Source organism: Solibacillus daqui (genome assembly GCF_028747805.1).
Classification (GTDB): Bacteria; Bacillota; Bacilli; order Bacillales_A; family Planococcaceae; genus Solibacillus; species Solibacillus daqui.
The window spans coordinates 1,386,273-1,443,943 of sequence record NZ_CP114887.1; the positions used below are offsets into that span (position 1 = coordinate 1,386,273).

The following is a 57,671-nucleotide window of genomic DNA, read 5'->3' on the forward strand; positions in this document are numbered from 1 at the left end:
TTAACAATGGGGAGTGAATTTGATTTATTCGAACATACGAATGAGCAAATAATGGTTTCATCATCACCAGTGGTTGAAGCGATTGGGCTATTAATGGCTTATGAAGCATCAAATAAAATAGAGATTTTTGAGCAATATCCTGAGCTATTGAGACTTATAGAACAGCATTCATTTATAGAAATTTTAAAGTCTATACCTGTTAATCACCGTTATCAATTATTGGAGTTTTTACTTCCAATTCCACAGCTCACATCTATTACGTTATTTGCAGAGAAATTACGTGATTTGAAAAACGAATTTGTTTTGTATTATTTTTGGAATGAGGAAATTTCGTTGGAAACAATCCACACACTGTTAAGAGATCCAACACAAATCACACAAATAGAGCGCACCTATTATTGGCAAGATAATGAGACACTTCACTTCTCACAGTATCTGGTGGAAAATGTTACAACCTTTAAGCGACAATTAGCAGATTTGTTCATTCAAATTGCAGACAACGAAGCTTTTTCGAAATTACTAAACGCGAAACAAGATTCGATTAAACAAGCAATAACGACGGTAGAAAATTTAAAACTAGAGCCATTAGCAAGAGCGCAATATGTGATGGGAAAAACGTTTAGACGTGTGCACGATTATAAACTGTATCATTTTATTCCGAGCTACTGCATGTCACCGTATCGTGTTCGCATTTTTAATGATGATGTGTGTTATATCATTTTCGGAACGACAACACCTGTTGAAGATAAGCGTGAAAAAAGTGAGCACTTAGCAAAGCAACTAAAGGCAATCGGTGACCCGAATCGCTTGTTAATGTTAAATATGCTGGCATCTAATAAAGAATACGGGGCAAAGCTTGCAGAATATTTAGGGATTACAACGGCTACTGTATCGCACCATATTGAAATATTGAAAAAAGTTAATCTTATTACGGAAGAAAAAATCGGGACAATAAAATATTTTACTGCAAATAAAGAACAGCTAAACGAGCTACTTCAAGCAATGCAGCACTTTTTAAAAGCTTAATCGTGATGATTAAGCTTTTTCATTTTTCTAAAAACTATTGCAATTTACATATTAGATAATTATCATATTAGATATCAATCTAATATTGGGGGTCAATCAAATGACGAGCGCAGTAATTGAAGTGGAAAATGTCCAAAGAATGTATCAAATCAAATCTGGATTTTGGAAAAAGTCTACGAAGCAGGTTGAAGCGGTAAAGGGGATTTCATTTGAGGTAAACAAAGGAGAAATTTTTGGGCTACTCGGTCCAAACGGTGCTGGAAAAACAACAACGATTAAAATGCTCACGACAATGCTTATTCCGAGTGCTGGTACTATCAAAATTTTTGGATTAGACCCGGTGAGTGAACATAAAGCGCTTAGACCACGTATTAATTTCATTTTAGGTGGAGAGCGTAATTTATATTGGCGCTTATCAGCCTATGACAATTTAGCGTATTTCGCAGATTTATATAAAATTCCACGAGCGGTACAACAAACCAAAATTCCAGAGTTACTAAGGCTTGTAGATCTTGAAGAAGCTGCGCATCGCAAAGTGGAAACATTTTCAAAAGGCATGAAGCAGCGTTTACAAATTGCACGTGGCTTATTAAATAATCCGGAAATCTTATTTTTAGATGAACCGTCAATCGGTTTAGATCCGATAAGTGCGCGTAAATTACGTGATTTAATCAAAAATTTAAATGCACAAGGAACAACGATTGTATTAACAACGCACTACATGTTTGAGGCAGATGAGCTTTGCGACCGTATTGCGTTTATAAACAATGGTGAAATTATTGCCATTGATACGCCGAAAAATTTAAAACAATATACGAACCAGCAATCGATTGTCGAATGTACAATTGTCGGTTCTCCTGTACAGGAGCTACGCGATTCATTAGCGGAAGAACAAATTAACGTAATGGAAATGCAGCCATTACAAAATGGCGTGAAGGTAAGAATATCAACAGAGCAGCCTCAGCAAATTGTAATGGTGTTATATAATTCGGCACAATTTCATGTTGTCGATTTAGCTATCGCAAAGCCGACACTTGAAGATGCATATATTGCGATGATTGGAGGGAACTAATATGCACGCATTTTTACATAGTATTGTACTGCAAATGAAGCTTTCAATGGCGCGCCCGATGTTTCAATTTACGATTTGGATATCGCCACTTTTTTATGCAACGATCACCTATTTTATTTATGGTAATCAATCACCTGAACGCATTTTCCAATATGTTGTATTAGGGGCGGGCTTTATGGGATTATGGACATCGATTGTTTATTCCTCTGCAAGTGATATTAATCGCGAGCGTATGTATGGCACATTAGAAAATATATTTGTGGCGCCTGCATCATTCGCGGTCATATTAATGGGAAAGATTGTTGGAAATACGGTTTGGGGTTTTATTTCGATGGTGCTAGCGTTTTTCTATTTAGCCGTTGTGTTTCAAATAAAAATGCCAGCTTTAAACATCGCGTTAGTTGTGTTAGCACTGCTCGTTGTAATGATGGCAATTTCAGTTTTTGCATTTGTCATGGCACTTATTTTTACATTATCTCAACAGGCTGAAGCGTTAATGAATTTTATTGAATACCCGATTTTTTTAATTTGTGGTTTCTTATTTCCAATCTCCATTTTACCGATTTGGATACAGCCGATTTCGTATCTATTGCCACCAACATTTGCGATTGAGCTATTACGCGCTGTGACGAATGGAAAGTCTACCATAAATGATATAACTGAGGCCTTTTTACACCTTGGTGCAGTGACGCTAGTTTACTTCATTATTGGGGTTGTTACGTATAAAGCAGTGGATCATAAAGCAAGAATTGATGGAAAGCTAGGTGTTTATTAATATGGAAAGTTTACTAAGATTTACACGACATGCAAAACTATCATATACAGCGTTGTTTGGTTTTATTAATCCGAAAACGTATATACTCGTGATGTTATTAAATCCGTTAACGCAAATTTTGTTTTTTGGGATGCTTGTAAATTATGTGTATGAGGGGGAAGGGCTAGCTGGCTATATTGCTGCTAATGCACTGCTTTTATGTGTGATGAGCGCGGTATTTGGCATGATGTCTGTGGTAACGTCCGATCGTGGAATGGGGACACTACCAATAGTAATGGCTTCACCTGCTTCCAAAAGTGTGCTATTTTTTGCAAGGTCTGTTCCGCATATTTTTAATGGTGTTTTCACAGCTTGCTTAGGGCTTGGATTTGGACTGTTATTATTTAATATTTCGATTCCTGTTTCAGCTGTATTACCACTAATCGTTGTTTGGTTTGTTTCGATTTTTTCTGCTTGCTGTCTAGGGCTCATATTAGCATCATGCAGCTTTTGGACGCCCTCGATGCATTTGTTGTCAAATCTTTTAGGTAGTGTCTTACTTCTATTAAGTGGGGCCAATTATTCGTTATCAGTCATGCCAAGTTGGTTAAGTGAGCTGGCAAAGTTTTTTCCATTAACGCGTGGAGTAGAGTTAACAAAAGCACTTGTAACGGAAGGGCATTCGCCGCAATTTTTTCAACTCATGACACAGGAATTATTACTTGGCTGTCTCTATTTTATCATTAGTCTTGTTGCCATTCGATATGCTGAGTATTTGGCAAGGGTAAAGGGGACAATGGAGTTAAGTTAATAGCTGATAAATGAAAAGACTTACATCCGGTTTCAGTACCGAATGTAGGTCTTATTTATTTTTTACAGTATGTAAGTGATGGAAATGTATTCGCGGATAAGCTTGTCATAATAAGAAGAATATTAAAGGTAAAAGCACGAGTCCACAAAGGATGACTACTTGGTAATAGTTTTTGATAACGATTTTTATATTTCGGGAATTTTTGGAGAAAAGTAATGGTGAAAACAAATGCTTTTGAAGTAATTTTGAATATATAGTACCGTATAAAAATTTATTGTTAGAAAAAATAATACTATTGGGTAAAAAGGTTTAGCTATAAACTTTTATTTATTAATAAATTTTACTAAATAAATGTGCGTAAAGAACGATGTCGGTACAAAGTTGATATGATATATTGTGGAAATGATTAATATATTGAGAAAATATATGGGATTTTTGTGATAGAGAGGGGTATTTTTTATAATGAAACAATTTAGTTTCAAATCAGTTAGGGCAAAAATATTAAGTGCTTTTTTTGTAGTAATTATTTTCATTTTCGGGTTTAGTACATACAGTTATTTTGCAAATGCTCGAATTCTATCGAATGCTGAAAATATCATTGAAAAAGAGCTACAACTTTTAACAGCGAGTGAAAAATTGTCGTCTTCGATAAGCAATCGTACATCGGCATCGAAAAGCTATTTATTGAATGGGAATGCTGGCGCTAAAGACTCGTTTGAAGATTATGTTAAAATTGCCGGAGAAAATTATGCAATCATTAATGAATTGGAAGCAAATGAGAATTTGACTGAAATTGCGGATAAGGCGACAGAATGGGGAGAAATTGTCCGAACACAAGTATTTGATGTATACGATCAGGGGAATAAGGAGCTTGCCATTCAAAATTTAGCAAAGGCTGATTTACTCGCATGGGAAGTAATGAACGGCTATGAGGAATTCGCAAATTCAAAAAAAGAATCTATCAATAAACTGGGTAAAGAGATGGTTGAACAGTCGAAGGTATCAATGTACTTAGGTGCATCCATTGGTACGCTAATTATTATACTATCAGTTATCGTTGCCTACATTACAGCGCGCATTATTACTACACCGATTAAGGAAGTTGTAAAAAGAATTACAGCGATGGCAGACGGCGATATGAGCCTACCACCATTAAAACAAAAAACGCAAGATGAGATTGGATTACTTGTCCAATCGACGAACACAATGAATGGTAAGCTACATGACTTATTAAGCACAATTCATGGGGTTTCTGCAAACGTAGCAGCAAGTAGTGAGGAGCTAGCACAATCTGCTGTTGGTGTAAAAGATGGCTCACAGCAAATTGCCATGACAATGACAGACTTGGCGGAAGGTTCAGAATCGCAAGCAAGCAGTGCAAGTGATTTAGCCAATATGATGGAAAGTTTTAAAGTAAATGTGCAGCAAGCTACAGAACAAGGAACGACAATGGCCAAGGGTTCTCTAACGGTATTACAATTAACAGAAACAGGTCAAGGATTGATGAATGCCTCAACACAGCAAATGTATACAATTGACCGCATCGTACAAGAAGCGGTATCAAAGGTAGAGGGATTAAATAGTCAATCACAGGAAATTTCAAAATTAGTAGAAGTAATTGACGGCATTGCAAATCAAACAAACTTACTCGCACTAAATGCGGCAATTGAAGCGGCAAGAGCTGGGGAACAGGGGAAAGGCTTTGCAGTAGTAGCAGATGAAGTGCGTAAATTAGCAGAGCAAGTATCTCTTTCTGTTACAGATATTTCTTCGATTGTAACACGTATTCAAAGCGAAACAACGAATGTCACGATGTCCCTACAAACAGGTTATGACGAAGTGAAAAAAGGTACCGCACAAATAACAGAAACTGGTGAAACGTTTAACACTATTTCGACAGCTGTCAATCGTATGTCGATGACGATTCAAAGTATTACGGAAAATCTACTTGGAATTTCTACGACAACAGAGCAAATTAATCGCTCAATTGACGAGATTGCAGCCATTACTCAGGAATCGGCTGCCGGTGTAGAACAAACAACGGCGACGATTGAAGAAACAGCAGGAACAATGGAAGAAATCGCGAATAATACAGACCAATTAGCAATTCTCGCGGAAAATTTAAATACCCAAGTACAGCAGTTTAAACTATAAAAAATAAAGTCTTCATCGAGATGTGTATGTGCACTCTATGAAGACTTTTCTTCTAATTAAAGAATATCTTAAAATGCTAAGTATTTAAGACTATGTTACTCCAAAATATGCCCCTTCTCGAGATACCTATCTTTTATTTTTAATTTGAATATTCAAATTATAGTGAATTTTATCTATTAAATAGGTATTTATAAATAGTGATATAGCTTCTTTATAATATTTTTCATATAAGAAATGTGCAATTAGGTAATATGCGATATAGAAGGGGTATGCTATATTTGTCTATAGAAAATAAAATGTAATATGTACCAAAAATAGAAAGGAATACATAATATGAAGAAAAATAAAAAGTTTCAATCCATTAAAAAAAGGTTATTAACCGCATTCTTATTTGTATCTTTTTATATAGTCTGTTTTACTATATATAATTATTTTGCAAATGAGCGTTTAGTCTCTACGGGCGAAACTATGGTAAATAAGGAATTACAAATACTTACAGCAAGTGAAAAATTGGTAGAATCGATTAATAATCGAAATTTGGCTGAGAAAAACTATGTATTATCAGGAAATAAAAAATATATAGACGAATTTTATAGCCATAGTGAAATTGCAGAGACTAATAGTGCCATCCTGATGGAACTAGGTGCAGATGGAAATTTAACGGAACTCAAAGAAAAAGCTCTAGAGTGGGAAAAAATTGTCCAAACAGAAGTATTTGATGAATATGGTAAAGGTAATACAGACCAGGCATATCAAAATATGATGGCTACAGATAATTTGGCTACCGAAATAAAAGGAGGCTATGATAAATTAGCACGAGCTAAAGAAGAGTCCATAAATAAACTGGGTAATGACATGGTTTCACAGTTGGAGCGAATTAAGACGTTAGGGATAATCATTGGTGCAATTATTGTAATACTTGCAATTATCACTGCATTTGTTATGTCAAGAATTATTGCAGAACCACTTAAAGTAGCTATCCAAAAACTAAAAGCTATTTCAGAAGGTGATTTAAGTCAGCCGCCATTAATACATAAAGCGCAAGATGAAATTGGGTTACTTATTCAATCGACGAACACTGTGAACAGTATGCTTCAGAGCGTATTGAGCTCGATAAATGAAGTTTCTGAAAATGTAGCGGCAAGTAGTGAGGAGCTAGCACAATCTGCTGTTGGTGTAAAAGATGGCTCACAGCAAATTGCCATGACAATGACAGACTTGGCGGAAGGTTCAGAATCTCAAGCAAGCAGTGCAAGTGATTTAGCAAATATGATGGAAAGTTTTAAAGTAAATGTACAGCAAGCAACTGACGAAGGAACAACAATGGCCAATGGCTCTCAAGTGGTATTACAATTAACAGAAACAGGTCAAGGATTGATGAATGCTTCTACTCAGCAGATGTATACAATCGATCGCATTGTTCAAGAGGCCGTGTCTAAAGTTGAGGGATTAAATAGCCAATCACAAGAAATTTCAAAATTAGTAGAAGTAATTGATGGCATTGCAAATCAAACGAATTTACTAGCATTAAATGCGGCAATTGAAGCGGCAAGAGCGGGTGAACAGGGGAAAGGCTTTGCGGTTGTAGCGGATGAAGTGCGTAAATTAGCTGAGCAAGTATCTCTTTCTGTAACAGATATTTCTTCGATTGTAACACGTATTCAAAGCGAAACAACGAATGTCACAATGTCCCTACAATCAGGTTATGACGAAGTGAAAAAAGGTACCGCACAAATAACAGAAACTGGCGAAACGTTTAACACTATTTCGACAGCTGTCAATCGTATGTCTACAAGCATTCAAAGTATTACAGAAAATCTATACGGAATTTCTGCAACAACGGAGCAAATTAACCGTTCAATTGACGAAATTGCGGCAATTACCGAGGAATCGGCTGCCGGTGTAGAACAAACAACGGCTACGATTGAAGAGACAGTAGGTACAATGGAAGGAATCGTTACTAGCTCGGAACGACTAGCTACAATGGCTGAAGACATAAATACAAAAATGAAACGATTTAAGCTATAAAAGTAAAATAGTCTTCATATGTATGTGGATATGCATACAATGAAGGCTTTTTCTTTTGACGATTGTTGCTTAGATTTTATTGCGAAAAATTTGATTTATTTGTAGTGTTGAATTATTTAATTACAACATTTCTGAAAACGCTACAAATGTACAAGCAGAACAAAGTGTATAATCCAGAACTATGTATATTTATGTGAATTTGGAATTTAATTGAATTCTTATAATTATTCATATACAATAATATTTATAAACGGACGTAAGAGGGAATCAATTTTTGGAAGAAGTGTTTCAATGAGTTTGTATTTTGGTTATGTTTTAATAGGGCTTGCAATTGCAATGCCTGTTGGGGCAATTACTGTTGAAATGACAAAACAAGGTTTAAAAAATGGTTTTATTTATGGATGGGCTGTTGGAATTGGTGGCATGACGATTGATGTGCTATTAATCGTTGCCCTGTACTTTGGGCTTGCCAAGTTTTTAGCTTTGCCGTATATTCAAATGCCGCTTTGGATTATAGGAGCACTCTTTTTATTTATGCTTGCTTATGATTCTATTAAAAATGCCGATAAGGACATTACACTAGCTGGTGAAAAAGTGGATAAATCTTTTTTTACTACGTATCGAAATGGTTTATTAGTAGCAGTTTCTCCAGGGAATTTAGTGTTTTGGATTTCCGTTTTTGGTGCAGTACTGGCAGATTCCTATAATGTAAGTGGTACGAATCAGTTTATTATCGTAGCGTTAGGGATTTTATCGGGAATTCTATTACATGACATTGGCTTATTAACAATTGTTGCATTAACAAGAAAAGTAATGAATCGTCAAATGATTAAATGGGCATCAATCATTGCTGGCATGTTATTATTTGGATTTGGCTGTTATTTTATTTATGAATTTATAATTGATTTAAAAAGCTACCTTTAAAATTTAATAGTGGTGACAATATAAAACCTACATACTTTGAATTATATTTTCAAAGTGTGTAGGTTCATTTTTTGATGCTTTATAATATGAATTTTAAAAATCTAAAAGTGAATATGTATTTTCTTGAACATTAAATGTAGTAACGCCAAGTCCCGGTAATTCATTTTCTGCATGTGCAGTACTAGTAAATTGCAACATAAATACGCCAATACCTAAAACGAATAGTAAATTAAATATTTTTTTCTTTTTCAACATTATAAATCCTCCCAATAGCGTACATTCTGATTATTAGTAAATGTCGCGCGTTCATAATAGTGTGTTGCTAATTTGTACTTTTGCTGTTTTCTTAATAATTCAGCCACTTTAATGCCATATTTATAGACATGGCGAGCATCATTTTTATTTTCAAAGTGACTTAACGCTTCATTAATAAACTTCAAATCATCAAATTGAATAAATAAATGGTAATACAATTTGAAATGGTAATAGTAAGATTTGTAGTTTTCGTGATTTTCTATGAGAGATATCCCTCTATTAATCCATGTTTCCATAATAACATAATTTTCTAATTTTGAATATATTTGTATAATAGAAAAAATCGTAATTAGTTGTTTTTCTAAAGTGACTTTCATTTCAAAGCTTTTAAAAAAATAATCAAGTGCTTCTTCTAAATTACCCAATGAAGAATTTACAGAACCAAGGTTTTGATAAATCACAGGGATAAAATTGCTGTATTGTGTGTTTTCAGCTAACTTAAGTGCTTTACTATAAATTTCCTGTGCTTTTTCTAAGTTTTTTAATTTTTGATGGGCAATACCTTCGATTAGTAGGCATTCGATAAGGCGAGAAAAATTAACTTTATTCATAAAATATTGAGTAGGATATGTTAGACATTCAATACACTGAAAATATTGATTGTTTGCTAACAATGCTAAAGACCTTATATAAGCTAAGTCTGCTTTTTCAATTTCCCCAAATTGCTCAAAAGGTAGTTTTTGAGCTGCTCTATCGAAGGCATCACATGCACGGCTAAATTGATTGTTATTATAACAATGAATACCGAGACACTTTTCAAACAAATAGCTCTGTTTGTGGTCTAAACTTTGGACATTACTTGAAAGCACAGCTATTTGTGAATCGATTTCATCAAAATTTGTTCCTATAATAAGTAACAAATATAGTTGCAGTAATTTAAAATCAAAAAATGTTTCTTTAGAAAAATAATTAGATCGTTTATCACTTAAATATGAAAGCTTCTCTTTTGTATACGATGTAGAACGTTTTTGAATAACTTCCTTGTAAATGGAGAAAAATTCTTCATGATATACATGATGATTTTCTAAATCGGATTTCGCCAAATCAAGATTTAAATTAAGTCGATTAGCTAGCAATTGTAAGATTTCAGAATTTGGCGCAACTTGATTATTTTCTATTTTACTTAAATATGAAGTTGAACAAATTCCTTTTGCTAATACATTTTGTTTCTTGCCTTGCTTAATTCGTTCTGATTTTATTAGATTACCTAACAAATTGCCCCCTCCTAGCAAAAATTTCATGAAATAAGGAATTTTATTCTCGATAGTACTATTTGTTTAGATGTTTCTGTGAAAAATTTCCCAACCTAAATGCGTTTATCATCATATAGACAGTGTATATAATATTATTATATTATAAGGCAATTGTAGTAAAAAGTTGCTTCTTTAATCACTTTACCATATTTAATCTCTAGAAAACTGATCTCACTTTTTAATACATAATTTGCTAGTTTGAAGGTTATTTGATGATGAAACATATTTATATTTTATTAGAATCTGATTAATAAGGTAACAATTAAAATGTTTTGAAATAGTATTGGAATTAATGAAGTAGTAGAATTAGTATATTTTAAATTGGAAAAACTGTATATGCAGCATTTATAAGAAGCTAAGAGGAGGAAAAACATAATGACATTTTTAAAATTTGAGGTGAATGGCCATTTACAAGAACATTTTACGGTACGTGAAACGACGATTCTTCAAATGGCAATTTTAAATATAGCTGCGATGACAAACGTTTTAATTTTTGAAACAGGGGTATTGTTAAATCCGCCTGATGAAGGGGAAATTGGAATTACACTTACATATGAAAGGGAAATTGAAAGAGAAAAAGAAAAAGAATTTTGTGAAGCATTTATATACAAAATAAATACTTTCTTCCAGATGTCAAATTTAGATTTATATTTGTACCTTGTTAATGATAGATATATATCATAAATAGAAAGCGCCCCCTGAAAAACAGGTGGGCGTTATTTGTCGTTTAAGTAAAATCAGTTTAAATCTTCTTGAAAGTAACTAAATAGTCATGCGTACAGATAAAATTAACTCAGTCCAATTTATAAAATATGGAGGAGGAATTATAATGCAAAAGGTATAATCCTAAAAGACAGGATATTACTAGGCGTTTATGGTTCAACATATGTTGGTCAATTTTGATAAATTTGAAAAGATGTTCGATTAAAATGTGTAAAGCTTATATTTGTTTTACTTTTTAAATAAGCTAACAACAAAATCCTCTAAACCAAATTCATCCTGCGTTAAATTGTCGTACTGCATATCACGTATTTCAATTTCTTCAAATCTTTTAAAAATTACTTTTAATTTTTCCTTCGAGTAGCCAATACCACCATGTAAGCTTCGATCCATATAATATTGCTCATCAGCAAGAGCGGAGCCACCGTACTTGCCATTTTCTTTAAAGGCACTAATTGAAAAATAGCCATCATGTTTTAAATGGTGTTGAAGAAATTGAATGTAAGTAATTCTTCGGTGTGGTGCTAGGTGATGAAAACAGCCAGAATCGTAAATAAAATCAAATGACTCATTTGGAAATATTAAATTGAAAATATTTTCACAGTAAAATTCAATATCCACATTTTCCAAGCTAGCCTGTTGTGTCGCCCAATTTGCAGCCTCCTGTGATAAATCAACAGCTGTTACTGAGAAGCCATTTTTAGCTAAATAAATTGCATTTCGTCCATTGCCACAGCCAATTTCAAGTACGCGACCACGTTGAATCATATTGTTTTCAACATACTTCTTTAAATGCTCGTCAACGCGGTCACAAAAAAATGGAATTTCCTTTTCTTTACGATCCTTATAAAACGAATCCCAAAATTGTGTGGGCTCTCTTAATAAAGAATCTAATAAATCATATACATCTTGTTCATCTTTCACTAACATCGAATCCCTCCTTTAATAGTATAAATTGTAATATAATGTTAGTTGAGGAATGTTACAAATAGTTTATAAACAGGTTAAATCGATTGTTATTTTAGGTGTTAATCCGCGCTGAAATGCATTTTAACGTGGTTAGTTTAATAGATTTGGAGTTTTTATCCATCAATTAAGGGAATGTAAGTGAAATGATGAAAACTTGACTGGGTGGAAATGGGAGATCTTCACGGTACCTTATGAATAACGGTGTATTACATTTGTTACAAATATTACAATTAGGATAAATGAAAGGAAGGTATTCTATGCAAATTCGTCGATTCAAAAAGGAAGATATTCTTGAACTAACACAATTAATGACACAGCTCGGTTATCCTACCACCTCTTCTCAACTGCAAAATCGTTTTGAAAAGCTATTAAATTTACCAAACTATCACATCTTTATTGCTGAGCTTGAAGGGGAAGTAGTTGGGTTTGCAGGATTAATGAAACAATGGGCGTTTGAATTTGATGGGCCATATGTAAGGGTTTTAGCGTTAGTTGTAGATGAAAAGCATCGTCGAAAGAATATCGGGCAGTGCTTAATGCAGGAAGTGGATAATTGGTCAAGTAACAACGATTGTGTGGCAGTTACATTAAATAGTGGGAATCGAGATGAACGTAAGGCAGCGCATCAATTTTATGAGCGATTAGGATACGCTGCGAAAAGTACAGGGTTTACGAAAAATTTGAGGAGCTAAAGTATGAAATTTATCGAATTTGGCATCGGTAATACATGGCTTGTACGAACAGAAACGGAATTAGCGGATGGCACAGAATACGAAGAGAAGGGTATTGTTGGCCCAATTCAATTTCATTCTGCCTATATACGAGTTTGGATTTGGAAAACGGTGCTTATTTTTGATTTAAAGGAAGGCATAAAGCTTAAAAAGAAGAATCGTAATGAATTTAAGGTGATTTTTGGTATTGTAAGTAAAGATTGATTAAAGAATGAAAACGTCTTCGAAATTCCTATGAAGACGTTTTTTTATTTCCTTATCTCACACTGTCTGCATTAATAGAATACATGTTTCCAATTAATAAGTACGAAGCCATTGAAATAATCGCTAATATTAAAAAAATATAGTTCGTTCCTATTACAGAGGCAATGACACCTAAGAGTGGGCTTATACAAACAACACTTCCTTGATTGATAATCATTCGAAAGCTCGCCATTTTACCATTAAAGCCCGTAGCAGTATGCATTTGTTGAACTGCTTGAAAGTGGCTTCGAATCCATGTTGTTAACAAACCTATTGAAAATAAGCAGATAAAAATAACAATATAGCTTTTACTAAATACACAAAGTATCAAGGCTATGCTAAGTATCAAAAATGCAGTGTGTGAGAAAATATTGCTTAATTTTGTTAAGAATTGCTTTGAACATAATCCGATTGAGATGCCACCTATTGTTAATATTATTTGTAAATAACCATAAACAGTCGCATTATTTGCAACTGTTTCATACGTATAGGCAGCTAAAAATCCTGTTGTGCAATGAGTAATAACTTGACCAGATCCAAGTATAACGAAGAGTTTCCAAAATATCGGTTTAGTTTTAATGTAACGAAAGCCATCTTTCAAATCTTGATGAATCGTAGTTTGAATCTGGTTTTTTGCTTGAACTGTTTTAGGTAATGTGTAAGAAATCGCTAAAGTAATCGCTATGAAACAAAGCATAAGTAGTAAAATAGATATATTCGAGTAATCTACAAGTTGGCTGGCGATAAAGGTACCAACTACTCCGCCAAAAATTGAAATAGAGGCGGACTTTGTAAATAGGTAAGGTAATTGGTTATGTTCAAAAAGATGTGTCATATAAACTTGTATGGATGGTCTAAAAATACTACCACCTAATTGTAAAAGCATTTGTGATAAGTACAGCATATAGATTGTATCCATTTGAAAACTAAATAGCGTATTTAAAAGTGCGATTGCTATAACAATTATGGCAATTTGAATCATCTTTTTGCTATCTCGTCGATCGACAATCGCTCCGATATATAGATTGGCAATTAAGCTAGGAACAAATCCTAAGCTAATGTAAAGCCCAGTTAATAGCAAGCTTCCGGTCGTTGCAAAAATAGTCCAAGAGCTTAACACTAAAAATGCACCGCTTATTAATTCAAGTGAAAATTGAATAAAAAATATTTTTTTTACATAGGGCATCCCATTCACCAGCCTTTTCTTTATAATGAAACTATAAAGTAGACATAGGAGATTAAAAATGGACAATTATATTAAAAATGTCTCCTTTTAAAAGGTGATGTAAATGATCAATTTATTGAAATTATGGGCATTAAAATCAGAAGCATTAGCAATTCATGACATAGCTGAGTATTTACAATTGAGTGTGAAACAAACGGCTCGTAATTTAAAAAAGTATGAGCAGCAAGGATGGTTAACATATATACCTGGTAAAGGCAGAGGCAACAAATCGAAAATTATTTGGCATAAAAATGTTGAAGAAATAGTAGAGGAAAGTTTAAATGACCCTAAATTATCACGTGCAATCTTAAAAATTTTAGATGTTGAACCTTTGCCTGAAGCGCTCGTTACAACTATCTTTTCATCGCTGTTTTTCAAGCAAAATCCACTGCCAAGCCAATTAACAATACCTATTTATAATGCACAACTAAACATAGATCCACTAACGGTCACTGATACAGAATCAGCTTGGATTGTCTCGCATTTATTTAGCAGACTGGTTGATGAACATGGTGAAGGGGATTTGGCTTTCCACTGGGAACAAAAACAAGGGAAATTTATTTTTTATATGAGGACCAGCCTTTATTGGCATACAGGACAACCAATGGAGATGCAGCAAATTGTCAATTCGTTGTTAAAGTCTTTTAATCATGGAAGCTATATGCAATATCGAGCGAAATTAAAGGGCATTCACTATTCAAATCAGTGTCTAATATTTGATTATGATGGCACATTACAAGAGCTTTTGTTAGTACTTGCTCAAATAGAATTTTCAATACAATATAAAGGATTTTATTCAGGTGCTTTTATAATAAAACAGAATGTAACAAATCAATATGTATTAACTGCAAACCCAAATTACCATTTAGCAAAGCCGATTATATGTAATATTTTGCTTCAGACAATTCCTTCTCAAATGGCAAGAAAAATATCGTCATCGATTGTGGATGAAAATAATTGGACTGAAAAGCTAGAGTATGGCGGCACATTTTACCTTTATTATAAATCAGATGTTTCAAAGCTACTGGAACAGCATTTGCAGGCATTTTTCTATCAGTTTGCGAAAGAGGTATCGATATTAGATGAATCAAAAATTGCTCTTCATAGTAACCCAATTGATATTGTAATTCCTTCAGCCTCATTTAAAGTAGGCTATATCGTTAATAAGGAAAAGTTTGTTGATCTATTAAGAATAATGGGTAGTCCACTTATACAAGTGGATCATTTAACGGTGAAGGATGCTCAAAATGAAGAGAAACTTGAAAATTATGATTGCTTAATTGTTCCAATATATCCGAATTTGTTGGAGTATTCTAGAAATAGCTTTGAAACGATTTTTACTAGTAGAATTGCTTTATATGACTCTTATCGTAAAATGTATTATCCTAAAAACTTTATTCGAAAGGGGCATGATTTGTTCGGTTATCCGAATTTGAAGGAAAGTTATTTAATTCAATAATTTTATAGATAGAAGCAAGCAAAAGAAACAAGCTAGGGTGCTTGTTTCTTATGTTTAGAAGTGGTGTATGATCGGAATTCTTGATATATAGCCATTGCTAAATCAAAGTTTTGGCAGTTGTAATTCATTCAACGCTTGAATAAAATTCGCTTTTGAAATCGGCCCTAGTGAATCGATATTGCCGTTGAAAAATTGATTTACCATATAAATTTTCAGCTTCTCAATTTCAACAACTTCAGCTTGTATCAGTAACTGCATATAAGCAGTGAAAAACTGTGTCGACTTATTTCCTGAATGGTGTATGCGCATTATTTTTGCCCTGCAAACTCTTTAATACGTGTTTCAAACGCATTTCGCACGGATTGGAACACGAGCCACTTTTCTTCGTCTGTCCCTATAGCTTTAGCAGGGTCATCAAAGCCCCAGTGTTCGCGCATTATATGTGGTGGTGTCATCGGACATTTATCCGCTGCATCACCGCAAAGAGTTACGATGAGCGTTGAATAATTTAAAATGGTTTCATCAATGATATCCGAAGTTTGATTAGTTATATCGACTCCGACCTCTGCCATTGCTTTGACGGCATTTGGATTTAAGCCGTGCGCTTCAATTCCCGCGCTTTTTACTTCCCAATCAGGTAAGTATTTTTTTGCAAAACCTTCTGCCATTTGTGATCGACACGAATTGCCTGTACATAAAAAGTAAATCGTTTTCTTCATAATAAGCTCCTAATATAGTAGTAGTGATACATATAGTCCGAGTAATGTAATGAATAAAATGGGAATCGTTAAGGTGATTCCTGTTTTAAAGTAAGTACCCCAAGAAATTTTGGCGCCTTTTTCACTTAACACATAGAGCCAAACGAGTGTTGCAAGAGAGCCGATGGGTGTAATTTTTGGCCCCAAATCAGAGCCAATAACATTTGCGTAAATAAGTGCATCTTTTATCGCACCGTTCGTAGTTGTTTCGGCAATTGCTAAAGCATTGATCATCACAGTTGGCATATTATTCATAATGCTCGATAAAAAGGCAGCTAAAAAGCCCATTCCGATTGTGGCCAATAATAATCCTTGATTGGCTGTCCATTCAATTAGTTTGGCTAAATAGTTTGTTAAGCCAGCGTTGCCGAGGCCGTACACAACGACATACATACCGATCGAGAAAAAGACAATATTCCAAGGTGCACCTTTTATCACCTTTTTTGTGTCAACTGCTGGACGATTTCGAGCAAGTAATAGTGTAATCACGGTAATAATTCCTGCAATTAAGGATACCGGTACACCTAAGGATTCGCTTGAAAAGTAACCAATAACAAGTAACAAAAGGATAGGCCAAGACCATTTGAACAGAAACGGGTCTTTAATCGCGTGCTTTGGTTCTTTTAATAGTGCTTGTGAAAACTGCTTTGGTATGGATTTACGGAAATAAATCAGGAGTACTGAAATCGTGGCGATAATCGAGAATAGGTTTGGTATCACCATGCGAAGTGCATAATCAACAAAGCCGATTTCAAAAAAGTCCGCAGAAACAATATTCACTAAATTACTAACGACAAAAGGCAAACTTGTCGTATCGGCAATAAAGCCACTGGCGATAACGAAAGGGAAAATAATTTGCTCTTTAAATTGTAAATGGCGCACCATTGCAAGAACAATCGGCGTTAAAATAAGTGCAGCCCCATCATTGGCAAAAAGCGCGGCAACGATTGCTCCAAGTAAACTTATGTAAATGAAGAGCTTGAAGCCGCTTCCTTTAGCGACTCTTGCCATATGTAGTGCAGCCCACTCAAACAAGCCGATTTCATCTAAAATGAGTGAAATAATAATGATTGCAATAAATGACAATGTTGCATTCCACGTAATATCAATAACAGTAGCAACATCTGACAAATTAACGACCCCACATAAAAGGGCAATGGTAGCCCCCGCCATCGCAGACCAGCCGATATTCAGGTTTTTGGGTTGCCAAATAATAAAAATAAGAGTCACGATAAAAATTAAAGCAGCTAAGATGAACATGATGTACCCTCACATCGGCATGTTGTAGCTTGTAATTCATTTATCACGGCTTTTACGACGTCAGCTAAATCGTCAGCATAGCGGTAATACTTCCATGTGCCATCTTTTCTTTCCAAAATAATGCCTGCATCTTTCAATTTTTTCAGTTGTTGACTCACTGCGGGTTGAGAGATTTGAAGCACCTCCACAAAATCACATACACATACTTCACCATTTTTCATACAAGCAAGCAAAGTCAGGCGGTTTTTATCTGCTAATGCTTTTAATTGTTTTTCAAGTAAGTCTAAATCCATCATTTCCTCCAAAATAAATAAGTATTTGCTTATATAAAATAGCACAGTGTATTTTATAAGTAAATGCTTATATTGGTTATTAGAATCATTCGAGCGGATATTAGAAGATAGGTCTGGGATATTAGAAGAAACTTGGGTTATATTAGAACATTTCGAGCACTTATTAGAACAATTGACAAGGATATTAGAAACTCCATTTATTTGAAGCAACTCAGAATGTTATGCCACATCATTTTTGTCGAATTAAGACATAAGTATAGGCTAAGATTAGTGAAATCACATGGTTATCCGCATTAAAATTGATTTATAATAAAAATATAACAATTTCAGGAGGGGAAGTTATTATGAGGAAAATTACGCCATTTTTAATGTTCCAAGATGGAAAAGCAGAAGAGGCAATGAATTTTTATACATCCATTATTGAAGATTCAGCAATTACTCATATTATTCGTTACGGAGCAAATGAAGCTGGCGGAGACGAAGGAACGGTGATGCAGGCTACTTTTACGTTAAAAGGGCAAGAATTTATGTGTATTGACAGTAATATTAAACATCAGTTTACCTTTACTCCTTCGTTCTCGATTTATATTACATGTGATTCCGAGGAGGAGCTGGACAATCTGTACGAGCAGCTAAGCGAAGGCGGCCAAGCACTCATGCCATTAAACAATTACGGCTTTAGTAAAAAATTCGGCTGGATAAATGACCGTTTTGGTGTTTCGTGGCAAATTAATCTTCCTTAAATCAAATTCATAAACCGCATTTTTTATCATGAAATATGCGGTTTATGCAAAATGACAGTTTATCCGAAAAGACTGAAGCGTTATTTACACAAGAATACTGTCAGTGCCTCGGAATTGTATGTTACTAAAAAATCTGGATATAATGCTTATTTATTTGAAATTCAAGCTCTCTAATACTAGTATTTGATTCTGCATCGAGAATGTTTATTTCAATTGTAACCTTGTCCCATTCTTCAAAATAAGTACGCTTTACACACTTTTGAAACCCCCTAACCCCAGAAAGCTTCTTAAAATAAAGAGGCTTTTCATGAGATAAATTATAAATGCTATCATCAATTTTCCATTGCCCGAATTGAATATATTTTTATATTTAAATAGTTATCATTCATCAGTAATAATTGATTGCCTACATGATCTTTTTCTTCCCCAAACAAATTTTTGCCACTGTTCTTGAGTCCATGTATCCATGTTAGTTGTATCAAATGGTTTTGGTTAATTGTACCAAACTATTCTAAAATTATTATGGAAGATTTTACATAACAAGAAATGGATTATGTTACGCTATGAATTAAATAATTTGATTTTTTTTGCAACCTTTTGGAGCGTTTATTCGAGGATAAGGTGAAAGGTGGGAAGTAATGGAACTGGAACGACTTTACTCGACCTATGTAAATGATATTTATCGCTACTTATTTTCACTTTGTCGACACCCCGAGACAGCTGAAGATTTGTTACAAGATACGTTTTATAAAGCGCATGTGACATTGCTTGCTCAACCCATTTATGAACTAAAACCCTGGCTTTTCAAAGTTGCCTATTATTCATACATAGATCACTGCCGCAAAGAGAAGCGAAGTGAGCCATACGAGCAAGTCGAATGCGTTGACTATACAACACCGGAAATGATTTTTGTACAGCAAGATAGTTTTACAACGCTGTTAAATTTACTTGATCAACTAAATCCACTTGAAAAACAGGCCATTTTATTATGTGATGTTCAGGATTGTACAAATGAACAGGCTGCGCAAATATTAGATATGAAGCTAAACACATTGAAAAGTCATTTGTTAAGAGGGCGTAAAAAAATGAGAAGTTTAATTGAAAAAGGAGGTTTGTAGGATGGATGAGTACGAAAAATTAATCGCCGCGAGTAAAGAGCACCAGCTCGAACAGGAAGAGCAGCAGAAGCTTACGAAACAAATGAAACGTACCGTGTCACTGTCAAAAATTAAGCTTGTTTTAGGGATGCTCACGGTGCTACTAATGATTTTACCGGTAAGCTATATGTTTACATTTTTTTATTATGCATTTGTGACGAAATCGACTACATTAATGGACGTTACAAGTCAAACACTTTACGTGACAGAGCCGAATACATCACTAGAGGAATTAGAGTTTGATATGGAATTCACCCCATTTTCGATGCAACTGAAGTTTGACCAATATAAGCGAATTGGGAAAGAGGATTTTAAAGTGAACACCTATGATATGCGCTATACAATTGGTGGTTTGACGAAAAAAGAGGTGAATTCAGCGTTAGAACGTGTTTCAAGAAAATATCCAACGGAAACAAGTCCTTGGCTTACACATCCGGATAATCGTTCAGAAATTAATTCGTCAAAAGAATGGAAGATATTAAGCGGACTTCCAGCTGAAACAGTTGTTGAAGCATATATTTCACTAAATGAGCTCACTACAGTCGATGAAATCCGCCGCAGTTTTCAAAATGTCGATGTCGTTTGGGCGGCAGTAGATACTGGTGTGGAGCACTCGAATTTAAGTGCGGATGGTAATGTTGTATCGCCAATCGGTTATCCAGTGCAAGTTGACAATACGTATTGGTCTCCATTTAGAAACGCAGAAAGTAACGAGCAAGCATTTAAGGACATCTTAGATTTTATCGTTCAATATGAAGAGCTGGCAACTGAAGTATCGAGCGCTAAAAACTTAGAACTAAACGAACGAATTGCTTATATAAATGAACATGGTATAAAAACATATGCGGTCGTTGTGACTGGGCCTAAAAAAGAAATTGAAAAGCTACGTGAAACAAATTTAATTCGCACAATGAAAATAGGTGAGGTGAAATTATGGAACTGGGCAAATTAAAGCAAGCAAAATTATCGGCAATCGCAGCGTGGATATCGATTGTCAGTGGTTTATTTATCTTACTATTGTTTAATATAGATATGTTGACGAATTATTCGATGGTGCTGTTAGATTATTTCATTATTTTTATTGGCATTGGATTTATTTTCTCATGGCCCGCTATTTTTTCGAAAAACACTCGTTTATTAGGTTTTTGGGGGCTTGGGATATCGTTATTTTTATTGTTATTTATCTTTGTTTCATTTGTATTAGGATGGATGATCTTTCCGTTTCCGTAATAATAGGGGGTAATATTGAAATTTACTGATCGAAGTAAATGTATATTAAATAAGACTGAACATTTCGTACAACAAATATCGTTTATCCGATTCCTATTTTAAGTGTTGTACACAATTATGGGTTCACAAAAGTTTACGAACGACTTTAATAATTCTTTTGACATCCTCATTTCGAAGTGAAGGGTAGATTGGTAATGAAACCGTATTGTGAATCCAATAAGAAGCATTTGGATAGTTATCACTTAATCCAATTAATTCTGACTGTTGTATTGGAATGGCTGCTGCAATATTATATTTTGCTAGTGCGGTGATAATTTCAGCTTGTATCGGTGTTTGTAAAATAGCTCGGAATCGAACGGGTTGTATACCACTTTCATAATTGAGTAAGGGGATATTTGCGTCTTTATATTGAAGATAAATTTCTTCCCTTCTTTTCAAAAAACTCGTAAATCGGCGTAATTGTGCACTCCCAATGGCGGCCTGTAAATCCGTCATTTGAAAATTAAACAAGTGTTTTTGAATGTCCATTTGATTGAATGTTCGATAGTTTTTTAGTTCTTTAATAAAGGCAGAATCTCTAGAGACAATCATACCGCCCTGACCACCAGAAGTGATTAATTTTGTCGCATAAAATGAAAATATACCGACATCTCCTTGCAATCCAACGGGAACATCATCTACATAGGCACCTAATGACTGGGCGCAATCTTCAATAATAAAGGTTTTGGAAAGACCTTTGGATATTTTTTGTGGTATTCCAAAAAGATGTGGAATGATTGCAATGTCCATAGAAGAATTAACGGTCTCCATATTAATATTGGGAGAATCCATTTTACTGTCCACTAAAATTGGGTTACCCCCAGCTAATGTTACGGCATTTCTTACCGACGAACAACAGTAATATGGAATGGCGATATTTTTATCTTTTGCTTTGTAAATAGCGAGTGTCATATAAAGAGCAGCAGTGCCGCTTGAAACGGCAACTGCTGAACCTGATGGTAAACCTAAATACTGACATATTTCGTTTTCGAAATTTTCTACTGCGTTACCTTGGGCAATCCAGCCTGAACGAATTACTTCTACTGCAACTTTTTCCTCTTGCTTCCCTAAAGTTGGTCGATTATGTGGAACAAAATTTTTTTTTATATTTTTTTTAGTCATGGAAAAGTCTCCTCTCCATTATTTTATGAGAAGGTCGTTAAAGAATATGAGAACGTAATATATAATACTTTTCTGCATATGGAATGCCGATTTCAAACCCTCTCATTTCTGCCCATTTCAAGACACTTTCAGGTGAAAGAAGGTTTCTAGGAGGGCGTCTTTGGGAGGCGTGTTTTAAAAAGGCATCGATTTTCTTTTGATATGTTTGAGAGATATCTAAATATAATTCGCCCGTATTCCAAAATTTTTGGTATTGCCATGAAATAAGCGGATATTCATACATGGCAATTAATTTTATATTTTGATTTGTACGTGGTCTAAGTGCAGCAAAACAGGTTTCAAATAAAACGTTATGGTCTTGGTGATAGCTAGGGAGGGGAATAAATACCATAGTAGGTTCATAACTACTGATAATTTTATCTAATTTAGCAACCAGTTCATTTTTAGGGATGGTGTCAAGTAAGGAATCTTTATCGTTATAGATCACTTCGAAATCGTTACAACCCAGAACTTCCAAAGCATCTTGCAGTTCTTTAATACGGGTTGAAGCCAATACAAGTTGATTGTTATGGGTGTGAATAATATCCCCAACAGCAACAACAATAACTTTGACTTGATTATTATGTCGACAAGCTTTTTCAATAAGTCCTCCACAGCCAAGCACTTCATCATCAGCATGTGGAGCAATGATTAATATTCTTTCAGCTCCTAATGTAATCATCGATTCACCTCCTGTTAATGTCTTTATTCAATCGAATTTAAAGTCGATTATGACGAATGATGTTGATTGTTTCAGGTCCACAATTAAAGAGCATATCTATTATAGAAAGATTAGGCTGGAAATTCCCAAAACGTTGAGGGTAAATAGGATGTTTGAAATTTTGATAGACAAGTTGGATTTGCTGAGCATGGAATTCGCTAGGATCGTTATATACTTGTGCACCCGTACCTGATAAATAAACGTCACCATTTAAATGAGATGTGATGTTTACATTTCGTGAATTTCTTTGACCAAAATCTATTTCGAAATCAGATTCGAGCAGTAGTTCAGTTGTAATCATTAATAGCGATTTAATGTGCTCGATGAGTGCAATATTTAACATTGCGATTTTATCCCATTTATTGCTGTATATTTGCTCAAACCCATGCCGATAATCGCTCCAGTATGGGCATTTTTTATAGTTCGCTTCGATTATTTTCCAATGAATTTCTTGCCATTTACTATTGTTCGCAATGTGAATTTCGTTTATAGGTTTTTGCTTCGTCTTTAATGGCACAGTTAGCATGAATTCACCTTGTGGAGTTTTGATTTTATTTCGGTTAAGAAATCCACTTTTTGAATGGTGTGCTTTATCTAATAATACAAATTTATCTACTTGATCTATTTTGTCGAAGTAGCCAATCCAAGGAATATAGTTTGGTTGATGAATAGCAATTTTCAAAGTATCACTCCCTCGGAATAGGATATTCAACATATCTAATTACATATAGGTATAAAATCTATATTCAAGAGAACTTACTTGTAAACGTTATTTCCTGTCCGTATTAATGAATCCCAGCGTACATGATTTCCACGTAAAGCCGCGATTACCGCTTTCCATGTGACATAGCCTAGCAAATAACGATAGCCGATTCTTTGTAAAAAAATCCATAGCAGCGGCTTCATTTTTTCATTTTCAATCTTAAATGCTAAAAACGAATTTAAGGTGTCCGTAAAATAAAATAGTAAAGCAAACAAATAAATGCTAGTTGACCCTGTTGAAATTGCAAGGATAAAAAGGATATCTATAATTGGAGCGGTTAAAAAAAGTAAATAGGAAAATAACAAGCTTGGTACGGCAAAATATTTTAGTGTTTTGTTACGAGAGGTAAGGATGGATTTTTTATGTTTCCATGAGGCTTGTAAGATACCATAAGACCACCGATAGCGCTGCTTTACGAACTCCTTAATAGTTTCAGGGCTTTCCTCGTAAGAAATGGCACGATCATCATAAATAATTTTGTGTCCAGCATTCAAAATTCTAAGTGTAAGTTCCGTATCTTCTGCAAGAGTATCATGATGAAAATATCCTAGTTTCTCGACGACGCTTTTACGCCACGCACTATTTGAACCGGAGACAACTGTTATACAACTTAGTTCCTCAAAGGCCCTTTTGTCTAAATTTTGTGTCGTAACAAACTCGATATGTTGCCAAATTAGCAGTTGATTATGCAAATTCCCGATTTTGCAATTCCCTGTAACGGCGGCGACATTCGAATCTGAAAAATTTTTTACTAATTCATCAATAGTAGCTGGCTTAAATATTGTATCTGCATCAACGGTAATAATAATATCTCCTAGCGCTTTTTTAAAACCAAGGTTCAGTGCGGAAGCCTTTCCACCATTCTCTTTTTGAAGTAATTTGACTTTTGGAGTGTGCGAAAAATATTTGCTGACGACATAAGCTGTTCGATCCGTCGAACCATCATCAATGATAAGGATCTCTGTTAATGGGTATTCACTTTTTAATAGAGCTTTAATCGTTCGTCTAATGATAACTTCTTCGTTATAAACAGGTACAATCACACTAACTCGCGGTCTAAACAGTTTTAGATAAGGCTTATTTATGGAATAATACTCTTGAATAATTTTCTTTCTTTTGTGTTGTCTAAAACAAAAAAAGATGATGATTAGCATTCTTAGGAAGCCTAGTATGATAGTGATCAATAAATAGGCTGAAAAAACTTTTATTAAAACAGTAACAAAATTTGTAGTAATTATATTGATTAATGGTAAATGAATAATTTTGTAATGATTTAATCCATAGAGCGACAGTGCAATTAGAAAGGTAAATACAACCATAGATAAAAAAATTTTTATTCTAACCCAACGCTGACCGGAAGTATCTTCAAAAATCATGTAATTTTCACCAACCTTTTGAGGTATTAATATGTCCGGTTTATCAATTGGTTTGTACATTTGTTTACTTTTCAAGGGAAATTTTGTGGAGAATCAAATAAAAACAAAGCTGCTTGAAATCGGCATGATTACAACGATTTCAAGCAGCTTTTTATGATTAAGAATAAACGAGCCAGATGTAATTTAACGTATTTTGAACAAATGGGTACTTTCATTTAGTGCTGTGTTCATAGCAGGATAATTTCTACGAATATTAGAAGCTAAAAAAAATTGAAATTCCGTAATTATTGTCCAGCTTCTTCAAAAGAATTTTAAATAAAATACAACAGGTTACATTTCAAAAATTTTAAGAAAAGAAGGTTGGTATTATGAAAAAATTTAAAAATGGTGGTCTGACTATTTTATTTTTACTCGTAGCGCAATTCATTTTACTTACTTTTCATAGTCAGTTTCATTTTCAAGATGTCTGGGAAAATACGGTCTATTATTGGCAGCGTTATCTGTTCGGAGTTTTGGTGTTATTTGTGTTTTATCTATGTGGTCTTGTTGTATTTAATCGTCAAAAGTATGCTTGGTTTTCGTTTTTTAGCATGGTCATGTTATTCGCATTCGCAGATTATTTGAAGATAAGCTATCGAAGCGAACCACTATTACCAAGTGATTTTACTCAAATTTTTGAGATAACTTCTATTATTAAAATGCTGAACGAAATTCATGTGATGGTTTTATTCGTTATTCTTGGATTACTAGTAGGAGCTTTTCTACTCGTTACAAAAATCAAATCAAATGTGATTTTTACGACGAAACAGAGAATAGGAAGTGCATTCATTTTAATGTTAATTATTATGAGTATGTATTATAGTAATCACCCATTTAGTCCATTTCGAGTAATGGCATCAGCTTTCGGTATTACGGATGTTTATTGGGATTTGACGGAAGATTACAGTTCAAATGGTCCAATTGTAGGTTTTATAAAAAATCTAGATATTCAAGTGATGGGGGAGCAGCCTGAAAACTATTCCTATGAAGCTGTGAGAAAAATTGTTAACGAATATAAAGAAAAGGCTAAAGCAGGGAATGACGGAAAGGATAGTTTAAAAAATCACATTGTTATTTTTATTTTAAGTGAAAGTTTTGTTGACCCTTTGAGAATTCCTTCACTGCAACTTTCTGATGATCCGATTCCGTACATTAGGTCGTTAAAGAATGAAACAACTTCAGGGGTAATGTTGGGTTCCGGTTACGGTGGTGGGACAGCCAATGTTGAATATGAAGTTTTAACAGGGTTTAGCACAACTTATTTCGATTCATCACTAACGATTCCTTACACATTGCTTGTACCTAACTTAAAAGAAGCGCCGAATCTAACCAATGTATTTTCTCAAAAAACGGCCGTGCACACTTATAATGCAGGCCTATATAGGAGGAAAGAGGTTTTTGAAAAGTTTGGATTTGATCGCTTTTATTATGATGGAGGCGATCTAGATCTATCCTATAAGGAAATGGTCGATAATAGTGAGTATATAAGCGACAAATCAGCTTATCAAGAAGTGTTAGATATTGTAAAAGATCAAGAAGATAATAATTTATTTATGTTGTTAACAACGATGCAAAATCATCTTCCTTATAAAGAGGGGCAGTATTCTAATCAATTTCAAGTATTGAATGAGTTAGATGAACAAAAGAAATCTGCAATCGAAACATATGTTCAAGGTATTCATTATACAGATGGGGAGACTGAGAATTTTATAGAGGAAATTAATCAAATCGATAAGCCTATAACAGTGTTCTTTTTCGGGGATCATTTGCCATCAGAAATATTTGAAAGTTTTGATGAGAGTAAACACGAGAATTTAGCCTTTTATCAAACGGATTATTTTGTTTATAGCAATTTTGAAACGCCTGCCTTAGATTATTCCATTGTTAGCCCGAATGTCATGAGTTCGATTGTTTTGGAGCAGTTGAATGTAACGTTAACACCCTATTATGTCATGCTGGATGAAGTCAAAAAAACAGTACCAGTTATTCGTTGGGGAGAGTATTTAGTACAATCAGACGGGGAATTTGTTACGGAAGATGAATTGTCAGAAGATGCACAGAAGCTGGTAAATATGTATCGAATGATTCAATATGACATTAATGAAGGCGAACAATATTCAATTGAGCTGGGGATGTTTGAATTTGAGCAATAAGCCGAGGGATAAATCAAATAGAAGGGAATATTTTAGGTAATGAAGAATAATAAGAAAATTAGAAAATGAGTTGTATGGGTAGGGGGAATTTGGTTGAAATTTACGGATCGAAGTAAACGTATCTTAACAAAAGCTGAGGATATTGCGCGAGTAACAACAGGGCTTGTGTATCCAGTGCATATTTTACTTGCGATGTCAGAAGAGCAAACAGGAGTTTGTTCGGAATTAAATAGGAGTTATCCGCAGTTGAAGGATGTATTACATGAGAAAATCAATGAGCTATATCGAGTAGATTCTGTTGAAGGAACAAATATTGAACCGTTTATGATGAAAGTATCAGAGGCAACAAGGCAAGTGCTTGAAATCGCCGAGCAGCGTATGCATCGTTATGGTCAGCTTGTCATCAACGAAGGGCATTTGGCAGATGGAATTTTTAGAAGTGATGATCCAAAAACGCTAGAAATTTTAAAAGGGCTCGATGTCCCGGGGATGCACGATATTGTTTGTAAAGCACGTGATATGATTGTGCATTTACGAAACTATATATTTCCGAGTAAACTTAATAAGCAAACGACATTTCGCCGAGCACATCCAACAGATCAAATAGCGATTGTTGACTTTGTCGAGACGCAGTTTGGTGTTGGATGGGTAGAATCAATTGAAAACGGTTTTGCACAGGAGCAAATTCCAATTTTTCTTGCACTAGAAGATGAGTATATTATCGGCTTCGCTTGCTATGATGTTTCGCGTAATAGGAAAGGAATATTTGGGCCAATGGGAACGTTAAAGACAAACCGTTCTCGCATGGTAGGCTTCACACTGCTACACTTGGCGTTAAATGAAATGAACGAAATTGGCTATGAATATGCGGTACTTGGTGAGGCAGGTCCACTTGAATTTTATGAAAAGGCTTGTAACGCGGTGGTTATTCCAAGGAAGTGAATTTTATAAAAGTGAACCGAGAACAAAATTGATTTTTTACTTTTGTTCTCGGTTTTAATTATTTCACTTCAATATTAATATGCTCAAACGCTTCAACATCAAATAACCCAGTATCCGTTAATTTAAGTGTAGGGATAACCGGTAATGCTAGGAAGGATAGCGTTAAAAATAGATGGAAAGATAAGGTCGGGTGCAGTATATGCAGTGCTTCATGAACTGCGTGTAGCTCCTTTGTTGCTATAGCTGCATCAACATTGGTCATAATGCCACCAATAGGTAGTGCCATTTGTGCTAATACTTTTCCATCTTTAACGACGATAAGTCCACCTTGCATTTCTTGGAGTGCATTGAGTGCTGTCGCCATATCTTCATCATTAGTTCCTACAACAATTGCGTTGTGCGAATCATGAGAAATCGTAGTCGCAACAGCACCGGCCTGTAAACCAAGTCCATGAACGATGGCAACGCTCTTTGTGCCGCGCTGTAAATGACGTTCGAAAACGGCGATTTTCAAGTAATCCTTGTCGATACTTGGGACGAATTCACCGTCAACTATATCGACATGTGCGGTTAATTTTTTTGTGATAATTTGATGCGGAATAATTTCGATTATATTTACTAATGATTGCGTTAAAGGCAGTTTGAAATCTTCTACTGTAATGTTAGGTAATTGTACAGACTGTAAAATACTTGCTGGTACTTCAGTTAGAGTAGCAACAGACGATAGCATAACTCCGTTTTCAGCCACTTTTTCACCGCGCTTCCATACCGCGGCAATTTGCATTGTTTCAAGATCATCAAGTAAAACAAAATCTGCTTGGAAGCCAGCTGTTAGAGCTCCAACATTGTGCAGGCGATAGCATTCCGCGGCGTTGAGAGAGGCAATTTGAATCGCTTGTAAAGGATCCATGCCTTCTTTTATAGCTATTACGATTGAGGCGTTAATTGTCCCTTCCTCAATAATTTCATCTAAATGCTTATCATCCGTGCAAAAGGCAAAGCGACGTGCATTTTGTGCAGTAACAGCTGGTAAAATCGCACGGACGTTTTTTGCAGCTGAGCCTTCGCGCATAAGGACAAACATACCTTGTGTAACACGTTCGATAGCTTCTTCCGCACTTACGCATTCATGGTCGGTATGAATGTTTGCGGCGCGGTAGCCAGTAATTTGCTTAGCGTTAAGTCCAGCGGCATGGCCATCGATAATCATATCATTGTCTAAACCGAGCTGAATTTTTTCTAGCATATCATCATCACCATTTAAAACAGCTGCAAAATCCATTACTTCTGCTAAGCCGAGTACTTGTTCATCTTTAGTAAATTGCGCTAAATCCGCTGCTTTTAGTATTGCACCTGCATGCTCAAAACTTGTCGCAGGGACACTTGAAGGTAACATATAATAAATGTCCATCAATGCATGACGTGCCTCGTCGATCATATATGAAAGCCCTTTAGTACCCGCAACATTCGCAATTTCATGTGGATCGGTAATAGCTGTTGTCACACCATGTGGCAGTAAAATTCGGCTGAAATGCTCTGGTGTTAACATTGACGATTCAATATGAATATGCGCATCAATGAGTCCAGGGATACAGTAACGTCCGTTTGCATCTTCTTCATGCTTTGCTTTATAGTTTCCTTCCGAATCCACTGCAATAATACGTCCATTAGCAATGACTAAGTCAGCTTTTTTCCATTGTAATAAAAACACATCTGCAACCATCGCATTACGTAAAATAAAATCCGCTTCGATTTGGTGCTGTGAAATCGCGATTAATTTTTTCATTGAATATTTCCTCCAGTAGTTTTTGAAATTATAACGTATCTGCCAGTGAAGAGCGAATAATGTGATAAATCTATTGGAAAAATTTCAGAAGTTTACTATGAATTATTTAATTTTTTGAATAGTAAATCTAATCGAGTTGGGTTTCAAGTATAATATAGGAAAAACAGATGATGGGGATACTAAAATGCCGAATATAAAACAACAAATTTTACTAGAACAGGCGCAGCAAAGTTTTTCGGAGATGATCGAAATAATCGAAAGTGTGCCTGCACGAAAAAGGACAATGACTGTGGAATCGGATTTTCTAGAAAAGAATTTCCGTGATGTACTCATGCATTTATATGAATGGCATGTGATGCTTGAACGGTGGTATGGTGAAGGAATGGATGGTGATACCCCATTTATGCCGGCCCCTGGTTACAAGTGGAGAAATTTGCTGCAGCTGAATACGAAAATTATTGAAAACTATCAGGACATCACATTAAACGCTGCGCAAAAGAAGATAACATTAAGTCATCACCGAGTATTGAAATTAATCGAAGCACATACCGACGAAGAAATTTTTACGAAAAACTATTATAAATGGACGAAGACAAGTAATTTGTATAGCTATTTTGCAGCGAATACAGTCGATCATTACGAATGGGCAAAAAAGCGCTGTACGTTGATTAAGCAGAGAATAATGGTTCCTGTAAAATAACCCCGTCGTTAGAATGTATTTTCATATCGCTGTTGATTTGAAGAGACTTCTTGACGAGAAAATATTACCAAAGTAATTTCAGGTGCATTTTTATAATCTATATAAATTGATAAGGAGTCATTGCGCAACAAGCTTTTTTAGTTAGATGTGACGGAATGTATATCTATTCCATTTGACGAAAGTATTACATATCCGTTATTTTAAAGGTAAAGATGGAGGTTTTATAGATGGCATTAACGGCAGAACAACAACAGCAATTATTAGAAACGCTACAGCAGCGCTTTGAAAAAAATCTACAGCGCCATGAAGGGATTGAGTGGACGCAAGTTGAAGAAAAGCTTGGCAATTCGCCGGATAAGCTATGGTCTTTAGCACAAATGGAAGAAACAGCAGGGGAGCCAGATGTTGTCGGAACAACGGAAGACGGAGCTTTTATTTTCATGGACTGTGCAAAGGAAAGTCCAAAAGGTCGTCGAAGTGTGTGCTATGATCGCGCAGCATTAGAGGCACGTAAAAATCATCCACCCGCAACAAGTGCGATGGATATCGTAAAGGAAATGGGCATTGAGATGGCGACAGAGGAGCAATACCGTGCCTTACAGCAATTAGGTGAATTTGATTTAAAATCGTCTAGTTGGGTGGCAACACCTGATGAAATTCGTCAGCTTGGTGGCGCTATATTTTGCGACCGACGCTATAATACTGTGTTCGTTTATCATAACGGAGCAGATTCCTACTATGCAGCACGTGGTTTCCGGGGCGTATTAACAATATAAAAAGAAGGTAGCAGCGTCATGGCGTTGCTACCTTTTTGGGGGTTAGGGAACAAGTCTAAACGAAAATGCTAAATTTAGGAAGATGAAAATTGCTATGTTATACTAGAATTGCTAAGTTTTGTTTATTCTGAAAATTAATCAGAAAATTTAAGTGAACCAGTTTTTATCTTAAAAAATCCAAATTTGAAGGGAATTAAGATGAAAATGTCAACAGTTAATGGAAACGTAAAAGTAATTATGAAAGAAATTGATTTTTCTGGAACAATTTTAGTAAAGCAACATGACCAGTTATTGCAACAATTTAGTTATGGCTATGCTAACCGCACACATGAAGTATTGAATAATGCCCAAACACGCTTTGGGATAGCATCGGGCTGCAAGTTATTCACAGCGATTGCTATATGTCAGCTTGTTGAAAAAGGGCAACTTTCGTTTGAAACGAAGCTAACGGAAATGTTAACGGGTCCATTTCCATATTTTGATCCAACAATAACAATTCATCACCTATTAACACATACTGCCGGTATACCAGATTACTTTGATGAAGAAATAATGGACGACTTTGAAGAGCTTTGGATCAAGAAGCCGATGTATTTAATGCGTCGTTTACGGGATTTCTTACCACTCTTTCAAAATGAACCGATGAAGCTACCGGTTGGGGAAAGGTTCCATTATAATAATGCAGGCTATATTTTATTAGGTCTTGTTGTAGAAACTATTAGCAAGATGGAATTTGCTGATTATATTGCGGAACATATTTTTAGAAAGGCAGGTAATACTCATTCTGGCTATTTTGAATTAGACGCATTGCCTGTAAATACAGCGATTGGCTATATTGATGCTGCCGATGGAAATTGGAGAGCCAACAGTTATTCATTGCCTGTAAAAGGTGGCTCTGATGGTGGAGCTTTTGTAACGGTAGAAGATATGAGCCGAGTATGGAATGCGCTTATGAATTTTAAGTTATTAAGTGAGCCGTGCACAAAAAGACTATTGAAACCCTATATCAATACCGATGGGGATTATAACCGTTTTTATGGATATGGGATATGGATTGACCAAATGAATGATGAAATTACGAAGTATCATGTTATGGGTTATGACCCTGGTGTGAGCTTTCATTCTGCTTATTATCCGAAAAACCAAGTAGAAACCGTCGTTTGTTCCAATAAAAGTGATGGGGCTTTTCGTGTCTTTAAGGTGCTTGAGCAAACGATTTTAAATGATTAAATAAGGCTTATAAAAGGGAATGACCGAGAAGTGATTCTGGGACATTCCCTTTGCGCGGAGGATGAGGGTCAGCACGAAGTTGGTCATGAATGCGTTGTCACATGATATGACGTTTTTTGCATTCATTCTTATTCTGACCACCACGAAAAGCAGCCTACAGCGGATTAATAATACATTAAACGGACGCTACCCAAAAAGTAAATACTTTTTGGACAAACCTTCATTCCTTAAGCTTCTTCGTAAAACAAATAATACGGTTGGCTTCAGTAAAACCAAGCTTTAAATGCATTTTCAAACTGTCGGTATTGTCTAATTCACAATCACTCGCAAATTCTGTACACCCCTTTGTGAGCGCCCACTTTTCGCATGCTTCAACAAGTGTTCGAGCGATTCCTTGCTGACGGTAATTGTCCAAAACAAAGAGCCCTTCTAAATAACCAACTGGACTTGAATCTGTACCTTCTACGTAATCTGTTCTCAACTGACATTGCGCAAAGCCAATTGCCTGATCAGCATCAATTGCTAAAAAAATTACGCTATTTTCACCAGTAATACAACTTTTCATATTCAAAATGAAATCTTCTAATACATTGTCTGGCCACAGCAATAATGCGAGCTCAGCTGCAATTTTTACATCAGAAATTTGAGCATGTTTAATCATATGTACCTCCAAATAAATGTTTTTATATTCTATAAATCCTTACTTAAAAAAATAATACGTTCAATTTCCTCAAAGCCATTTTTCTTGTAAAAGGCTTCAGCAGGGATGCCGCGGTCTGTAAGTAATGTGATGTTTTGAATGGCGTGAGGTGCGAGCTCGTTTACTAGCTGATTTAATAATGCTGTTCCAATTCCAGTGTGTTGTTTTTGTGACTTTACGCACATTTCATGAATGAAAAATTCCTCTCCACTCCACCACATACGTCGAACACCGAAAATAAATCCGACTATTTCATCTTGCTCAATCGCTAATAACCCTAGAAAGCCAGGTGTACGAGAAAAATCCCGCAAATAGCGGGTAGCATTTTCTGTTGTCCATTCATCGTTCCATGGCGCACAGTTGAATACCTCAATAAAGGCTTTCGTGCAGGCTTCTAAATCTTGCGCTACAAATGTTTTGAATTTCATTAATCTAATTCTCCTTTGTTTATTGACTTAAGTATAAGGGAAAGCAGCTACTTTCTGTAGAGAATTTCCAAACCATTAATTTATTTACAAAATTACCCTTTTTCGCTACTATTATGTTATACGATATATCGTGAGGCATAATAGTGAGGTGAAGAGCATGTCTTATAGTGGGGGGCCGATGACCGAGGCGATGTATTATGTGCTACTTGCGCTGATGCGTCCGAATCATGGCTATCAACTGATGCATGCCATCGGGGATGTTTCGCGCGGACGAATGCAAATGGGACCAGGTACACTTTATGGGGTGCTGTCACGTATGCAAAAAGATGGGCTCATTGCATTAACTAATAATGATGGACGTCGAAAAACGTATGAAATTACAGTGGACGGGAAAGCAGCTCTACTTAGTGAATACCGTCGATTGCAGGCGGTCTTAGAAGATAGTCAGTTATTGGAGGGGGGGACAGACAATGACTAAAGTTGTGCGAAAGCTTCGGTTAAATAATTATTGGAACTTGGTGGAGCACGAAAGCTGGTATACCCATATGGCGCAGCAAGGACTTTTCTTGAAAAAGAATGGCGTTTTCTTTACGTATTTTGAAAAGAGACCTCAAAGACAAATGAAATACCGCATTGAAGTATCTAAAAAGGCAATGGCTATTGAGCAGCTGGATTTTTATGAAGAAGCGGGCTGGGATTATGTGACGAGCTATAATTATTTCCATGTGTTTAGCTCCCCTGTCGAATTGAATGCACCTGAAATTCATACCGATCCGACACAACAGTCGCATATGTTAAAAGAGCTCAATCGATTGCTGATGTTCAATTGGATTTTTACGATTTTTGGAGCTGTTTTCAGTAGTACGATCTTTTGGGCGATTTTCTTTTTAGATGGCACGCCAATTCGTCAACTGGTGAAAGGAATGACGACGAGTCAGTTATTACTTCCATTATTTATGTTTTTACTGATGATACAAGTAGCACAAGCAGCTTTATCAATACGTCGCTTAAAAAAGAACTTAGAAAGGGGAATACCGCTACAGCATGATATCCCATGGCGGAAAAAGACGCTTAAACATGTATGGGCGTGTTTGTTTTTAGTTGTTGCGTTATTACACTTGTTTTTATCAAGTATGCAACTTTATATGATGGAGCGAGGTACGTTGACTGCTGATCATCATGAATTTTCTGCTGTGTCTTTAGCGTCGATTGAAAACAATGACGCATTTATTCACGAGGAACATTTAGGTAATGGAATTGACTATGGCAATATGTACGAAAAAGCGTGGAATCCATTTGCGCCAACACAATATACGGTGAATGAATCAGGCATCGTCCCAAATTTAATGTGGGAAGATGGCAGTAGAAAATATTCTCCATCAATTATGACGGAATACTATGAGGTAAGCTTTGAATTTCTAGCTCGACCATTAGCACGTGATTTAATGAAATGGTACGATTTTGGAGATGGCAGACTGTATTCGAAAGTAGCTGATTCGAGATTTGATGTGCTGTATACACGTGAGGATTTTCCAAAGCTTGAAATTGCGGCAAAAAAAGGCAAAAAGGTTGTCTATGTTCGCTATTATGGCGATGCAATGAAGAGTCAAGTAATTGAGCAGGTTGCAAGATTACTGATTTCTGACAGCGAGTAAAATAAAATTAATGAAAATTTACAAAAAACACATATTCGTATAATAATTCACCTTCATAATAAAATCAAAATAGATAGTAGGAGAAGGTGTGATTTTGAAAGCTCTAGCCGTAACAAAACCGACTTCATTTTTTATTTTTAACCAATTTCTTTATTGGCAGCGTTTATATGCACTCAAAAAAATTATGGCGCAAGATAAAATGAAGACTTATTTTCAACCGATTTATGATGTACAGGCAAATAAAACGATGGGCTTTGAAGCATTAAACCGTCCAGATGATGTTACGTGCTTTGATAATACCGATGATTTTTATGAGTTTGTTGGACAAACAAAAAATGTTTATTTATTTGAGCGTTTTTGCCGCAATTTATCCATTCGTCGATACTGTGAACAATTAAATAAAGAAATGGATAATAAAGATTTTACTTTATTTATTAATATCCATCCGAATATTTTACTCGATAAAAATTATCACAGTGGCGAAACGCTCGCTTTATTAAAATCATTTGGCATTTCCCCGCAACAAGTTGTTTTTGAATTGACTGAACGCAGTGCGGTGACAGACTTTCATGAGTTTTCTCGCGTGTTATCACATTATCGTAAGCAAGGGTATCGAATTGCGGTGGATGATGTGGGATCAGGTTATAACAGTTTAAAAACGCTCATTTACTTAAAGCCAGAATTTATTAAAATCGATCGATCGTTAATTCAAAATATTGATACAGAAATTCCGCAGCAGCAACTCCTATCGGTATTATTAAATTACGCTTTCCAATCAGAAACAAAAGTGATTGCAGAAGGTATTGAACGCATGGAAGAATTCGAATACATACGCGAGGCCGGTGTTCATTTTGCACAAGGCTATGCCATTGGACGTCCAAATGAACAACTTTATGAGGCAAATGTACCGCTTATGCGTAAATAGATTTGAAAGTTAGGTGGACAATCTATGTTTACTATTGGTCATATTGTGGAGGAAGCCGAATGGATTGATGAGCAGGTAAAAAACAAAGAGGTCAATCAAAAATTCGTTCAGCAACCTACACTTCGAGGGATTGTGATAGTAAAGGACCAAACGCCAGTCGGTCATATCCCTCGGTCTCATTTCTATCAAAAAATTGGGACACTTTATGGCTATAACTTATATATGGGGCGTGCCAATACCCTTTTAGCAAAGACAAATCCTTTAGTTGTTGATGTTAATATTAGTCTTGCAGATGCGAGTAAGCTGGCGATGGCACGTAACGAAGGAGATTTATATGATGACCTAATCGTAACAGAAAATAATTGCTTTGTAGGGATCGTTAGTGTCCGAACATTATTATTAAAATTGGCTGAAGCGGAAATTACGCGGGCAAGTGCACTCAATCCGCTTAGTAGTTTACCGGGTAATCAAATGATTAATCATAAAATCAATGACTTATTAAGCGCCGAACGTTTTTCACTAATTTACATTGATGTTGACCGCTTTAAAATTTTCAATGATTTATACGGATTTAATCGTGGCGATAAAGTTTTGCTGTACTTAACAACTATTTTGAAACAATGTGTGCTGTCACAAGATGATTTTCTTGGACATATTGGTGGAGATGATTTTGTAATAGTTGTCCCTCATTTTGACGTTACTCTTCTTTGTGAAAACATTATTACGCACTTCCAAAAAAGTATTCATCAATTTTATGATGCGGAACATTTAGAGCACCCTCCGATTGTAAAAGATCGAAATGGCAATGAAATTTTGTTAGAGCCGATGACGTTATCCATTGCGGTTGTTTCCAATGAACATCAAATCTTTGCAGATGAACATGAGTTATCTCATGCAGTAGCCCAAGTGAAAAAGCGATGTAAAATGCAGGAAGACAACAGTATTATATTCCACAACCCAGCGTTCGCTATCCATTAATAGTGAGCGTTTATTTGTATCAAAAAGAATTTTATGGAAATTAATTGACATTATTTATGTATTAAGTACATAATACACATTAACAGGTGTATGAAGGTCTTAATACATTTTTTTGTGCATACTGTATTAATAGGTTAATACACTTCGTAAGCGTATTGTTTATTAATAGTGTATGAAGTGTCTAATACACAAAAAGGGCGGTGAGGTCATTGGAAGTGAAATTTAATAATCGGGATCCGGTGTATGTGCAGGTCATGCGCCATTTTAAGGAGCAAATTGCGAAAGGCTTTTATGCACCGGGGCAGGAAATCCCATCACGTCGCGAGTTGGCAAATCAGCTCAAAATTAATCCGAATACGGTGCAGCGTGCCTATAAAGAAATGGAGGAGCAAAAATTGATTTATACAGAAGGAAATTTGCCAAGTTGTATTACGAAAAATGAGGATGTATTAAAAGGTGTACGTCATGAATTAATTAGTGAAGCGGTGCATATTTTTGTGAATTCTATTAAGTCAATTAATGCGCCATTGTCAGAAGTAATCGAGCTCGTGCAGCAGAAATATGAGGAGGGTGAAGGGCGTGATTGAAGTAAATCATGTGTATAAAAAATATAAGCGTAAACAGGTACTCAAAGATATGAGCTTCACCGCTGAAAAAGGGCAAATTACGTGCTTAATTGGTATTAATGGTGCGGGTAAAACAACAATTATGAAGTCAATCATGGCATTAACGCCAATCGACAGCGGTGAGATTTTAATTGATGGGCAAAAAATTGATAAAAATGCATACGAAAAAATTACGTATATTCCAGACCGTCTAACGATGCTGCCAAGCTATACCATTGCTCAGGCGTTTTCCTTTATGTCGGACTTTTATAAAACGTGGAATGAACAGCGTGCAACGGAACTTCTAGCATTTTTCAAGCTAGAGAAGACCGAGAAAATCTCGAGCTTATCAAAAGGGAATGCTGCTAAAGTAAATTTATTGCTCGGTTTAGCACTTGATGTGGATTATATTTTAATGGATGAGCCGTTTTCAGGGATAGATATTTTCTCACGTGAGCAAATTGCCGAGGTATTTACAAGCCATTTAATCGAAAATCGTGGCGTTATTATAACGACGCATGAAATAAACGACATTGAGCATTTGATTGATAAGGCCGTTTTAATAGGCAATGGTACGGTTTTAAAGCAAATCGATGTGGAAAAAACACGTGAAGTGGAAGGAAAGTCTGTTGTAGATGTCATGAGGGAGGTGTATGTCGGATGAGTTACATAAAACTCGTTAACTTTGAAGTGCAGCGATTTTTTAAATTTTTTATAGCACTAGTTGTAGTTGTTGCGACTACACAAGTAATCGCGGCGTTTTTATCGGCTAGCAATTACAAGGACCAAGCGGAAACCGTTATGCAGCGAGAAAAGCTGTTAGCACTAGACTATGTCACAAACTACGGGAGTTATTCAATTTTTAATTTTTTCAATAACAGTTTATTCCTGCTATCGATTATGTTTGCAGCAGCGATGTTAATGATTTATATATTTTTTATTTGGTATCGTGATTGGCTAGGGAAATCTTCGTTTATTTATCGTTTATTAATGCTACCAACTGAACGACGCAATGTGTATTTTGCTAAGCTAACCGCTATTTTATTATTTGTTTTTTGTATCGTTGGGGTACAGGTATTATTAGTCCAAGTTGCGGAGCTTATTATGAAGTGGGTGATTCCAGCCGAGCTGCTTATAGAGAGCGGAGTTATTATTGCGTATTCTTATGAATTAATGTCGATTTTATATCCTAAAACAATGGTTCATTTTTTAGTGAGCTATGGCGTAGGTACAGCATTTGTCGCGATGATATTTACGGCGATTTTAGTAGAACGAAGCTATCATTTGAAAGGGATTTTCATTGCAGGAGTTTATATAACACTTTCGTTAGCTTTGTTACTAGTACCAGTATTCATTGGTTATTATACGGACTATTTTTATGTGAAAGAGCTTTTAATGATGGTTGTGTTTATGGCGCTGATTGTCTTTGTAAGTTCAGTAATCATTGCCAACTATTTATTGAAACGAAAAATTAATGTGTAGGGAGGGGAAATGATGAAAAAATATTGGTCATTAATTGTTATTGTAACCGTCATTGTAGCGACACTTGCCACGCATTACATACAAGTAGCAAGTGCTTCAAACAATAATTATCGTGTAACTTTTGAAAAAATTACCGGTGATGAACGTTATGTAAATAATCTTGCCATCGAGGGTAATATCCAAAGAGCGTCGAACTATCATTATAGCCCGTTTTTAATTACAAATGGGGAAATGAAAGCCCAACGTTATTCGTTTTATGAGCGTCCTACATCACTTATGTATAAGCAATTGATTGATGAGCATAAAAGCTTCATGCGCGGTAAAGTGCTTGATGCCAATCGTTTTTATGAGGATGAGGAACAGCTCATTTACGTGAGTGTACCTGAAAATGTTTGGGAATTAGCGGTAGGGGATAATTTAACTTATAAGGTAGACATTTTAAATAAGGCGGATGACAGCGTACAATCGTTTACCGTTGAAAGTATACTTAAATCACCTGCAAATTGGATTATTCTACAGCACATAGAAATCCTCGGCAATGATCTAAAGCTTGTAATGAATCACGCGAGCGAAATGAGCAATGAAGAAGTACACCTCACAACGATTGATTTGAAGAGCAAGCAAGTAACGAGTGATACAATAATTGAAAAGATTCATAGTGATGAAGCAATTCGAACGAGCATTAACTTTTATTCTGAATATAATAATTTAGCATCTGAAAAATATTTAGTATATGGCATAAGTGAATATGATGCAAACCTGAATCAATACAAAGTGCTTTCTCAGCGTTTTAAAGTATTAAATTTAGAGACAAATGAAGTCCAGGCATTTGATGTACCAAAAGAGATGTTAGCTGACGAATCGCGTATGGTTGTACGAGATCATCAATTTATTCGCGCGGGCATTAATGATGGCAAAATTATTGTGAATCGTTATAATCTAGGGCACAAGGAATGGGGGGAACCGTTCTCATTAGATGCACCATATGAAGTACTGCCCCTTGCGTTATTTAATATGCAATGGACGAATGATAAGCTATATATTTCAGCGCAGGCAGCTGAGGGCCAGCTATTGTTTATTATTGATGCGGAATCAGGAGAAACTTTATACAGTGGGTTAATCAAGCCTATTTCAGAGCAACATAACTTTGCGTTGGCAATATCGCAGGTATATGAAGAGCTAGATTAATAGGGAATGATAAAGGCATCGGAGTTTTTTTATCCGATGTCTTTTTTATTAATATTTTTAGTACGGAACACCCGAAAATGCGCATAGCTTCTATTATTCGTGGAATCGATGTTTCTCATTTCAAATCCAGTAGGACACAAGAGGGTATTGCATTCATACTCAAAATAGGAGAAAATTTTATCAGAATATTAAATTAACTGTTAGGGCGGTGTTTTTATGTGGGAGCAGCAACTAATTGAAACAGAAAATGGTGTATTTGAAGTGTTTATATCGGGGGAAGGCGATCCAATTTGTGTCACGCATTTATATAGTGAATTTAACGCAAATGGCAATCGTTTTGCAGAGATGTTTCAGCCGTTCTATAAGGTCTATTTAGTGAACTTACGTGGCTGTGGTCATTCAACTGATGATACAAGTAAATATAATTTTAGTTTGCAAGATAGTGTGAAAGATTTAGAAGCAATTCGTCATACGTTACATATTGAAACATGGGGATTTGCTGGGCATTCGACAGGTGGAATGCTGGCTTTAAAATATGCGATCATGCATCCCGAAAGTTTAAACTTTATCGTAGCGGGCGGTCTATGTGCATCTTCGGATTATATGCGTCATGTTGGAAGTATGTATTGCAAGGAAAACCCGAACAACAAACGGATTTTAGAAATCATGGCTATGTTGAAAAACCCAGCTTCAACAATTGAAGAACGACAAGCGGGTTCAAAGGAATGGGCGCTCATGTCACTTTATAAGGAACAAAGCTATGACAATATGGTGAGTCGTCCGAACAGTGGGAAAACAGTTTCGAAAAGACTGGATTATTTTTCATATGAGGAGTTGCCGACCTATGATTTACGCCCACAATTACCAGATGTAAAAACGAAAGCCTATATTTACGGTGGGTTATACGATGAACAATGCCCTTATGAATACGCAGAGGAAGCGGCAACACTACTTGGAAATGCCACACTCACGACTTTTAGAGAAAGTAATCATCATCCATGCATTGAGGAAGAAAAAGCATTTGCGCAGTTTGTAGAAACAATCTTTAATGAACAGAAAACAAGTGAGGGAAAGCATGCTTAACGCTTAAGAGCATATGCTGGCTCGCATTAACGGGGGACGAAAAAGTGGATAATATTGTATTAGAAAATGAAGTTGTACGATTAAGACCGGTCGATCTAACGGATATAGAGGCGATCACTGTTGCAGCAAATGATGTGCGAATTTGGGGGCATATGTCGGTCACTTTACTAGATCGAACTTCGGTAGAAAATTATGTTCAAAAAGCGATTCAAGAACGCAAACAGGGTATTTCATATTTATTTGTTGTGATAGATAAGCAAACAAACACACTTGTAGGCTGTACATCATTTTTAGATATCTCAATCCCACATAAGCGTTTAGAAATTGGGGCTACTTGGTACAATCCGAGCGTCTGGCGTACGGCAATTAATACAAATTGTAAGTTTTTATTATTGCAGCATTGCTTTGAAAGCATGCAGTTAAACCGAGTACAAATTAAAACAGGTCATGAAAATTTGCGCTCACAGCAAGCGATTGAGCGAATCGGTGCGCAAAAAGAAGGTATTCTACGCGATCATATGATTAAAAAAGACGGCACGATTCGTCATACCGTTATGTATAGTATCGTAATGGATGATTGGCAGCAGGTGAAAGCTAGATTTCTTGATCAGTTATTATAATCTCAATCCGTCCATTATACTCTAACCCGTTACATTTCAACGTAACGGGTATTTGGTTTCTCTATAAAATTATTACTATACTATAAAGAACAAAAATTCAACATTTACGTTTTTGATAATCACATTATTTCATGCCTTTTCTCACAAATTGTGATGTAAATAAGAACATTGTCGTGTTTTTGGAAGTGAATTCCGCTACAATAGGAAAAGATACTTTTTTAAGATACTATCGGTAAAATTATAGTAGGTGAAAATTTTGGGACGAACAAAAACATATATAAGTGTAGATATTGAGGCAGCGCTCATACGAGGAAAGCAATATATTATTGAAATCGGGGCGATCAAATGGCTACCAGACGGCACTACGGAGACATTTACACAGTTGATCCAGCCGTATAAATTCAAAAAATTAAATGCACATATACAACAGCTAACGGGCATTACAACTGAGCAATTAATTGATGCACCTTCATTTAAAGAGGCATTTTATAAATTTAAGCGTTGGTGTAAGCAAGATTATGTATTTTTAACATTCGGAGAGTTTGATCGTAAAGTGTTAGAAGAAGAGTTAACACGCAATTACATAAACAAAGATTGTCTCTATCCGATTATCGACTTCCAGCAGAAATATATGATTGCACAAGGGATTAAGGAGCAGCCTTCATTAGGTGGATTAATGGAGCAGCTAGGACTAGAAATCGAAACGCAACACCGTGCTTTGGCAGATGCTGTTAGTCTACTAGCAATATTTAAAGAGGTAAACGGCGATGCAATCATACAGCAACAACAAACAAATGAATTCACATTATTTTTAACGAATTTCCGCATGCTTGAAACAACATTTGATCTTGTAATGTCCGTGACAAACTGTTCGGTTATCAATGGGCAAGTGCAAGTGCATGCCATGAATACCTTCCGTGAAGAGTTACCATATACAGTACAGTCAATTGAACGTACTCAAGAGGATGGCGAAGTCCAAGTAAGCGAAAAAATTACGATTAAATCAAGCCATGATGCGAAGCAATTTTTACAGCAGCTTGCAGAGGATGTGCCAGGAAAGATATTAATTTCACGCTCGGCATTGCGTTCAGTGTCAAAAATATTAAAATTACATCATGTAACATTGCCAAAAACAGAAGTGATGACTTTAACAAATATTATCGAATCGGAAGAAATTGTTTCGAAGTTTAATTTGGTGGATGAGTCTACGCATTCTTTTGAAGCAAAATTAATGCGTTTAATTCGTAAATATGAACAAGCATTCGTAGATGAGTTTTATAAACGTGCGTTAATTGAGAAACAACTGGTAGAAGTATAAGGGAATTATTTTTCACTTTATTGCGTTCATACGTTACGCTATTATAGTTAAGTAGGGAATTACAAGCGGGAAGTACAAAGGAGAATAGTTTTATGTCAACATGGATTGGAATCGACACAGGGGGTACGTTGACAAAGCTTGCGTATTTAAATGAACAACAAGAGCTTACATTAACAGTCTTTCCATCAAATGAAATGGATCTAGTAAAACAATGGTTAGAGCAGCATCCTCAAGTAGAAGAAATCGGGTTAACAGGTGGACGTACAGAGCAATTACGAGACGTGTTAAAAACGATGAAATCGATTGAATATATTGTAGAATTTGAAGCAACATTAAAAGGCGTGCGCTACTTATTGGAAAAAGAGGGCCATACAATCGAACAAAGTATTATTACAAATATTGGAACAGGCACCTCGATTCACTATATGGACGGTAATCAGCATATGCGTGTTGGTGGTACAGGTATTGGTGGTGGTACATTAATCGGTTTAGCTACAATTATGACGGGAATTTCAGACTTTGAAGAAATTAAATCGCATGCTTCCCTTGGACAGCGTGGAGGAATTGATTTACTCGTCAAAGATATTTATCAAGGTATGGATACGCCGATTGATGGCAACTTAACGGCAAGTAATTTCGGGAAAGTGGGTATTACAGAACAACTTGATTTTGCTCAAAATGACATACTTGCGACAACACAAGGACTAGTCGGTGAAGTCATTACAACGTTAAGTATTCAATTAGCCGATCAGCATAATGCAGAGCACATTGTTTACATAGGCTCCACATTAACTAACAATGAGCAACTCAAACAAGTCATTGAACATTACACCGTCTTAAAAAAGCATACACCGATTTTCTTATCAGATTGCGGGTTTTCAGGCGCTATTGGGGCACTTCAAAATATTCGCGAGCATAATAAACAATAATTCGAAAGCATTTAAACTAATTCATTTAGTTTATGTGCTTTTTTTGTACTTTACAAAAAACTTCGAGAGGCGTAATATTAACTAAGTAAATAATATTTAACTAGGTAAATAATTAGGGGTGATTACGATGAATCCACTATTTCATATGTTTTTCCAAAAAAACCGGCAGTTAGTCAATCATTTAAATGAAGCATTAAAGGAACACGGACTTTTTCATTCACAGTGGTCAATTCTGTTTTTGCTACATAAAAATGGACCGATGTCGCTAACGGAAATTTGGAAGTATTTAAACGTTGAAGCACCGACGATTACACGCACGGCAACACGCTTACAAACGTTAGGCTGGATTGTACGAGTAGAGGGAGCCGATAAACGAGAGAAAATTATTGCATTATCTGATTTTGCAAAGGAGCAATTTCCGCATGTAGAGGCATCCGTTTTAGCGTTCGAAGCCAAAATCACACAGCAGCTATCACAGCAAGAAGAGCAGCAGTTAATGGAACTATTAAAAAAGTTAGAAGGTTAATGAAATGGAACAAAAAATATTTACAAAACGATTTATAAGCCTATTTTTTACGAATATGGCTGTATTTTTCGTGTTTTATGGTCTCGTGACGACATTGCCACTATATGCAATGGGCGTATTAGGGAAGTCCGATGACGCATCAGGATTACTGGTTACTGTCTTTCTACTATCTGCGATTTTCATGCGCCCATTCAGTGGTAAATTACTCGATATGTTTGGGAAAAAACGATTATTAGTAGTGAGTATCGTGTTTTATTTGCTAAGTACGGTGCTGTATGTATTTTTTAAACCATATGTGCTACTGCTTGCGTTACGTTTTTTCCAAGGGATTTGGTTTAGTATTGCAACAACAGCGGCTGGTTCGCTTGCTGTGGATATTATACCTGCAAACCGAAAAGGGGCGGGGCTGGGTTATTTTACAATGTCAACAAATTTAGCGGTTGTATTAGGGCCGTTTGTCGGATTACTCATTGTGCAATATGCGAATTTTGATGTGTTGTTTATTGTGCTGTCTGTTATTGTCATGATTGGAGCGCTGCTTGCCGTTACTGTACAAACAAATGATTTACCGAAGCCAGCACATGTTGAGCGAAATTTTAAATTCGGTTTTCATGATTTGTTTGAGAAAAAAGCGTTGCCTCTTGCGGCTCTTGCTAGTTTAATTGCCTTTGCTTATGCGAGTGTTCTGTCGTTTTTATCGGTATATGCAGAGCAACAAAATTTACTCGCCGCAGCAAGCTATTTTTATGCGGTATTTGCGGCAGCGATGATTTCGATTCGACCACTTACGGGTAAAATATACGATACGCTCGGTGCAAAATTTGTTATCATTCCGTCTTTCGTTTTATTTACGATTGGGCTCGTGATTTTAGCAAATGCTAGTAATACGTGGATCTTTTTAATTTCGGCTGTATTTATTGGTGCGGGCTACGGCACACTAACGACAAGTTTTCAGTCATTATGTATTCAGTCGACATCCCCCGAGCGCACTGGCTACGCGACGGCTACTTATTTCACGCTATTTGATACAGGTATTGCGCTCGGCTCCTATGTGCTTGGGATTATCGCGGTTTCATTAAGCTACGCAACGGTGTATTATTTATCGGCATTTTTACTAGTAATTGTTTTTGTGGTGTATATACTGTTTTTTGTACGTAGTAAAAGAATGGGATAATGTAAAAACGGGCAACGACTTGTTTGCCCGTTTAGTTTTTGGTGGATAGGAAAGTATAACTTGTTTCAGGGAAATCCACATAAGAAAGACATCATTTCGCGCTATTTGGCACGAAATGTGTTTTTCTAATTTTTTAAAATTGCTTCACGTGCGAGTGCATCAGCAGCCTTGTTTTCTTTGTCTGGAATCCATTTAATGAAAAAAAGTTCGAATTCGTCGATGAGTTGTAAGGCTTGTTCTAAAAACGGCTTAAACTCTTCGTTTTTTACGTAGCGTTTATCGACTGAGCTCACGACAATTTTAGAATCTGAGTGAAGCCATACAAAATTCGTTTTGAGCTTTTTCGCTTCCTCTAAACCACGAACGAGCGCGGTAAATTCGGCGATATGATTGTTCGTCATGCCGATTGCTTCATTTAATTTAATAAGATGACCTTCGCCTTTAATAAAGATGCCAATGCCACTCGGACCAGGATTACCGGCACTCGCACCATCAATATATACTTCTAACATGAAGAATGCTCCTTTACGTTACTGATTTTAGTATAGCAAATGGGCGGCAGTTGGAGAAATCAAAAAAATAGCGTACAATAGGGAAACAGCTTTAAGGAGGTTCGATACGTGAATAAAATAAACGTAATGAAAGATATAGATGAGTTGACGGATACCTATTGTGTCGATTGCCTTGTAATTCGTGATTTACGAAAAAAGCGAGGAAAGCAGGGTGCTCATCTTTTTTGTATAGAAAGCTGTACAGTGGGGGAGCAACTTCAATTTTTAGGCCAAGAAATAATGAAGTTTAGTGATAAATAATAATTTTTTAACATTAATATAACTATTGAAAATAGTTTTTTTATATATTAAAGGGAAACAGTCCACCAATTGCTGCCAATAGTAGCTGCTGGTGGGCTTTTTTTTTTGAGGGATTAACTTTTTCGCGGGAATACAAATGAAAATAACAACAATTAGCACTATTTTGGCACGGTTCTACATTTAAAAAGCAAAAACCGTTTTTAGAAAACAAGTAGCTTTCCAAAAACGGTTTTAATTTGGGAACTATTAGTTAGCCCCTACTTTTACTAACTGCTTGTCTTCGTGGAAAGCCGTTAGCTCTTGGTGGTATTTGTTTAATGATGATGCTGAAATGCCAAAGCTTTCAGCAATATCTTTTACCGTGAATTTTTGACCTAATAAGTCGTGGTCTTGACCGAAGCGGATGGCACCTGCAGCAATTGCCCCAGCTTTACGAGCAGATGGTTCTTTTTCCACTAGGTAATCTTCAACAATTGCAACAAAGCTGTCATTGTCGATACCTTTGTCAGCCATGAAAGCTTTTAATTGCTCAACAACCTCTTGTTCGAATGGCGTGAACTCTTCGCCCTCGTAGCCATTTTCCACTAAACCTTCCCATAGTAATAGGTGATTTTCTTTTGTGAATTGCTCCACGCTTAGGCCGCTCTTTTTGTAAGCAGCTGTGAATTCTTCAAATGAAATCGCATGCTCTTTGTGGAAGAAAATTAATGTAGAAACCGCTAATACATGGTTTTCCTTGTTTGTACCATCTGGCAGTAGGAATGCAAATACACGCATGCCAAGAGGGATTGGTTTAGGGCTTTCTTTTTTGATGTTGTATACTGTGCCATCCATCGCTGAAACCGCTGTGAAGTATTCATCTTCTACCGTTTCAACTGTGCCGATAAAGAATGTTGGTTTTTCCCACGTTTTTAAAAGCTCGATCATAGATGGGCGAACCGTTTTCTTCGACATTTTTGCTAAGTAATTTGTCCAAATTTCAGGGCGCTTATGGAAGAAAAATTCATCTAATGCAACAGCTTCTACTAATTCTTTTTGTAACTTTGACTCTAGTTTTGGTGCCCAAGCTTGTACTAGCTCGATAAACTCACGAATGTCTTTTCTCTCTGGATAGCTCGTATAGAAAGTTTGTAGTACGTTTTCAATTTCTTCTTGGAAAATTGTTGTAGAAGTTGTTTGAGTTTTACCTTCACAACACTTCTTGTATTTTTTTCCGCTATTGCATGGGCATGGGTCATTTCGTCCAACCATTGTAACACTTCCTTTAATACAACTTGTTAAATACTTGTGGTGCAAGCATTGCTATTCTTAATAATACCGTCAGAATGTTATTAAGAAAACTGATTATCTATTGCAAACAATCAGAAAATAGCGCTTTTTTAATTATAGTAAATAATGAATAGAAATAGAACTAAAAAGTAAAATAAATAGGACATAGCGAGATTATGCTATGCCCATAATATATAAATTACGCATTGGCATAATTTATGTCCAGATTTATTCGAGCTTAGGGCCACAGGGAGTGAGTCAGTAAGCCGTTGTCACAGGGTGTAATGCTTTTAGGCTGACATCCTCTTAAAAACCCTTCAAAAAATCTGAGACATCTGCCAGAGGCTTAAAATCTATTAGCTATTTTTTATCAGTCGCTAATAGATTCTAGATAGAAGATTGTGATTCCAATTGCGCCAATTTTTTGGCTGACGAAAATTGTTCAAGCTGTGCAACAAAGTTTCCGATTAAAATGAATGCGCCACCGATGAGTAGTTGGGTTGTTAATCCTTCACCAAGGAAAATGACTGCAAACATAGCGGCGAAAATTGGTTCTAATGAGAAAATTAGCCCTGTATGAGTAGGGGATGTGTACTGTTGTAATACAGCTTGTGCAACGAAACAAAATGCTGTACAAATGACACCTAATCCTAAAATTGCTACCCAACCAAGTGATGTTGTCGGTAATTTTGGTGTTTCCAGTGCCAGAGTAAAAATTGCGCCAAGTACACCTGCCACACCTAATTGATAAACGCCGTAAGAAATGGATTCAACATCCTTCGTGAATTTGCTATTTAAAATTAAATAAATTGAATAGCCAACCGCTGCAATTGCAACTAAAATATCACCAGTTTGGAAAGCTAATGATTCGTTATATGTTAAAATAGTAATCCCAATCATCGTTGCTACAATAGCAAAACTTACAGCGCGTGATGGCAAGCGCTTATCTAAAAAACTAGTGAAGATTGGCACTAATACTACAGTTAAGCTTAAAATAAAGCCTGCATTTCCAGCAGATGTTGTTTTTAAGCCGAATAATGAAAGTGCAAAAACTGTGAATAATAAAATGCCTTGAATGGATGCATAATAAATTGTTTTTTTCGTTACGCGCAACATCTTTGGTAAAAAGATTAGCCCTGCAATAATAAATGCGATGATGCATCGAAGTGCAATTACATTATACGCTTCTAATACTTCTAAACCAATCACCATGAACGTATAGGAAAGACCCCAAAACAATGTCACGATCACCATCAAAATATTTGCTTTACCTTGTAAACTCAAAGATGTCACCACATTTCGTTAAAATAATGTTTTTTGTTAGCTAAACCAATTATTTAGCACTGTTATAATACACTATAAACTGGATGTTGTGATTAGTAAAACGAATGTTTATAATGATAAATATGAAAAAAATTCATGTCTAAAAGATTAAATTGGGGTAAATTGAAATGAGTATAGTGAAATATGAAATTTTAAATAAAGTTGCAGAGGTACAAAGTTTTACAAAAGCTGCGGAACTACTTGGTTTGACGCAATCTGCAATTAGTCATGCGATTTCTAGCCTTGAAAAAGAGTTTGGTTTTAATTTAATTCACCGCAATCGAAATGGTGTCAAGTTGACGGAGGATGGGCAAGAAATGTTAATTGAAATGCGAAAAGTTTTGACCGCACAAGAGCATCTTCAGCAGGCTGCCTCAAATATTTTAGGGGTAAATAAAGGGACTGTAAGAATTGGCTTAATTTCGACCATTTCAACCCATTGGATGCCGAATATTATTCCGATTATGGATTCACTTTATCCTGGAATAAGAATTGAGCTACGTGAAGGGGATTATTATGAAATTGAGCAGTGGCTTTTGAATGGTGAAGTGGATTGTGGCTTTTTAAACCGTACAAGCTCGAAGCAATTTGATTTTTTACCATTAAAGCGCGATCCACTATTATGTATTGTCTCAAATGAAAGTCCACTATATGATAATACTGCAATTGATTTATTAGAAATTGAAAACCTGCCATTTATTATGCCGTCCTATAAAGGAACAAACGATGTTATATCGAATTTTGAAAAGTACGGCATTCGTCCGAATATTCGTTTTGAATTATTCGATGAAAAGGCGATTGTAGCAATGGTAGAGCATAATTTGGGAATTAGTATTTTGCCGGAAATGGCCGTTGCAATGTTGCCGCAAAATGTGAAAGCGGTACCATTGTTACAGGAAAGCTTTCGTACAATAGGATTATCAACAAAACAAAAATTATCACCGGCGTCGAAAAAATTTGTTGAAGTATTAGAGCAATGGCTGGCGTCAGTTAAACAATAGTGGGGGATATGAATGTTATCAGGGAAAAAGATATTAATTACTAGTGGGGGTACATTTGAAAAGTGGGATAATGTGCGTGGCCATACGAATTTATCGAAAGGAACTATGGGCTGCTATTTAGCAGAGGCGGCCTATGCAAAAAATGCAGAAGTCATCTATATGCACGGGATTTTCACACAATTACCGGAGCATAAGGAGCAAATGCGACTTGTAAAATTTGAAGGAATTGAGGATTTAGGGCAGACATTAAAGCAAATTGTCGAAACGGAGCACATTGATTATGTTATTATGGCAGTCGCTGGCTCTGATTGGATAATCGACAAAGTGTTTGACCAATCAGGGAATGAGCTTACGGAAAAAGGAAAAATGCCATCTGATGAACCACCGATTATTCACTTTAAAAAGGCGCCGAAAATTTTAGCGCAAGTGAAAAATTGGGCACCGAATACGACACTAATCGGCTTTAAATTAGAAGCGACGGAAGATGAACAATTTTTAATCGAACGTGCTACAACGCGAATGCAAGCAGCTAACGCAGATTATATGGTTGCGAACAGTTCAAAATCATTGTACGGTGCGATGGAACCACATTTGATTATTTCTAAAACTGGAGCTGCTATAAAAAGAGACGGCAAAGAGGACGCTGCTAAGGCACTAATGGACTTATTAAAATAAGAGAGCCATATTTGACACAAGTTTATGATATAATTGGAATATTCTCTTTATTTAAACGAGGTGTTAGACATGTCGATTCAATCAGTAAAGGCGTATTTTGAAACGCAAGGAAGATTACAGGACGTACTTGAATTTACCGAAAGTAGCGCAACCGTGGAGCAAGCGGCTAATGTGCTAAATGTTATACCTGCTCGTATTGCCAAAACATTATCCTTCCATAGTTCTGATGATAAGGGATTACTAGTTGTTGCGGCAGGGGATGCGAAAATTGATAATAGTAAATTTAAGCAACAATTTGGCTTAAAGGCGAAAATGCTTGATTTTGAAACAGTAGCAGTCTTAACGGGGCATCCTGTAGGTGGTGTTTGTCCATTTGCGTTAGAGAATGATTTATCAGTATTTTTAGACGTGTCGTTAAAGCGTTTTACGACCGTTTTTCCGGCTTGTGGCAGTGCCAATTCTGCGATAGAGCTAACATGTGATGAATTAGAGCGTTATACAGTTGCTAGCACTTGGGTTGACGTTTGTAAAGCTTGGCAGGAGACGGAGGACTAGGAAATGTATCTATTTGATCATGTTGTCCATTTTGTAGAAAAGCCAGAGTTTGCAGTCGAACGTTTGCAAAATGAAGGCATTCACACCGTTATGGGCGGTAAACACGAAATGTGGGGTACATATAACGCGCTAAGCTATTTTGATTTAAGCTACATAGAGTGTATAGGCATTTTTGATGAAGCCTTATTTGAGCAGGCAGCGGGCGAGAAATATTCTTTACATGCAAGCTTTGCCAATCGTCGCCAAGTTGGGTTAAAACGCTTTGCGATTCGAACAACGACGATTGAACAAGATGCAAAAAAATTTACTGAAGCAGGTCTAGAAGTATTTGGACCAACTCAATATTCAAGAACACGTGAAGATGGTTCAGTAGTTCGTTGGCAATTATTATATGTGGGTTATCCAAAATCAACAATCGAATTTCCATTTTTCATTCAGTGGGACGAGGATGATGAACAGCGCCGTAGCTTACTTACTGAGCAAGGAGTACTGGCAACACATCAATCTGGGGACTTACAATTAGCAGAACTCCATTTTGTCGTACCAAATTTTGTCGCGGTCACGCAAATGGCAACACTTTGCGAGGCAACTGTAGTAGAACATACTAAAATTGAAGACAATGTTCAAAGTATGACGGTGAAATTACCGAATATTGAACTCGTATTCCAATGTCCTATAGGTATTGGACGCGTATGGGATTATATGCTTGACCATGGTTATGGCATACAAAAGCTTGTGTTGACAGGGGCAAAAGTTAGCGAAACGATTGAGTATGACGGCGCTACATATGAAATGTCAACACGATAATACATATTAAAGGAGCATATTCATGGCAAATTTAACGAAGCAAGAGGCATTACAAGCATTAAACAACAGCGAATTTGTAGGTTTTACTACGGCAACAGGAAACGTAATTGTAAAAAAATCGAATCGCACAGATTACGATATTTTTGTCTATGAGGAAGGTAATGATGAGCCTTCCCACTATATTGGTAAAATTACAAATGTATTAGCAACTTTTAATGATAAAAAAAGTAACAAGGACTTTGTGATAGTAGAGAAATAAAAAAAAGCTGTAAACGGCCATTGTGCGCGTTTACGGCTTGATTTATTTTTTCATGACATTCGCAGCTTGTGCACCGCGTACGCCGTCAATAACTTCAAATTCTACGGCCTGTCCTTCATCTAACGTACGGAAGCCTTCCTCTTTTATGCCAGTAAAGTGTACGAATACATCTTCGCCATTGTCACATTCTATAAATCCATACCCTTTCTCATTGTCGAACCATTTTACAGTGCCTTGGTGCATTCGCCATCTCCTCCGATACTGTCAAAATTCAATTGAAAACGCAAAGTTACAGAATATTACGAATAAACTATATAATAAATATGCGATTGATGTCAATAATTTGTCGATTTAACATAGGATTTTTGTTTATCAACATAGACAAAACAGACTATAATAAGAAGCAACTATGATAGAAAGTAGGGTAAATCATGACAACTACGACGAAACCTTTGACTGATATTGAAATTGCAAACGAAGCGACAATGAAACCGATTGTGGAAATTGCAGAAAAAGCGGGTATTCCGTTAGATGCAGTGGAGCAATACGGACGCTTTAAAGCAAAAATTGACACTAGCAAAGTATTAGGCGATGCAAATGCCAAAGTCATTTTAGTTACAGCAATTAGCCCGACTCCAGCGGGCGAGGGAAAATCAACTGTAACTGTTGGCTTAGCAGATGCCTTACATCAATTAGATAAAAGTGTTATGGTAGCTTTACGTGAACCATCATTAGGTCCTGTAATGGGTGTAAAAGGTGGTGCAACAGGTGGTGGTTACGCTCAAGTATTGCCAATGGAGCAAATTAATCTTCATTTCAATGGGGACTTCCATGCGATCACAACAGCGAACAATGCGCTTTCAGCATTAATCGACAACCATCTTCACCAAGGCAATGCGCTAAACATCGACCCACGCCGTATTATATGGAAGCGTGTATTAGATTTAAACGACCGCGCATTACGTCATGTGACAGTTGGTTTAGGTGGCCCATTACAAGGTGTTCCACGTGAAGATGGCTTCGATATTACGGTTGCGTCTGAAATCATGGCGATTTTCTGTTTAGCGACAAGCATTCAGGACTTAAAGGAACGTTTAAAACGTATATTAATTGGCTACACATATGACCGTCAGCCAGTAACAGTTGGCGATTTGCAAGTAGAAGGTGCGTTAACGTTAATTTTAAAGGAAGCATTAAATCCTAACTTAGTACAAACAATCGAAGGTACGCCGGCATTAATTCATGGTGGCCCATTTGCGAACATCGCGCACGGCTGTAACTCAATTATCGCAACACAAACTGCGCGTAAATTGGCAGACATTGTCATTACAGAGGCAGGTTTTGGTTCAGATTTAGGGGCAGAAAAATTCCTAAATATTAAAGCACGTGAAGCAGGGTTTAAACCAAGCGCTGTTGTTATTGTTGCGACAATTCGTGCACTTAAAATGCACGGCGGCGTAGCAAAAACGGAGTTAGTTGCTCAAAATGTAGAGGCATTGAGAGTTGGAATTGCAAACTTAGCACAGCATGTTGCAAACGTTCGTAATTTTGGTTTGGAGCCTGTCATCGCATTAAATCGTTTTATTACAGATACGGAAGCTGAGTTAGCCTGCGTATTAGAATGGGCTCAGGCAAATGAAGTTCGAATCGCTCGTACAAATGTGTGGGAAGAGGGCGGAAAAGGCGGAATTGAGCTAGCAAAACAAGTGCTGGAAGTAATTGAGCAGCCCAACGATTTCCATCAATTATATGAGCTACAAGAAACTGTTGAACAAAAGTTAACAAAAATTGTACAACAGGTGTATGGTGGAACAGGCGTAATATTAACAGACGCGGCGAAAAAACAATTAACAACGATTGAAAAAAATGGCTGGGATAACTTGCCGATTTGTATGGCAAAAACGCAATATTCATTATCGGATCAACCAAGCTTACTCGGACGCCCAACAGATTTTGTCGTAACAATTCGCGAAATTATTCCAAAACTTGGTGCAGGATTCTTAGTGTGCTTAACTGGTGACATTATGACAATGCCAGGTTTACCAAAACAACCAGCAGCTTTACGTATGGACGTAGCTGAAGACGGTAGCGCCGTTGGGTTATTCTAATTAACAAAAAAACGTATTCGTGTAAATATCGCGAATACGTTTTTTTATGCTTTACCATTAGTCAATTTATTCAAATCCTTTTTAGAACATTAAACCGAAGAAGTGTGTGATTACCATATATGCACAACTTGCTCCATAAACAGCTGAACCGATTAAAATTGGTGAGATTACTAATAATCCTTTACGTTCTTTGTCACTCATAACATGTGGTTGTTGTATTTGAATAGCTCTCATAATAAACACTCCCTTTTTCTACTTTATGTCTTCTTATTGCTATTATATGTCTTGATTTTATAAAAATCAATATAAATGTTCACATTTCCGACAAAAAAGTTGTTTAAAGTACAAAAATGATTATTTAGCGAGTATTTTATGGTTGACTAATGGATTTGTACCAAATTCGAATTTATTATCCAACTGAGTAAGCTGCATAATTAATCGAAATTGTTATGACTAATGATAAAGACATACATTATTTATTATGTTTAATCAGTTGCACAAAAATGCATATTGGATGTTTTACTTATGAAAAAATGAAATCGGCTATATATGGTGATGAATCCCTAAATTCAAATCTCGCTAATGGGAATATTTAAATATGGATGTTATTCGGTGGAGCTGCATACCTTTAAATAATAAGAAGGACTATAGATAAAATGATGATTATTAATGATAAATATCCGATATTCACAAAATTAATTGTTTATTAATCCGGTAAATAAAGACTATTTAAAAAAATGAAAGATGGCCATTGATAAAAATCCTCAAATATTGCAATGATTTTTCAAGTTTATGAGATGTTGATCTTTGTTTTTTTCAAGCAGCTAAAGAATTGCAATGGTGGATTAATTAAGCGGAAAAAAAAAAAGGGGGATTTTTTTGCAACGTGAATTATTGGAGAAAGATGCGATTTTGCTCCAGCAAGATGCAGCTAGTTGGGAAGATGCAATAAAAAAAGCGGGGCAACTTTTGATAGATACAGGAAAAATTCGGGAAAGTTATATCGAGGCAACGATTCGCAATATTCATGAATTAGGACCATATATTTTAATTGCACCAAATGTAGCATTACCGCATTCGCGACCTGAAGATGGGGTGCTTGAACAAGGGATTTCAGTATTAACGCTAAGAAAAAGTGTGGAATTTGATTCTGAAAAACCATTTCAACTTGTAATTTGTTTAGCAGCAGTTGATGAAAACTTACACATTGAGATGCTCCAAAAAATTGCAGAAGTTATTGCAGACGAGGCGTTAGTGAACAAATTATTATCATCTACTTCTGTGGATGAAGTATACAAAATGTTCAACGGGGGAGGTGAGTTAAATTAAGATTTTAGCAGTATGCGGTATGGGCTTTGGCTCTTCAATGATGTTAAAAATGACAATCGAAAAAGTATTAAAGGAAAAAGGCATCAAAGCAGATGTTCAAACGACTGATTTTAGTACTGCGGGTAGTGAAAAAGCAGATTTCATTTTCACAAATGAAGAATTTGGGCGACAACTAGCTGGTGGGACTGTTCCGGTAGTAGCGATTAAAAACATCGCTGACACAAAAGAAGTGCGTGAAAAGTTAGAAGCGGCATTACAATAATCTAATTTGTTTGGAGGATTTAACATGGCGTTTATTGAGTTTTTAATGAATGAGATATTAAGTATTCCGGCTGTATTAGTAGGTCTTATTGTTTTCATTGGTTTAGTTACTCAACGCGCTGATTTTTCTAAAGTTACATCTGGAACATTGAAAAGTATTATTGGTTTCTTAATTCTTGGCGCAGGTGCAAGTGTCATTGTTGGCTCTTTAGAGTCTTTAGGGGGAATCATTGAAGATCGCTTTAATATTCAAGGCGTTATTCCAAATAATGAAGCGGTAGTAGCTTTAGCGCAAAAATTATTTGGAACAGAAACAGCATTAATCATGGGATTTGGTTTTGTTATGAATATTATTTTTGCTCGTTTCACCCCGATGAAGTATATATTTTTAACAGGACACCATACATTTTTCATGGCAGCATTATTGTCCGCAGTTCTTGGTACAGCGGGGCTTGATGGTGCATGGTTAGTAATTGTTGGTTCAATTATTTTAGGGTTTTTAATGGTAGTGATGCCAGCGATTGCACAGCCATTCATGCGTCAAGTAACAGGTAATGACGACGTGGCAATGGGGCATTTCTCAACAGCAGGTTACGTTGTTGCAGGTTTAGTTGGGAAAGCAATCGGTAATAAAGAAAAGTCTACAGAGGATATCAAAATTTCGGATAAATGGGCTTTCTTAAAAGATTCTTTGCTTTCAACGGCGTTAACAATGATCGCAATCTTTGTGATTATCGCAATTTTAGCTGGATCTGAAATTGTTAACGAATATTCTGCAGGTCAAAACTTTATTATGTTTAGTATTATTCAAGGGTTAACTTTTGCAGCTGGTTTGTCCATCATTTTATTA

General features: G+C 36.0%; 64 protein-coding genes (1 of these 64 only partly in view). 44 read left to right on the plus strand and 20 right to left on the minus strand.

Going from position 1 to position 57,671, the window contains the following annotated elements:
* The first annotated feature begins 6 nt into the window (after nt 1-6).
* The 7 genes from O7776_RS06540 to O7776_RS06570 all read left to right on the plus strand — a co-directional run bounded on the left by O7776_RS06540 (nt 7) and on the right by O7776_RS06570 (nt 8,769).
* Nucleotides 7-1,026: an ArsR/SmtB family transcription factor gene (locus tag O7776_RS06540; RefSeq protein ID WP_274309789.1), complete on the plus strand. Its 1,020-nt coding sequence runs from the start codon at nt 7-9 to the stop codon at nt 1,024-1,026.
* Between the two features lie 100 nt (nt 1,027-1,126).
* A complete protein-coding gene (locus tag O7776_RS06545; protein ID WP_274309790.1) occupies nt 1,127-2,098 on the plus strand; it encodes an ABC transporter ATP-binding protein in 972 nt (323 codons plus the stop codon).
* 1 nt (nt 2,099) lies between these two features.
* The gene (locus tag O7776_RS06550) at nt 2,100-2,873 is read left to right on the plus strand and encodes an ABC transporter permease (RefSeq protein ID WP_274309791.1); all 774 of its coding nucleotides are present in this window, start codon (nt 2,100-2,102) and stop codon (nt 2,871-2,873) included.
* Between the two features lies 1 nt (nt 2,874).
* Nucleotides 2,875-3,663, plus strand: coding sequence for an ABC transporter permease (locus tag O7776_RS06555; RefSeq protein WP_274309792.1), 789 nt, complete (start codon nt 2,875-2,877; stop codon nt 3,661-3,663).
* 462 nt (nt 3,664-4,125) lie between these two features.
* Nucleotides 4,126-5,817, plus strand: a complete 1,692-nt coding sequence (locus O7776_RS06560; RefSeq protein ID WP_274309793.1) for a methyl-accepting chemotaxis protein — start codon at nt 4,126-4,128, stop codon at nt 5,815-5,817.
* A gap of 333 nt (nt 5,818-6,150) precedes the next feature.
* Entirely contained in the window at nt 6,151-7,845 is a 1,695-nt protein-coding gene (locus O7776_RS06565; RefSeq protein WP_274309794.1) for a methyl-accepting chemotaxis protein, read from the plus strand.
* 291 nt (nt 7,846-8,136) lie between these two features.
* Nucleotides 8,137-8,769, plus strand: a complete 633-nt coding sequence (locus O7776_RS06570; protein ID WP_274309795.1) for a LysE family transporter — start codon at nt 8,137-8,139, stop codon at nt 8,767-8,769.
* Nucleotides 8,770-8,862: 93 nt separating this feature from the next.
* On the opposite strand, the gene O7776_RS06575 is transcribed toward O7776_RS06570, so the two are convergent.
* Nucleotides 8,863-9,024 (minus strand): hypothetical protein, encoded by a 162-nt coding sequence (locus tag O7776_RS06575; RefSeq protein ID WP_274309796.1) that lies wholly within the window; start codon nt 9,022-9,024, stop codon nt 8,863-8,865.
* Complete coding sequence (locus O7776_RS06580; RefSeq protein WP_274309797.1) at nt 9,024-10,298, minus strand: helix-turn-helix domain-containing protein; 1,275 nt, start codon at nt 10,296-10,298, stop codon at nt 9,024-9,026. The genes O7776_RS06575 and O7776_RS06580 overlap by 1 nt, the downstream gene beginning before the upstream one ends.
* Before the next feature lie 414 nt (nt 10,299-10,712).
* Here O7776_RS06580 and O7776_RS06585 point away from each other — a divergent pair, with 414 nt between their 5' ends.
* Nucleotides 10,713-11,021 carry a hypothetical protein gene (locus O7776_RS06585; protein ID WP_274309798.1) on the plus strand — a complete coding sequence of 103 codons (309 nt, stop codon included), beginning with the start codon at nt 10,713-10,715 and terminating at the stop codon, nt 11,019-11,021.
* Nucleotides 11,022-11,288: 267 nt separating this feature from the next.
* Here the strand turns inward: O7776_RS06585 and O7776_RS06590 are convergent, their stop codons facing one another.
* Complete coding sequence (locus O7776_RS06590; protein ID WP_274309799.1) at nt 11,289-11,987, minus strand: class I SAM-dependent methyltransferase; 699 nt, start codon at nt 11,985-11,987, stop codon at nt 11,289-11,291.
* Between the two features lie 296 nt (nt 11,988-12,283).
* On the opposite strand from O7776_RS06590, the gene O7776_RS06595 reads away from it, so the two are divergent.
* The gene (locus tag O7776_RS06595; protein WP_274309800.1) at nt 12,284-12,718 is read left to right on the plus strand and encodes a GNAT family N-acetyltransferase; all 435 of its coding nucleotides are present in this window, start codon (nt 12,284-12,286) and stop codon (nt 12,716-12,718) included.
* A gap of 3 nt (nt 12,719-12,721) precedes the next feature.
* Nucleotides 12,722-12,961, plus strand: coding sequence for a DUF3977 family protein (locus O7776_RS06600; protein ID WP_274309801.1), 240 nt, complete (start codon nt 12,722-12,724; stop codon nt 12,959-12,961).
* Between the two features lie 52 nt (nt 12,962-13,013).
* On the opposite strand, the gene O7776_RS06605 is transcribed toward O7776_RS06600, so the two are convergent.
* On the minus strand, nt 13,014-14,186 hold the full coding sequence (locus tag O7776_RS06605; RefSeq protein ID WP_274309802.1) for an MFS transporter: 1,173 nt from the start codon (nt 14,184-14,186) through the stop codon (nt 13,014-13,016).
* A 103-nt stretch (nt 14,187-14,289) separates the two neighbouring features.
* Here O7776_RS06605 and O7776_RS06610 point away from each other — a divergent pair, with 103 nt between their 5' ends.
* The gene (locus O7776_RS06610; protein ID WP_274309803.1) at nt 14,290-15,684 is read left to right on the plus strand and encodes an SgrR family transcriptional regulator; all 1,395 of its coding nucleotides are present in this window, start codon (nt 14,290-14,292) and stop codon (nt 15,682-15,684) included.
* 102 nt (nt 15,685-15,786) lie between these two features.
* Here the strand turns inward: O7776_RS06610 and O7776_RS06615 are convergent, their stop codons facing one another.
* Genes O7776_RS06615 through O7776_RS06630 form a run of 4 tightly spaced genes read right to left on the minus strand, consistent with a single transcriptional unit; the run spans nt 15,787 to nt 17,995 of the window.
* On the minus strand, nt 15,787-15,993 hold the full coding sequence (locus O7776_RS06615; RefSeq protein WP_274309804.1) for a hypothetical protein: 207 nt from the start codon (nt 15,991-15,993) through the stop codon (nt 15,787-15,789).
* The gene (arsC, locus tag O7776_RS06620; protein ID WP_274310457.1) at nt 15,993-16,406 is read right to left on the minus strand and encodes an arsenate reductase (thioredoxin); all 414 of its coding nucleotides are present in this window, start codon (nt 16,404-16,406) and stop codon (nt 15,993-15,995) included. Before arsC ends, O7776_RS06615 begins: the two co-directional genes overlap by 1 nt.
* A 6-nt stretch (nt 16,407-16,412) precedes the next feature.
* Nucleotides 16,413-17,702, minus strand: a complete 1,290-nt coding sequence (locus O7776_RS06625; protein ID WP_274309805.1) for an arsenic transporter — start codon at nt 17,700-17,702, stop codon at nt 16,413-16,415.
* Nucleotides 17,690-17,995, minus strand: coding sequence for an ArsR/SmtB family transcription factor (locus O7776_RS06630; protein WP_274309806.1), 306 nt, complete (start codon nt 17,993-17,995; stop codon nt 17,690-17,692). The genes O7776_RS06625 and O7776_RS06630 overlap by 13 nt, the downstream gene beginning before the upstream one ends.
* A gap of 344 nt (nt 17,996-18,339) precedes the next feature.
* Here O7776_RS06630 and O7776_RS06635 point away from each other — a divergent pair, with 344 nt between their 5' ends.
* From O7776_RS06635 to O7776_RS06650, 4 genes are all read left to right on the plus strand, one after another.
* On the plus strand, nt 18,340-18,738 hold the full coding sequence (locus O7776_RS06635) for a VOC family protein (protein ID WP_274309807.1): 399 nt from the start codon (nt 18,340-18,342) through the stop codon (nt 18,736-18,738).
* A 638-nt stretch (nt 18,739-19,376) separates the two neighbouring features.
* Nucleotides 19,377-19,856, plus strand: coding sequence for a sigma-70 family RNA polymerase sigma factor (locus O7776_RS06640; RefSeq protein ID WP_274309808.1), 480 nt, complete (start codon nt 19,377-19,379; stop codon nt 19,854-19,856).
* A 1-nt stretch (nt 19,857) separates the two neighbouring features.
* Entirely contained in the window at nt 19,858-20,847 is a 990-nt protein-coding gene (locus O7776_RS06645) for an anti-sigma factor (RefSeq protein ID WP_274309809.1), read from the plus strand.
* Nucleotides 20,829-21,125 carry a hypothetical protein gene (locus O7776_RS06650; RefSeq protein WP_274309810.1) on the plus strand — a complete coding sequence of 99 codons (297 nt, stop codon included), beginning with the start codon at nt 20,829-20,831 and terminating at the stop codon, nt 21,123-21,125. Before O7776_RS06645 ends, O7776_RS06650 begins: the two co-directional genes overlap by 19 nt.
* A gap of 123 nt (nt 21,126-21,248) precedes the next feature.
* On the opposite strand, the gene O7776_RS06655 is transcribed toward O7776_RS06650, so the two are convergent.
* The 4 genes from O7776_RS06655 to O7776_RS06670 form a co-directional block, all read right to left on the minus strand.
* Nucleotides 21,249-22,286, minus strand: coding sequence for a DegT/DnrJ/EryC1/StrS family aminotransferase (locus tag O7776_RS06655; protein ID WP_274309811.1), 1,038 nt, complete (start codon nt 22,284-22,286; stop codon nt 21,249-21,251).
* A 37-nt stretch (nt 22,287-22,323) separates the two neighbouring features.
* On the minus strand, nt 22,324-23,007 hold the full coding sequence (locus O7776_RS06660; protein WP_274309812.1) for a PIG-L deacetylase family protein: 684 nt from the start codon (nt 23,005-23,007) through the stop codon (nt 22,324-22,326).
* Between the two features lie 37 nt (nt 23,008-23,044).
* A complete protein-coding gene (locus O7776_RS06665) occupies nt 23,045-23,728 on the minus strand; it encodes a WbqC family protein (protein ID WP_274309813.1) in 684 nt (227 codons plus the stop codon).
* 74 nt (nt 23,729-23,802) lie between these two features.
* Nucleotides 23,803-25,185: a glycosyltransferase family 2 protein gene (locus O7776_RS06670; RefSeq protein ID WP_274309814.1), complete on the minus strand. Its 1,383-nt coding sequence runs from the start codon at nt 25,183-25,185 to the stop codon at nt 23,803-23,805.
* A gap of 368 nt (nt 25,186-25,553) precedes the next feature.
* Here O7776_RS06670 and O7776_RS06675 point away from each other — a divergent pair, with 368 nt between their 5' ends.
* Entirely contained in the window at nt 25,554-27,377 is a 1,824-nt protein-coding gene (locus tag O7776_RS06675; protein WP_274309815.1) for an LTA synthase family protein, read from the plus strand.
* Between the two features lie 93 nt (nt 27,378-27,470).
* Nucleotides 27,471-28,319, plus strand: coding sequence for a GNAT family N-acetyltransferase (locus O7776_RS06680; protein WP_274309816.1), 849 nt, complete (start codon nt 27,471-27,473; stop codon nt 28,317-28,319).
* A gap of 58 nt (nt 28,320-28,377) precedes the next feature.
* Here the strand turns inward: O7776_RS06680 and ade are convergent, their stop codons facing one another.
* Complete coding sequence (ade, locus tag O7776_RS06685; RefSeq protein ID WP_274309817.1) at nt 28,378-30,105, minus strand: adenine deaminase; 1,728 nt, start codon at nt 30,103-30,105, stop codon at nt 28,378-28,380.
* 184 nt (nt 30,106-30,289) lie between these two features.
* Here ade and O7776_RS06690 point away from each other — a divergent pair, with 184 nt between their 5' ends.
* The 3 genes from O7776_RS06690 (at nt 30,290) to O7776_RS06700 (ending at nt 32,811) form a co-directional block, all read left to right on the plus strand.
* Nucleotides 30,290-30,805, plus strand: coding sequence for a ClbS/DfsB family four-helix bundle protein (locus O7776_RS06690; RefSeq protein ID WP_274309818.1), 516 nt, complete (start codon nt 30,290-30,292; stop codon nt 30,803-30,805).
* 227 nt (nt 30,806-31,032) lie between these two features.
* Nucleotides 31,033-31,581 carry a DUF4256 domain-containing protein gene (locus O7776_RS06695; protein WP_274309819.1) on the plus strand — a complete coding sequence of 183 codons (549 nt, stop codon included), beginning with the start codon at nt 31,033-31,035 and terminating at the stop codon, nt 31,579-31,581.
* A 198-nt stretch (nt 31,582-31,779) separates the two neighbouring features.
* Nucleotides 31,780-32,811, plus strand: a complete 1,032-nt coding sequence (locus tag O7776_RS06700; RefSeq protein WP_274309820.1) for a serine hydrolase domain-containing protein — start codon at nt 31,780-31,782, stop codon at nt 32,809-32,811.
* A 220-nt stretch (nt 32,812-33,031) separates the two neighbouring features.
* Here O7776_RS06700 and aac(6') read toward each other — a convergent pair whose 3' ends face one another.
* Both aac(6') and O7776_RS06710 read right to left on the minus strand, forming a co-directional pair.
* A complete protein-coding gene (gene aac(6') / locus O7776_RS06705) occupies nt 33,032-33,472 on the minus strand; it encodes an aminoglycoside 6'-N-acetyltransferase (RefSeq protein WP_274309821.1) in 441 nt (146 codons plus the stop codon).
* Between the two features lie 29 nt (nt 33,473-33,501).
* Nucleotides 33,502-33,939 carry a GNAT family N-acetyltransferase gene (locus O7776_RS06710; protein ID WP_274309822.1) on the minus strand — a complete coding sequence of 146 codons (438 nt, stop codon included), beginning with the start codon at nt 33,937-33,939 and terminating at the stop codon, nt 33,502-33,504.
* A 157-nt stretch (nt 33,940-34,096) separates the two neighbouring features.
* On the opposite strand from O7776_RS06710, the gene O7776_RS06715 reads away from it, so the two are divergent.
* From O7776_RS06715 to O7776_RS06780, 14 genes are all read left to right on the plus strand, one after another.
* Complete coding sequence (locus tag O7776_RS06715; RefSeq protein WP_274309823.1) at nt 34,097-34,417, plus strand: PadR family transcriptional regulator; 321 nt, start codon at nt 34,097-34,099, stop codon at nt 34,415-34,417.
* Nucleotides 34,410-35,594, plus strand: a complete 1,185-nt coding sequence (locus O7776_RS06720) for a DUF2812 domain-containing protein (protein WP_274309824.1) — start codon at nt 34,410-34,412, stop codon at nt 35,592-35,594. The genes O7776_RS06715 and O7776_RS06720 overlap by 8 nt, the downstream gene beginning before the upstream one ends.
* An 88-nt stretch (nt 35,595-35,682) precedes the next feature.
* Nucleotides 35,683-36,519: an EAL domain-containing protein gene (locus O7776_RS06725; RefSeq protein ID WP_420802154.1), complete on the plus strand. Its 837-nt coding sequence runs from the start codon at nt 35,683-35,685 to the stop codon at nt 36,517-36,519.
* Nucleotides 36,520-36,543: 24 nt separating this feature from the next.
* Entirely contained in the window at nt 36,544-37,497 is a 954-nt protein-coding gene (locus O7776_RS06730; RefSeq protein WP_274309826.1) for a GGDEF domain-containing protein, read from the plus strand.
* 209 nt (nt 37,498-37,706) lie between these two features.
* Nucleotides 37,707-38,084, plus strand: coding sequence for a GntR family transcriptional regulator (locus O7776_RS06735; RefSeq protein ID WP_274309827.1), 378 nt, complete (start codon nt 37,707-37,709; stop codon nt 38,082-38,084).
* Nucleotides 38,077-38,766: an ABC transporter ATP-binding protein gene (locus O7776_RS06740; protein ID WP_274309828.1), complete on the plus strand. Its 690-nt coding sequence runs from the start codon at nt 38,077-38,079 to the stop codon at nt 38,764-38,766. The genes O7776_RS06735 and O7776_RS06740 overlap by 8 nt, the downstream gene beginning before the upstream one ends.
* Nucleotides 38,763-39,584 carry a hypothetical protein gene (locus O7776_RS06745; protein ID WP_274309829.1) on the plus strand — a complete coding sequence of 274 codons (822 nt, stop codon included), beginning with the start codon at nt 38,763-38,765 and terminating at the stop codon, nt 39,582-39,584. The genes O7776_RS06740 and O7776_RS06745 overlap by 4 nt, the downstream gene beginning before the upstream one ends.
* Nucleotides 39,585-39,596: 12 nt before the next feature.
* A complete protein-coding gene (locus O7776_RS06750; protein WP_274309830.1) occupies nt 39,597-40,772 on the plus strand; it encodes a hypothetical protein in 1,176 nt (391 codons plus the stop codon).
* Between the two features lie 216 nt (nt 40,773-40,988).
* Nucleotides 40,989-41,855, plus strand: a complete 867-nt coding sequence (locus O7776_RS06755) for an alpha/beta fold hydrolase (RefSeq protein ID WP_274309831.1) — start codon at nt 40,989-40,991, stop codon at nt 41,853-41,855.
* 44 nt (nt 41,856-41,899) lie between these two features.
* Complete coding sequence (locus O7776_RS06760) at nt 41,900-42,475, plus strand: GNAT family N-acetyltransferase (protein WP_274309832.1); 576 nt, start codon at nt 41,900-41,902, stop codon at nt 42,473-42,475.
* Nucleotides 42,476-42,722: 247 nt separating this feature from the next.
* Nucleotides 42,723-43,793: a 3'-5' exonuclease gene (locus O7776_RS06765; protein WP_274309833.1), complete on the plus strand. Its 1,071-nt coding sequence runs from the start codon at nt 42,723-42,725 to the stop codon at nt 43,791-43,793.
* 92 nt (nt 43,794-43,885) lie between these two features.
* Nucleotides 43,886-44,722 carry a type II pantothenate kinase gene (gene coaW, locus O7776_RS06770; RefSeq protein WP_241368406.1) on the plus strand — a complete coding sequence of 279 codons (837 nt, stop codon included), beginning with the start codon at nt 43,886-43,888 and terminating at the stop codon, nt 44,720-44,722.
* Between the two features lie 127 nt (nt 44,723-44,849).
* Nucleotides 44,850-45,248: a MarR family winged helix-turn-helix transcriptional regulator gene (locus tag O7776_RS06775; RefSeq protein WP_274309834.1), complete on the plus strand. Its 399-nt coding sequence runs from the start codon at nt 44,850-44,852 to the stop codon at nt 45,246-45,248.
* Between the two features lie 4 nt (nt 45,249-45,252).
* Nucleotides 45,253-46,422, plus strand: coding sequence for an MFS transporter (locus O7776_RS06780; RefSeq protein WP_274309835.1), 1,170 nt, complete (start codon nt 45,253-45,255; stop codon nt 46,420-46,422).
* A gap of 125 nt (nt 46,423-46,547) precedes the next feature.
* Here the strand turns inward: O7776_RS06780 and O7776_RS06785 are convergent, their stop codons facing one another.
* Entirely contained in the window at nt 46,548-46,934 is a 387-nt protein-coding gene (locus tag O7776_RS06785; protein WP_274309836.1) for a ribonuclease HI family protein, read from the minus strand.
* A 108-nt stretch (nt 46,935-47,042) separates the two neighbouring features.
* Between O7776_RS06785 and O7776_RS06790 the strand changes: the two genes are divergently transcribed.
* A complete protein-coding gene (locus O7776_RS06790) occupies nt 47,043-47,234 on the plus strand; it encodes a zinc-finger domain-containing protein (RefSeq protein WP_241368410.1) in 192 nt (63 codons plus the stop codon).
* Nucleotides 47,235-47,480: 246 nt separating this feature from the next.
* Here the strand turns inward: O7776_RS06790 and O7776_RS06795 are convergent, their stop codons facing one another.
* Both O7776_RS06795 and O7776_RS06800 read right to left on the minus strand, forming a co-directional pair.
* Nucleotides 47,481-48,485: a YecA family protein gene (locus O7776_RS06795; protein ID WP_274309837.1), complete on the minus strand. Its 1,005-nt coding sequence runs from the start codon at nt 48,483-48,485 to the stop codon at nt 47,481-47,483.
* A 405-nt stretch (nt 48,486-48,890) separates the two neighbouring features.
* Entirely contained in the window at nt 48,891-49,787 is an 897-nt protein-coding gene (locus O7776_RS06800; RefSeq protein ID WP_274309838.1) for a DMT family transporter, read from the minus strand.
* Between the two features lie 167 nt (nt 49,788-49,954).
* On the opposite strand from O7776_RS06800, the gene O7776_RS06805 reads away from it, so the two are divergent.
* The 5 genes from O7776_RS06805 to O7776_RS06825 all read left to right on the plus strand — a co-directional run bounded on the left by O7776_RS06805 (nt 49,955) and on the right by O7776_RS06825 (nt 53,123).
* Complete coding sequence (locus O7776_RS06805) at nt 49,955-50,827, plus strand: LysR family transcriptional regulator (RefSeq protein ID WP_274309839.1); 873 nt, start codon at nt 49,955-49,957, stop codon at nt 50,825-50,827.
* Between the two features lie 12 nt (nt 50,828-50,839).
* Nucleotides 50,840-51,502, plus strand: coding sequence for a phosphopantothenoylcysteine decarboxylase domain-containing protein (locus tag O7776_RS06810; protein WP_274309840.1), 663 nt, complete (start codon nt 50,840-50,842; stop codon nt 51,500-51,502).
* A 69-nt stretch (nt 51,503-51,571) separates the two neighbouring features.
* The gene (locus O7776_RS06815; protein ID WP_274309841.1) at nt 51,572-52,057 is read left to right on the plus strand and encodes a YbaK/EbsC family protein; all 486 of its coding nucleotides are present in this window, start codon (nt 51,572-51,574) and stop codon (nt 52,055-52,057) included.
* A gap of 3 nt (nt 52,058-52,060) precedes the next feature.
* Nucleotides 52,061-52,864, plus strand: coding sequence for a VOC family protein (locus tag O7776_RS06820; RefSeq protein ID WP_274309842.1), 804 nt, complete (start codon nt 52,061-52,063; stop codon nt 52,862-52,864).
* 22 nt (nt 52,865-52,886) lie between these two features.
* Complete coding sequence (locus tag O7776_RS06825) at nt 52,887-53,123, plus strand: hypothetical protein (RefSeq protein ID WP_274309843.1); 237 nt, start codon at nt 52,887-52,889, stop codon at nt 53,121-53,123.
* 42 nt (nt 53,124-53,165) lie between these two features.
* On the opposite strand, the gene O7776_RS06830 is transcribed toward O7776_RS06825, so the two are convergent.
* A complete protein-coding gene (locus O7776_RS06830; protein ID WP_241368418.1) occupies nt 53,166-53,366 on the minus strand; it encodes a cold-shock protein in 201 nt (66 codons plus the stop codon).
* A 188-nt stretch (nt 53,367-53,554) separates the two neighbouring features.
* Between O7776_RS06830 and O7776_RS06835 the strand changes: the two genes are divergently transcribed.
* Nucleotides 53,555-55,231, plus strand: coding sequence for a formate--tetrahydrofolate ligase (locus O7776_RS06835; RefSeq protein ID WP_274309844.1), 1,677 nt, complete (start codon nt 53,555-53,557; stop codon nt 55,229-55,231).
* A gap of 81 nt (nt 55,232-55,312) precedes the next feature.
* Here the strand turns inward: O7776_RS06835 and O7776_RS06840 are convergent, their stop codons facing one another.
* On the minus strand, nt 55,313-55,465 hold the full coding sequence (locus O7776_RS06840; protein ID WP_274309845.1) for a hypothetical protein: 153 nt from the start codon (nt 55,463-55,465) through the stop codon (nt 55,313-55,315).
* A gap of 645 nt (nt 55,466-56,110) precedes the next feature.
* On the opposite strand from O7776_RS06840, the gene O7776_RS06845 reads away from it, so the two are divergent.
* The 3 genes in view from O7776_RS06845 to O7776_RS06855 are tightly spaced (at most 24 nt apart) and all read left to right on the plus strand, a layout consistent with a single transcriptional unit that may run on beyond the window.
* Nucleotides 56,111-56,560, plus strand: coding sequence for a PTS sugar transporter subunit IIA (locus O7776_RS06845; protein WP_274309846.1), 450 nt, complete (start codon nt 56,111-56,113; stop codon nt 56,558-56,560).
* A gap of 1 nt (nt 56,561) precedes the next feature.
* Nucleotides 56,562-56,822, plus strand: coding sequence for a PTS sugar transporter subunit IIB (locus O7776_RS06850; RefSeq protein WP_274310458.1), 261 nt, complete (start codon nt 56,562-56,564; stop codon nt 56,820-56,822).
* Between the two features lie 24 nt (nt 56,823-56,846).
* Nucleotides 56,847-57,671, plus strand: partial view of a PTS ascorbate transporter subunit IIC gene (locus O7776_RS06855; RefSeq protein ID WP_274309847.1) — the 5' portion only. The gene runs 441 nt beyond the window's last position; 825 of the gene's 1,266 nt are visible here — the first part of the coding sequence; its start codon is at nt 56,847-56,849; its stop codon lies beyond the right edge, outside the window.

Excerpts from the sequence above, each read along its gene's own strand:
- O7776_RS06695 (WP_274309819.1), top strand. The coding sequence starts at position 31,033 with ATGGCATTAACGGCAGAACAACAACAGCAATTATTAGAAACGCTACAG.
- O7776_RS06570 (WP_274309795.1), top strand. The coding sequence starts at position 8,137 with ATGAGTTTGTATTTTGGTTATGTTTTAATAGGGCTTGCAATTGCAATG.
- O7776_RS06710 (WP_274309822.1), bottom strand. The coding sequence starts at position 33,939 with ATGAAATTCAAAACATTTGTAGCGCAAGATTTAGAAGCCTGCACGAAA.
- O7776_RS06655 (WP_274309811.1), bottom strand. The coding sequence starts at position 22,286 with ATGACTAAAAAAAATATAAAAAAAAATTTTGTTCCACATAATCGACCA.
- O7776_RS06700 (WP_274309820.1), top strand. The coding sequence starts at position 31,780 with ATGAAAATGTCAACAGTTAATGGAAACGTAAAAGTAATTATGAAAGAA.
- O7776_RS06600 (WP_274309801.1), top strand. The coding sequence starts at position 12,722 with ATGAAATTTATCGAATTTGGCATCGGTAATACATGGCTTGTACGAACA.
- O7776_RS06805 (WP_274309839.1), top strand. The coding sequence starts at position 49,955 with ATGAGTATAGTGAAATATGAAATTTTAAATAAAGTTGCAGAGGTACAA.
- coaW (WP_241368406.1), top strand. The coding sequence starts at position 43,886 with ATGTCAACATGGATTGGAATCGACACAGGGGGTACGTTGACAAAGCTT.
- O7776_RS06835 (WP_274309844.1), top strand. The coding sequence starts at position 53,555 with ATGACAACTACGACGAAACCTTTGACTGATATTGAAATTGCAAACGAA.
- O7776_RS06545 (WP_274309790.1), top strand. The coding sequence starts at position 1,127 with ATGACGAGCGCAGTAATTGAAGTGGAAAATGTCCAAAGAATGTATCAA.
- O7776_RS06540 (WP_274309789.1), top strand. The coding sequence starts at position 7 with ATGGGGAGTGAATTTGATTTATTCGAACATACGAATGAGCAAATAATG.
- O7776_RS06615 (WP_274309804.1), bottom strand. The coding sequence starts at position 15,993 with ATGCGCATACACCATTCAGGAAATAAGTCGACACAGTTTTTCACTGCT.
- O7776_RS06785 (WP_274309836.1), bottom strand. The coding sequence starts at position 46,934 with ATGTTAGAAGTATATATTGATGGTGCGAGTGCCGGTAATCCTGGTCCG.
- O7776_RS06595 (WP_274309800.1), top strand. The coding sequence starts at position 12,284 with ATGCAAATTCGTCGATTCAAAAAGGAAGATATTCTTGAACTAACACAA.
- O7776_RS06780 (WP_274309835.1), top strand. The coding sequence starts at position 45,253 with ATGGAACAAAAAATATTTACAAAACGATTTATAAGCCTATTTTTTACG.
- O7776_RS06690 (WP_274309818.1), top strand. The coding sequence starts at position 30,290 with ATGCCGAATATAAAACAACAAATTTTACTAGAACAGGCGCAGCAAAGT.
- O7776_RS06675 (WP_274309815.1), top strand. The coding sequence starts at position 25,554 with ATGAAAAAATTTAAAAATGGTGGTCTGACTATTTTATTTTTACTCGTA.
- O7776_RS06715 (WP_274309823.1), top strand. The coding sequence starts at position 34,097 with ATGTCTTATAGTGGGGGGCCGATGACCGAGGCGATGTATTATGTGCTA.
- O7776_RS06575 (WP_274309796.1), bottom strand. The coding sequence starts at position 9,024 with ATGTTGAAAAAGAAAAAAATATTTAATTTACTATTCGTTTTAGGTATT.
- O7776_RS06635 (WP_274309807.1), top strand. The coding sequence starts at position 18,340 with ATGAGGAAAATTACGCCATTTTTAATGTTCCAAGATGGAAAAGCAGAA.
- O7776_RS06660 (WP_274309812.1), bottom strand. The coding sequence starts at position 23,007 with ATGATTACATTAGGAGCTGAAAGAATATTAATCATTGCTCCACATGCT.
- O7776_RS06840 (WP_274309845.1), bottom strand. The coding sequence starts at position 55,465 with ATGAGAGCTATTCAAATACAACAACCACATGTTATGAGTGACAAAGAA.
- O7776_RS06755 (WP_274309831.1), top strand. The coding sequence starts at position 40,989 with ATGTGGGAGCAGCAACTAATTGAAACAGAAAATGGTGTATTTGAAGTG.
- O7776_RS06830 (WP_241368418.1), bottom strand. The coding sequence starts at position 53,366 with ATGCACCAAGGCACTGTAAAATGGTTCGACAATGAGAAAGGGTATGGA.
- O7776_RS06820 (WP_274309842.1), top strand. The coding sequence starts at position 52,061 with ATGTATCTATTTGATCATGTTGTCCATTTTGTAGAAAAGCCAGAGTTT.
- O7776_RS06670 (WP_274309814.1), bottom strand. The coding sequence starts at position 25,185 with ATGATTTTTGAAGATACTTCCGGTCAGCGTTGGGTTAGAATAAAAATT.
- O7776_RS06650 (WP_274309810.1), top strand. The coding sequence starts at position 20,829 with ATGGAACTGGGCAAATTAAAGCAAGCAAAATTATCGGCAATCGCAGCG.
- O7776_RS06750 (WP_274309830.1), top strand. The coding sequence starts at position 39,597 with ATGAAAAAATATTGGTCATTAATTGTTATTGTAACCGTCATTGTAGCG.
- O7776_RS06550 (WP_274309791.1), top strand. The coding sequence starts at position 2,100 with ATGCACGCATTTTTACATAGTATTGTACTGCAAATGAAGCTTTCAATG.
- O7776_RS06610 (WP_274309803.1), top strand. The coding sequence starts at position 14,290 with ATGATCAATTTATTGAAATTATGGGCATTAAAATCAGAAGCATTAGCA.
- O7776_RS06775 (WP_274309834.1), top strand. The coding sequence starts at position 44,850 with ATGAATCCACTATTTCATATGTTTTTCCAAAAAAACCGGCAGTTAGTC.
- ade (WP_274309817.1), bottom strand. The coding sequence starts at position 30,105 with ATGAAAAAATTAATCGCGATTTCACAGCACCAAATCGAAGCGGATTTT.
- O7776_RS06815 (WP_274309841.1), top strand. The coding sequence starts at position 51,572 with ATGTCGATTCAATCAGTAAAGGCGTATTTTGAAACGCAAGGAAGATTA.
- O7776_RS06720 (WP_274309824.1), top strand. The coding sequence starts at position 34,410 with ATGACTAAAGTTGTGCGAAAGCTTCGGTTAAATAATTATTGGAACTTG.
- O7776_RS06555 (WP_274309792.1), top strand. The coding sequence starts at position 2,875 with ATGGAAAGTTTACTAAGATTTACACGACATGCAAAACTATCATATACA.
- O7776_RS06605 (WP_274309802.1), bottom strand. The coding sequence starts at position 14,186 with ATGCCCTATGTAAAAAAAATATTTTTTATTCAATTTTCACTTGAATTA.
- O7776_RS06810 (WP_274309840.1), top strand. The coding sequence starts at position 50,840 with ATGTTATCAGGGAAAAAGATATTAATTACTAGTGGGGGTACATTTGAA.
- O7776_RS06625 (WP_274309805.1), bottom strand. The coding sequence starts at position 17,702 with ATGTTCATCTTAGCTGCTTTAATTTTTATCGTGACTCTTATTTTTATT.
- O7776_RS06730 (WP_274309826.1), top strand. The coding sequence starts at position 36,544 with ATGTTTACTATTGGTCATATTGTGGAGGAAGCCGAATGGATTGATGAG.
- O7776_RS06630 (WP_274309806.1), bottom strand. The coding sequence starts at position 17,995 with ATGGATTTAGACTTACTTGAAAAACAATTAAAAGCATTAGCAGATAAA.
- O7776_RS06640 (WP_274309808.1), top strand. The coding sequence starts at position 19,377 with ATGGAACTGGAACGACTTTACTCGACCTATGTAAATGATATTTATCGC.
- O7776_RS06795 (WP_274309837.1), bottom strand. The coding sequence starts at position 48,485 with ATGGTTGGACGAAATGACCCATGCCCATGCAATAGCGGAAAAAAATAC.
- O7776_RS06745 (WP_274309829.1), top strand. The coding sequence starts at position 38,763 with ATGAGTTACATAAAACTCGTTAACTTTGAAGTGCAGCGATTTTTTAAA.
- O7776_RS06825 (WP_274309843.1), top strand. The coding sequence starts at position 52,887 with ATGGCAAATTTAACGAAGCAAGAGGCATTACAAGCATTAAACAACAGC.
- O7776_RS06590 (WP_274309799.1), bottom strand. The coding sequence starts at position 11,987 with ATGTTAGTGAAAGATGAACAAGATGTATATGATTTATTAGATTCTTTA.
- O7776_RS06565 (WP_274309794.1), top strand. The coding sequence starts at position 6,151 with ATGAAGAAAAATAAAAAGTTTCAATCCATTAAAAAAAGGTTATTAACC.
- O7776_RS06585 (WP_274309798.1), top strand. The coding sequence starts at position 10,713 with ATGACATTTTTAAAATTTGAGGTGAATGGCCATTTACAAGAACATTTT.
- O7776_RS06645 (WP_274309809.1), top strand. The coding sequence starts at position 19,858 with ATGGATGAGTACGAAAAATTAATCGCCGCGAGTAAAGAGCACCAGCTC.
- O7776_RS06560 (WP_274309793.1), top strand. The coding sequence starts at position 4,126 with ATGAAACAATTTAGTTTCAAATCAGTTAGGGCAAAAATATTAAGTGCT.